The organism is Caballeronia sp. BCC1704, from assembly GCF_902833455.1.
Classification (GTDB): Bacteria; Pseudomonadota; Gammaproteobacteria; order Burkholderiales; family Burkholderiaceae; genus Caballeronia.
This window is the reverse complement of sequence record NZ_CADFFT010000004.1, coordinates 1-55975: the sequence shown is the minus strand read 5'-3', so window position 1 is coordinate 55975 and position 55975 is coordinate 1. Positions and strand designations below refer to the sequence as shown.

The window sequence follows — 55975 nt, the reverse complement described above, 5'->3', positions numbered from 1 at the left end:
TTTCGAAGAGGATCACCGGACGAATCGCGCGGCCCGCTTCGAATTCGCCGAGCGCGAGTTCGAGCGCGGCCGCGATCTTTGCGCCCGACACTTCGCCGATGCTGCCGCCCTGAAACGCCGGCTCGATCGCCGCGATGACGGCCGGCTCGCTGCCGAGCGTGCCGCGCGCGATCACCGCGCCGTCGTCGGACTGGCAGACGATGTTCTGCATCGCGAGCCACGGCGATTCGAGCCGGTCGAACGGGCCGAGCAGTTCGCGGTACGTGCCCGCATCGAGCAAGGCCCGGGCGCGCTCGCGCGCCGTCATTTCGATGAAGCTGTGCCGGGCGAGAAACGTGTCGTGTGCATTCATCGCGCCTCTCCGCTTTCCTGCGCGTCGCTGGCTTCAGCGGCTTCTGAAAGGCGCAGCATCACGACGCCGGGCGTCGCGCCGAAGTCGTTGAGCTCTAATTTCGCGGCGCCGTCGTAGCGTTGAAAAAAACGGTCGAGCACGCTTTTCCAGACATGCTCGTAGCCGTCGACGCTCGTGCGAATCACGACTTCCGCGTTGGCCGTCTGCGACGGCGTGAGCAGCACTTCGAGATCGCCCGATCCGACCACGCCGACGTGCGCGCGGCGCGTGACGGGCCGTTTGGCGGGATATTCGTATCGCATGTTTTCCATCTTCGTTCCTCTGGTTGCGTCTCAGGACGATTGCCCGAGGCTGTCGAGAAAGAGCGTGGCGGCGAGCAGGTCGGCCGCGCCGCCCGGCGATGCATTCAGCGCCAGCAAGTCAGCGTCGAGCCGCGCGAGCGCCGCGCGTCCCGCTGCATGCGCCATTCCGCCGTGCTCGATCACGCACCGCGCGCCGTCTTTCGCGATGGCGAGCGCCTGCCTGCCGCCGCGATGCAAGAGACACGTATCGTCGAGCGAGGCGATGATGGCGACGAGCGCGTCGAGCCGCGCGTAAGTGTCGGAGAGACCGCGGCGGCGCGCATCGGCGAGCGTCGGCAAGCCGATTCGCAACGCGTGAGGAAAACCCTCGCGTGCTTCGCCGCGCGCGCCCGCCACGCGAAAGCGCGCCGTCACGCGCGCGCCGTGGCTCGCCTGCGCGGACGCGGGCGCGAAGCGGTCGTCGTATCGCGCGATTTCAGCCGCCGACGCGCAGATCGCTTCGCTGTCGCCGGGCGCGTGCATCGCCGCGCCGGCGCACAACAAGCCGACGATCCAGATCGCGCCGCGATGCGCGTTGCTGCCGCCGGTCGCGCGCAGCATCGCGGCTTCGCCTTCGCGTCCGATGCGCGCGAGCCGTTCGCGCAACGCCTGCGACGGCGCGACGCCCGACGCGGCCCGCGCGATGGCGAGAAACGTCGGATGCAGCGCGCTCGCGGAGCGCAGCATCGTGTCGAGGTCGAGATCGCGATGCGCGCCGCTGCCGCGTTCGTCGACGAGCGCGGGTTTCGGCGTGAGACGCGCCTCGGCGATCAACGCATCGACGGCGAGCGCGGCGATGACAGGCGCGGACGCGGCGCGCGCGCTGCGGCAGGCGTCATCGCGGAGAAGGGGAAGGGCGGCAGTCATCGCGCTCACCAGCTTCTGAAGCGCGCGGGCGGCGCATACAGACCGCCAGACCACGCGACGAGATCGTCGATGCTGCGCGCGGCGAGCAGCGAGCGTTTCGCGTCGCCGCGCCGCACGCCGAGGTCTTCAGGGAACGCGACGATGCCGCGCCGCCGCAGCTCGGCCGTCTTGTTCGCATCGGCGCGCATGCCGATCGGCGTCACGCCCGCGACGGCGGCGAGCGCCGCGCGCCGTTCGTCGATGCCTTCGGCCGCGTGCAGATACGCGATGCCTTCTTCGGTCACCACGTGCGTGACGTCGTCGCCGTAGATCATCACGGGCGCGATCGGCATCCGGCTTTTTTCTCCCACGGCGATCGCGTCGAGCGCATCCACGATGGTCGGTTCGCCGCCTTTCTTGTACGTCTCGGCGGTCTGCACGACGAGCTTGTGCCCGCGCGCGATGGCCGGATTCGGGCCGTCGTTTTTCAGGAGCTTGAGCCACGCTTCGCTCGAATGACGGCGGCCGCGCGGATCGTGTCCCATGTTCGGCGCGCCGCCGAAGCCCGCGAGCCGTCCGAGCGTGACGGTCGATGAATTCGCGTCCGCGTCCATCTGCAAGGTCGAGCCGATGAACAGATCGACGCCGTACTGTCCCGCAAGCTGGCAGAACACGCGATTCGAGCGCAGGCTGCCGTCGCGCCCGGTGAAGAACACGTCCGGGCGCGCCGCGATGTACTTCTCCATGCCCACTTCGCTGCCGAAGCAGTGCACGCTCTCGACCCAGCCGCTTTCGATGGCGGGAATGAGCGTCGGATGCGGATTGAGCGCCCAGTGCGTGCAAATCTTGCCCTTCAGGCCGAGCGATTCGCCGTAGGTCGGCAGAAGCAGTTCGATCGCCGCCGTGTCGAAGCCGATGCCGTGGTTCAGCGACGTGACGCCGTAGCGCGCGTAGATCCCGCGAATGGTCATCATCGCCATCAGGATTTGCAGCTCGCCGATGTGGCGCGGATCGCGCGTGAAAAGCGGCTCGACGGCGAACGGCCGGTCCGCCTTCACGATCACATCGACCCACGAGCCGGGAATATCGACGCGCGGCAGTTCGTCGACGATCTCGTTGACCTGCGCGATCACGATGCCATGCCGGAACGCGGCCGCTTCCACGATGGTCGGCGTGTCCTCGGTGTTCGCGCCGGTGTACAGGTTGCCGTGGCGGTCCGCCTTTTCCGCGCAGACGAGCGCGACGTTCGGCGTCAGATCGATGAACATGCGCGCGTACAGTTCGATGTACGTATAAATGGCGCCGATCTCGAGCAGCCCGTCTTCCAGCAGTTGCGCGACGCGCAGGCTCTGCGGACCGGCATAGGCGAAATCGACCTTGCGCGCGATGCCCTGTTCGAAAAGCGTCAGATGCTCGGGCCGGCTGATGCTCGAAATCAGCAGATGCACGTCGTGCACGCGCTCGGGATCGAGCCGCGCGAAGGCGCGCGACAGAAAATCCGCCTGCTTCTGGTTGTTCCCTTCGAGCGCGACGCGGTCGCCCGTGACGATTAGCGCATGCAGCGCGTCCACGATGCGTTCGGTGTCGAGCACCGGACCGTCGAGCCACGGCTCGATCAGCTTCAGGCGGCGCGCTTTTTCCTGGGCGCGCGTGTTCCAGCTTCGGGATGGCGTGAGGGCATCGGCGGAAGGGGACGAATTCATCGGTCGGCCTGTCGGGAAGACGTTCGTGAGGATTGAGCGGCGGAAGAGCGCGCGCGGCGCTTGTTTTTCACCTCTTTCGATGCAGCGAGCGCCTGTGCATCGGCGAGAAAGCGGTGGATCAGCTCGCCCGTCGCGAGCAAGTGACGTGCGACGAGCGTCTGCGCCGCTTCGATCTCGCGCGCGGCGAGCGCATCGAAGATCGCGCGGTGCTCGGCATCGGAGGAATCCTTGTGGATCGGCAAGCCGAGTTTCAGGCGCAGATACCGCTCGCCGCGCCGGTGCATCTGGCCGATCAGTTCCATCAGATGCGGACGATTCGCCGGCGCGTACAGGCTCGTATGGAACTGCTCGTTGCGCATGACATACAGCGCGGGGTCCGGCTCGTTCTCGGCGGCTTCGAGCAGGCGTTTGCATTCCGCGAGCGTTTCCGGCGTGTGGTGCGCGATGGCGATGCCGATGGCGAGACTTTCGAGCGATGCGCGGATCTCGTAGATCTCGCGCGCTTCGTCCGCCGATTGCGGGCTGACGGCCGCGCCGCGATTCGGCTCGATCTTTACCCAGCCTTCGCTTTCCAGTTGCCGGAAGGCTTCGCGCACGGGTATCGCGCTCACCGAGAATTGCCGTGCGATCGCATCCTGACGCAGCGGCTCGCCGGGCGTGAGCGAGCCTTCGACGATGGCGGCGCGCAATGCATCCGCGATGAAGCGCGACGTGCTCTGGCGCGGCTCGAACTGCGCGTCGCGAAACGAAGCCGCTTGTGAAGAGAGATTTGTCGACATGGCTGCTAGGTGAAAGTGCGGAGTTGTCGCGTCCTGTTGTTCAAATATTATATATAAAACCGCACACGGAACCCCCGGTGCTTTCCCTAGACGCCGACACTCGAACCAATAACACGCGCGTCGAATTTCCCGTCAGTTGCCGACTCGCAGAGAAAGGAGAGACACGCCATGCCTAGCACGCTAGATCGACCGATCAGCGCCACGCGCGCCACGAGGACACCGCTCAACCGTTCGCAAATCACCGGCTTCTGGGGCGCATGGGCGGGCTGGACGCTCGACGGGATGGACTCGTTCATCTACGCGCTCGTGCTCGCGCCGGCGCTGACCGAACTGCTGCCGCGCTCCGGCTATGCCGCGACGCCCGCGAACGTCGGTCTCGCCGGATCGATTCTTTTCGCGCTGTTTCTGGTCGGATGGGGACTGTCGTTCATCTGGGGGCCGCTCGCGGACCGCTTCGGGCGCACGAAGGTGCTTGCGGCGACCATCTTCACGTTCGCCATCTTCACCGGGCTGGCTGCCACCGCGCACACGGTCTGGGCGCTCGGCATCTATCGCTTCTTCGCGGGCGTGGGCATAGGCGGGGAGTGGGCGCTCGCCGGAACGTACGTCGCGGAAGCGTGGCCGGAAGACCGCCGCAAAATGGGCGCGGGCTATCTGCAAACCGGCTACTACGCGGGCTTCTTCCTCGCGGCGGCGCTGAATTACACCATCGGCGCGGCGTTCGGCTGGCGCGCGATGTTTCTCGTCGGGCTGTTTCCGGTCGTCGTGTCGATTCTCGTGCTGACGCGCGTCAAGGAAACCGACAAGTGGGAGCGCGCCGAAGCCACGGCGGCGCCCGCGGTCAAGCATCAAAGTCCGCTGCGCGCCATTTTTTCGGCGCAGTATCGCAAGCGGACCATCGTCGCGGCCGTGCTGCTCACGGTGGCGATCATCGGGCTCTGGGCCGGCGCGGTGTATGAACCGTCGGCGGTCATCCAGCTCGCGACGCGCGCCGGCATGACCAAGCCCGAAGCTGCGCGCATGGCGTCGATCGCGACGGGGCTCTTGTCCATCGGCACGATCATCGGCTGTCTCGCGCTGCCGCCGATGGCCGAGCGCATCGGCCGCCGCAAGACGCTCGCGGTGTACTTCGTCGGCATGGCGGCGTCCATCGCGCTGTCGTTCGGCTGGGCGTTCTATTTGAACAACGGGCTCGTGCCGTTCATCGCGCTTCTGTTCGTGCTCGGCTTCTTCGGCGGCAACTTCGCGCTCTTCAGCCTCTGGCTCCCCGAGCAGTTCGAGACCCGCGTGCGGGCGACGGCGTTCGCGTTCTGCACGTCGATCGGGCGTTTCTTCGGCGCGATCGTGAACTTCGGCATCGGCGCGATGGTGCTGAACATGAAGACGCTCGGCGTGCCGATCGCGCTCACGGGCATTGCGTTTTTGATCGGCCTCGCGGTCATTCCGTTCGCGCCGGAAACGAAGGGCCAGGAACTGCCCAACTGATTGGTATGACATGCGGTACTATCGCGGCGGCCCTGCGTGGGCCGCCGTTCGTTTTGGCGCGGGTAGCGGCAAGCGCCAGGGCTTGACTCCTCGTCAGCATCTCGCCCGGAAGAAGCGGCGACCGGCTGGTAACGCGAGGTTACGAACTCGAACAACTGTCTGGCAAATCGTTCGATATAGTCGATTCAACACAACAAACATCCCATCGAGGTGGGCTTCACATGAACAAGGTTTCGAAGGCTTCCGTGGCGTACGCGCTCGTGCTCGGCGGCTTGACGGTGTCGGGCGCGGCAATGGCGGGAGTGTCGGTGGGCGTGAACATCGGGGTGCCCGCGCCGGTCTACGTCGCGCCGGCGCCGGTGTATGCGCCGCCTCCGCCGCCCGTCGTGTATGCGCCGCCGCCGCCGGTCTATGCGCAGCCGGCCGTCGTGATCGGCTGGCACGGCGATCGGTACTGGGACGGCCGTCGCTATTGGGATCGCGACGACTGGTATCGGTATCACGGACGCGGCCACGCGTATGGCCACGAGGAACACGGTCACGGAGACCACGGGCGTCACGGCTGGCATTGAGCCGCGAATCGCTCGATAGCTTCGGCTCAGAAAGCCACCACGCGAATGCGGGTGGCTTTTTGTTTTGCGGCTCCGCGATGTAACCAAACGTAAGCTTTCCTCTGACTTAACGTCGAAAGGCGCACGAACTTACAAACCGGAAATATCCGGCTGAAAGCATTCCGTTATATTTCGTGGCAAGCCAACAACGAGAAAACGAGGATCAGAGCCATGAAACCTACGAGGCATTTGCTCGCAGCCGCGCTGAGCGTCGCGGCATGGGCGGCGGGCAGCTCCGCGCAAGCGGCGGACGTGCACGTCGGCGTGAATATCGGCGTCCCGGCGCCCGTCTATGTCGCGCCCACGCCGGTTTACGCGCCGCCACCGCCGCCGGTCATCTACCAGCCCGCGCCGATGTATGCGCCGCCGGTGGTGATCGGCTGGCACGGCAACCGGTACTGGGACGGATGACGCTACTGGAGCCGCGGCGACTGGAATCGCTATCACGGCTACGGCCATGGATACGAGCACAGACACGGGAACGGTCACGATCACGGCCACGGAAATGGCCACGGCCACGGTCACGGTCACCGTTGATCTCGCTCGACTGCCGCCAAACGACAAAGGGGCCGTTCCGCAAAGGAACAGCCCCCTATCTGAAGCAATGCCGCGAGCGCGCTTACTCGCCGATGCCCGCCATGCCGCCGACGACCGCGTGGAAACCGGCATCGACATGCACGATCTCCGCGCTCACGCCGCCCGCCAGATCCGACAGCAGGAACGCGGCGACGTTGCCGACCTGCTCGATCGTCACGTTGCGCTTGAGCGGCGCGTTGTCTTCCACGAAATCGAGAATCTTGCTGAAGCCCTTGATGCCGCTCGCCGCGAGCGTCTTGATGGGGCCGGCCGAGATGCCGTTCACGCGCACGCCTTTCTGGCCGAGCGATGCCGCAATATAACGCACGCTCGCTTCCAGCGACGCCTTCGCGAGACCCATCGTGTTGTAGTTCGGAATCGCGCGTTCCGCGCCGAGATAGCTGAGCGTGAGCAACGACGCGCTGTCCGAGAGCATAGAGTGCGCGGCCTTGGCGAGCGCCGGGAAGCTGTACGCGGAGATGTCGTGCGCGATGCGGAAGTTCTCGCGCGTCATGCCTTCGAGGAAGTCGCCGGCAATCGCCTCGCGCGGCGCGAAGCCGATGGAATGCACGAGGCCGTCGAGCGTATCCCAGCGTTCCTTGAGCGAGGAGAAGAGCGCTTCGATGTCGGCGTCGCTGCTCACATCGCACGGGTAGATCATGTCGCTGCCGAATTCGGTTGCAAATTCGGTGATGCGGTCCTTGAAGCGCTCGCCGACATACGTGAACGCCAGTTCCGCGCCCTCGCGCTTGCAGGCCTGTGCGATACCGTAAGCGATCGAGCGGTTCGACAGCAAGCCGGTCAGCAGAATTCGTTTTCCAGCGAGAAAGCCCATGAATGCTCCTTGAATGTCAATGTCACGCGAGGCTCGCAAGGCGTCTCGATTGCGGGCTTCGCGTCGGGTGCGGCGCGCATCGGTTCGGCGGGACGACAGGGCATCGAAAAAGACGCCTTCCGTGCGCCAAACCGCATGGCGTTTTGATTGGGTAGAATTCTCTCACATCGCCAGAGCCGTCCGGCCGCTTCCGCCCGGGTCCTGCGTCTCGCATTGCGTGAGCGCCGGGCCATTCACTCATCTCGCAAGGAGCCTATGACCGGGCTGTCGACGTCCCGCCTGCCGTTCGCATCACCGCCCGCGCGGGGCGAGCGCTTCGCGCTCATGCTCGCCGCCTGCACGGCCTGCATCGCCTTCTTCGCGGGCAGCCCGGCGTTCGCCGCGCACGCGTACGCGCAGTACGGCGAGCCGAAGTATCCGCCGGACTTCAAGCACTTCGATTACGTGAATCCCGACGCGCCGCGCGACGGCACGCTGGTGCTCGCCAATCCGAGCCGCCTGACGAGCTTCGACAAGTTCAATCCGTTCACGCTGAGAGGCAATCCCGCGCCGGGCCTCGGGCTCATGTTCGAAAGCCTGACGACAGGAAGCTCGGACGAAGTGGCGAGCGCCTATTGCCTGCTCGCGGACAATATCGACGTGGCGCCGGACGGATTGTCGACGACCTTCCACATCAACCCGAAAGCGCGGTTCAATAACGGCGATCCGGTCACGGCCGAAGACGTCAAGTTCTCCTTCGAGACGCTGAAGAGTCCGAAGGCCGCGCCGCAATTTTCGGTGTACTTCGGGCAGATCACGCGGGCGGTGGTCGTCGATCGGCTGACGATCCGCTTCGAATACAAAGTGGCGACGCGCGAAATGCCGCTGCTCGCGGGCGGCATTCCGGTGTTCTCGCGCAAATGGGGCATGCGGCCCGACGGCACGCGCATTCCGTTCGATCAGCTCGCGTTCGAAAAGCCGATCGCGAGCGGCGATTACCAGATCGACTCGTTCGACAACGGCCGCACGATCACCTACAAGCGCGATCCGCATTACTGGGGCGCGTCGCTGCCGGTGCGCGTCGGCACGCACAACTTCGCGCGCATCGACTACAAGCTGTATTCGGACGCCACCGCGCGGCTCGAAGCGTTCAAGGCCGGCGAGTACGACGTGCTCGTCGAAAATGTCGCGCGAAGCTGGGTCCGGCGCGATATCGGCAAGCGCTTCGACAGCGGCGAGCTCATCAAGCGCGAGTTTCCGCATCACAACGGCACCGGCATGCAGGGCTTCTTCATGAACCTGCGCCGGCCGCTTTTCAAGGACGTGCGCGTGCGGCAGGCGCTCGATCTCGCGCTCGACTTCGAGTGGCTCAACCGGCAACTGTTCTTCAACCAGTACAAGCGCACGGACAGCTTCTTCGTCAACACGGACCTGCAGGCGAAAGGCATGCCGAGCGAAGGCGAGCTCGCGATCCTGAACCCGCTGCGCAACAAGCTCGATCCCGCGGTCTTCGGCGAGATGCCGAAGCAGCCCGACACCGATCCGCCCGGCTCGCTGCGCGCGAATCTCATCAAGGCGCGCGAGTTGCTGGCGCAAGCCGGCTGGACGTATCGCGACGGCGCGCTGCGCAATGCGAAGGGCCAGCCGTTCGTGTTCGAGATACTCGACGACACGGGCGGCGGCGCGTCGATGGAGCCGGTCGCGGCCGCGTTCGGGCGCAACCTGCAGAAGCTCGGCATCACGATGAACTTTCGCACGGTCGATTACGCGCTGATCCAGAAGCGCCTCGATGCGTTCGACTTCGACATGACGAGCGTGCGTCTGCCCGACGTGCAGGTGCCCGGCACCGAGCAGGTGTCGCGCTTCGGCAGCAAGTACGCGGACGAGCAGGGCTCGGATAACCTCGCGGGCGTGAAGTCGCCGGCCATCGACGCGATTTTGCGCAAGGTCGTGTCCGCGCAGACGCGCGATCAGCTCGTCGATGCCACGCACGCGCTCGACCGCGTGCTGATGAACGGCTACTACGTGATTCCGCACTGGTACTCGGCGACGCATCGGGTCGCGTACCGCAACACGCTCGGCTATCCGTCGACGCTGCCGCTCTATTACGTCGCGGACGAATGGGTGCTCTCGACGTGGTGGCAGAAGCCCGCGGCGGTATCTAAATAAGGACGACGCGATGTGGAGCTACATCCTCAAACGCATTCTGTTGATGATCCCGACGCTCGTCGGCGTGCTCACGCTGACCTTCGTCGTGATTCAGTTCGTGCCGGGCGGTCCAGTCGAGCAGGCCGTTCACGACCTGCGGCGCGGCAACGCGGAAGGCGGCGCGGCGTTCGGCATGCGCTCGCACACCGGCGTCGATGCGCAGCAGATCGCGCAACTCAAGGCGCTGTACGGCTTCGACAAGCCGCCGCTCCAGCGTTATCTCCTGATGCTCGGCAAGTTCGCGCGCTTCGATCTCGGCGAGAGCTACTTCCGGCATCAGAGCGTGTGGTCGCTCATCGTGTCGAAGCTGCCGGTGTCCATCAGCATCGGCTTATGGACGTTCTTCATCACGTATCTGATATCCGTGCCGCTCGGCATCGCGAAGGCCGTGAAGAACGGCTCGAAGTTCGATGTCGCGACGAGTCTCATCGTCCTGATCGGCTTTGCGATTCCCGGCTTCGTGCTGGGCGTGCTGCTGCTCGTGCTGTTCGGCGGGGGAACGTTCTGGCAACTCTTCCCGTTGCGCAACCTGACTTCGGACAACTGGGCGACGCTCTCGCTCGGCGGGAAGATTCTCGATTATCTGTGGCACATCACATTGCCCGTGGTGGCGTCGGTGGTCGGGAGTTTTGCCATCGTCACGATGCTCACGAAGAACGCGTTCCTCGACGAAATCCGCAAGCAATACGTGCTCACCGCGCGCGCGAAGGGCCTGAGCGAGCGGCGCGTGCTTTGGAAGCACGTGTTCCGCAATGCGCTCTTGCCGCTGATCGTCGGTTTTCCGGCGGCGTTCATCGGCGCGTTCTTCACGGGCAGCCTGCTGATCGAGACGCTTTTTTCGCTCGACGGCCTCGGGCTGCTTTCGTACGAATCGGTCGTGCGGCGCGACTATCCCGTCGTGCTCGGCACGCTGTATCTCTTCACGCTGATCGGCCTCGCGACGAAGCTCATCTCGGACCTTTGCTACGTATGGGTCGATCCGCGCATTCAATTCGAGCAACTGGAGCGTTGACTTGAACCGAGCCGCATCGTCGCGCCGCGCCGCGACCGCAACAGACGGCCAGCCGCTGCGCCCCGAAGTATCGATGACGCCCGGGCGGCGCGTGTGGCAGCGTTTCAAACGCAACCGGCTGGGTTACTGGAGCCTCGTCGTATTCGTCGCGGCGTTCGTCATCAGCCTCGCGGGGCCGCTGTGGTCGAACGACAAGCCGCTCGTCGTGCGCTATCAGGGGCAGTTCTACTTTCCGCTCGTGAAGAATTACGCGGAGACGACCTTCGGCGGGGACTTCCCGACGCCCGCGGATTATCTCGATCCGTTCGTGCGCGATCGCTTTAACGCGCCGGGCAACTTCGCGATCTATCCGCCGAATCACTATTACTACGACACGCTCAATTACTTTTCGAAGGGCTCGAACCCGGCGCCGCCGTCGCGCGAAAACTGGCTCGGCACGGACGACCGCGGTCGCGACGTGTTCGCGCGGCTTCTCTACGGCTTTCGCGTGTCAGTGCTGTTCGCGCTCGTGCTGACGGCCATCGGCACCGCGCTCGGCGTGGTCGCGGGCGCGGTGCAGGGCTATTTCGGCGGACGCATCGACATCACCGGGCAGCGGCTGATCGAAATCTGGAGCGCGTTGCCGGAGCTTTATCTGCTCATCATCTTCGCGTCCATCTTCGAGCCGAGTCTGATCCTGCTCATCGTGCTGCTGTCGCTTTTCGGCTGGATCGGCCTGTCGGATTACGTGCGCGCGGAGTTTCTGCGCAACCGCACGCAGGACTACGTGCGCGCCGCCCGCGCGATGGGCTTGTCCAACTGGCAGATCATCTGGCGGCATGTGCTGCCCAATAGCCTGACGCCCGTCATCACATTCCTGCCGTTTCGCATGAGCGGGGCGATTCTCGCGCTGACGAGCCTCGACTTTCTCGGGCTCGGCGTGCCGCCGCCGACGCCGTCGCTCGGCGAACTGCTTGCGCAGGGCAAGGCCAATCTCGACGCGTGGTGGATTTCGGTTTCGACGTTCGGCGTGCTCGTCGCGACGCTGCTCTTGCTCACCTTCATGGGCGATGCGCTGCGCAATGCGCTCGACACGCGCATCGCGGATGCGGTGAAAGCCGGAGGCGGTCAATGAGCGCGCCGCTCTTGTCGATCGACAATCTGCGCGTGCGCTTCGGCGACACGCTCGCCGTCGATGGCGTGAGTCTCGACGTCCGCGCGGGCGAGCGCGTGGCGCTCGTCGGCGAGTCGGGCTCGGGCAAGAGCGTGACGGCGTTGTCGGTGCTGCGTCTTTTGCGCGATGCCGAAATGACGGGCGCGATCCGCTTCGCCGGTGAAGACCTGCTCGCGAAAAGCGAACGCGAGATGCGTGGCCTGCGCGGCTCGGACATCGCGATGATCTTTCAGGAGCCGATGACCGCGCTCAATCCGCTGTACACGGTCGGCGATCAGATCGGCGAGACGATTCAGCTTCACGACGGCGCGAGTCCGCGCGAGGCCCGCGAGCGCGCCATCGCGCTGCTGGCGCGCACGGGCATCACGGAGCCGGAGCGGCGCGTCGACAGTTATCCGCATCAGCTTTCAGGCGGCCAGCGCCAGCGCGTGATGATCGCGATGGCGCTCGCGTGCCGCCCGCGTCTCTTGCTCGCCGACGAGCCGACGACCGCGCTCGACGTGACCATTCGCGCGCAGATCGTCGAACTGTTGCTGGAACTTCAGCGCGACGAGGCCGAGAAGCGCGGCATGGCCGTGCTGCTCATCACGCACGATCTGAATCTGGTGCGGCGTTTTGCAGAGCGCGTCGCGGTGATGGAAAAGGGCGTGCTCGTCGAAAGCGGCGCGGTCGATACGATTTTCGAGTCGCCGCAACACCCGTACACAGAGCGCCTGCTGAACAGCCGTCCGGAGCGGCGCGTGCTGCCGGTGCTGCCGATCGCGCCCGTGCTGCTCGATGCCAAAGACGTGCGCGTCGACTATCCGACGCGGCTCCCGGGATTTCAGGGATGGTTCCGGCGCGGCCGCTTCAAGGCCGTCGACGACGTGACGCTCTCCGTGCGGCAGGGCGAAACGCTCGGCATCGTCGGGGAATCCGGATCCGGAAAATCGACGCTCGCGATGGCGCTGCTCGGCTTGCAGCGCATCTCGCATGGAAGCGTGCAGTTTCAGGGCAGGGCGCTCGGCGATTTTCGCGGACGCGAAAAGACCGTGCTGCGCTCGAATCTGCAAGTCGTGTTTCAGGACCCGTTTAGCTCGCTTTCGCCGCGCCAGACGGTGGAGCGCATCGTCGGCGAAGGGCTGGCGCTGCATCGACCTGAACTGGATGCCGCCGCGCGCCGCGCCAAGGTGATTGCCGTGCTGCGCGAAGTCGGGCTGGACCGCACGGCGCTCACGCGCTACCCGCACGAGTTCTCGGGCGGGCAGCGGCAGCGCATCGCGATTGCGCGCGCGCTCGTGCTGGAACCGAGCATTCTCATTCTCGACGAACCGACGAGCGCGCTCGATGTCTCAATCCAGACTCAAGTTCTGGCGCTGCTTGCCGACATTCAGAAGAAGCACAACCTGGGATATGTGTTTATTAGCCACGACTTACAGGTGATCGGCGCGATGGCGCATCGCGTCGCGGTCATGCGAGATGGAAATGTCGTCGAGGCTGGTGAAGTAGAGAAGATTTTTGCGAATCCTTCGGACGAATACACACGAAAGCTACTGGCGGCAGCCCTGAATTCCTAAAATTCTTTCTTTTTCGTCAATTGCGTGTCCGTCTCAATTGTATTTTCCTATTTCTTTTGACAGTTAAATACTTTGTGGCTAGTATGCGTTCAAACTTTCACATATCTCACTGATTTTTCAGTCTTTAATTGTAAAACCTACCGACCGATGCAACCACTCACGTTGACTCAGACATGTGCGCGCGCTGCCGCGGGCATGTTGCTCGGCCTTCTGATGACCACCACTTCCGGCGCTTTCGCCGACGAAGTCAGCAGTAACAGCCAAAATGCCGGCAACGGCATCACCACCGCATCCAAAGCCACCGACACCGCGGCCATCGCCGCCACGGCGGACACCGCCAGCGCACCGCGCGGCGCGAAGGCGTTCTTCTCCGGCGTGGCGAGCAAGGCAGGCGACGTCGTCGTCGGCGCGCTCAACATGATCGGCGTGCGCTATCGCTGGGGCGGCGACACGCCGGATTCCGGCCTCGATTGCAGCGGCTTCGTGCGCTACGTGTTTCAGGACACGCTCGGCATGACGCTGCCGCGCCGCGCCGAAGAAATGAGCCGCGTCGGCGAGAAGGTTCGCGTGTCGGACCTCAAGCCGGGCGATCTCGTGTTTTTCAACACCATGCGCCGCTCGTTCTCGCACGTCGGCATCTATATTGGCGACAACAAGTTCGTGCATTCGCCGTCCACCGGCAGCACGATCCGCGTCGACGACATGGAAAACGGCTATTGGGAAAAGCGGTTCACGGGTGCGCGCCGCATCGAGAACGCGCAGTTCAACGACGGCACGGAATTGCGTCAGCGCGTGAGCGCGACGCTCGGCGGTTACTGATCGACTTTTCGCAACATCGTTTCTCGCGCTCATCACAAAAAGCCTGCATTCTCGCGAACGCAGGCTTTTTGCTTTGTGGCGTCGTCGCTAAGTGGGCTATTGATTCGATCGTAAAGCCTCATTGCACGCGTCTTCGAAAGCCGTTATAGTTTTCGAATGAACATTTCTCTGTTCCTCCTCTCGTCTTCTTCGGCTGGTGCGTTTCTACGCGCACTATCGCTACTAGCGCGCCTACCGCGCTGATCTGTCTCGCCTCCCGTCTGCTCGTTCAAGGTTTTCGACGCCAGCGGTGGCGCGAACACCCGGATTCCGTTTTGTCGTTCTATCTCGATATTCCCAACAATCGATAAATCTCCCCACAGGAGCCCAACATGGCAGCAGACAAGTTGATCATCTTCGATACGACCTTGCGTGACGGCGAGCAGTCCCCCGGCGCTTCGATGACGAAAGAGGAGAAGATCCGCATCGCGAAGCAACTGGAGCGCATGAAGGTCGACGTGATCGAGGCCGGTTTTGCCGCCAGTTCCAACGGCGATTTCGACGCGATCCAGACGATCGCCTCGCTCGTGAAGGACAGCACGGTCTGCTCGCTTGCCCGCGCCAACGACAAGGACATCCAGCGCGCCGCCGATGCGTTGAAGCCCGCGAACCGCTTCCGCATTCACACGTTCATCGCCACTTCCGCGCTGCATATGGAAAAGAAGCTGCGTATGTCGCCGGAGCAGGTGTACGAACAGGCGCGGCTCGCGGTGCGCTTCGCCCGCAAGTTCACGGACGACGTCGAGTTCTCGCCGGAAGACGGCAGCCGCTCGGACATCGACTTCCTGTGCCGCGTGCTCGAAGCCGTGATCGACGAAGGCGCGCGCACGATTAATATCGCCGATACGGTTGGTTATGGCGTGCCGGAACTCTACGGCAACCTCGTGAAGACGCTGCGCGAGCGCATCCCGAATTCGGACAAGGCCATTTTCTCTGTGCACTGCCACGATGACCTCGGCATGGCGGTCGCGAACTCGCTCGCGGGCGTGCAGATCGGCGGCGCGCGTCAGGTGGAATGCACGATCAACGGCTTGGGCGAGCGCGCCGGCAATACGTCGCTCGAAGAAATCGTGATGGCGGTCAAGACGCGCAAGGATTACTTCGGGCTCGATCTCGGCATCGACACGACGCAGATCGTGCCGACTTCGAAGCTCGTCTCGCAGATCACCGGCTTCGTCGTGCAGCCGAACAAGGCGGTGGTCGGCGCGAATGCGTTCGCGCATGCATCGGGCATCCACCAGGACGGCGTGCTGAAGGCGCGCGATACCTACGAAATCATGCGCGCCGAAGACGTGGGCTGGAGCGCGAACAAGATCGTGCTCGGCAAGCTGTCCGGCCGCAACGCGTTCAAGCAGCGTCTCGAAGAACTGGGCGTGCAGCTCGAATCGGAAGCGGAAGTGAACGCCGCGTTCGCTCGCTTCAAGGATCTCGCGGACCGCAAAGCCGAAATCTTCGACGAAGACATCATGCAGATCGTCTCGGAAGAATCGCCGGAAGCGCAGGCGAAGGAGCATTTCCGCTTCGTCTCGATGAAGCAGCATTCGGAGACCGGCGAGCAGCCGCAGGCACGCGTGGTCTTCGCCGTGGACGGCACCGAAATGACGGGCGAAGCGCGCGGCAACGGTCCGGTGGACGCTACGCTGCACGCGATCGAATCGAAGGTGGAAAGCGGCGCCGAACTCGTGCTGTACTCGGTCAACGCGATCACGACCGGCACGCAGGCGCAGGGCGAAGTGACGGTGCGTCTGTCGAAGAGCGGACGTATCGTGAACGGCGTCGGTACCGATCCGGATATCGTCGCCGCTTCCGCGAAGGCGTATATCGCGGCGCTCAACAAGCTGCATTCGAAGGTCGAAAAGCTCAATCCGCAGCTTTGATCGGCAGACAGTCGCAAGAAAGCGAAAGCCCTCCTCGGAGGGCTTTTTTGCGCGCGCCGCCTGTCAGAACAGACTGCGCCGATCGGGATCGTGCAGCGGATCGGGCGACTTCTGCATCAGGCGCAGGACGCCCTCATCGTCGAAATAGAAGCTGTACATCAAGTACCAGAAGTTCGCCTCCATGTAGCGATACGTCCAGACTTCGCGCTTCATCAGCGGGAAATACGACGTTTCGACCGGCCGGCCGAAGTTCACGAGCACGTCCTTCTTGGTCCACGTGCCGATTTGCGCTTTGTAGAACTCGCTCTCGTCGAGCACCTGCCGCACGTTGACGATCTTGCCCGAGGCGTCGATGTCCGCTGCGGTCGTGAATTCGCCGAGCGGCTGCGTCGGCCACATCAGGCGCTTGCCGCCGTTCGGCAGGTCGTAGACTTCGCGCGGCGGGCCGAGGCGGGCGACGATCGTCGAGGCATCCGCGCCTGCCTGATAGTTCTGCCACGGCTGCGCGCAACCCGCGAGCAGCAACGCCGTCCCGGCGCAGACGAGCGCGCCGCGCAGACGGTTGAGTGAGTGCAGCATTGAAGCCTCCACGTGCAGGTTCCTCGCGATGGCGAGGGTTTTTCTTCGCTTTGCTGGATTTTGACATGCGGCGCAAGAACCATGCGTCGCGCCGGCTTGCATCGCGCCCGCGCCGCAGCCTATGATCCGCGCTTTCATCTTCGGAAAGAGCGATGGCAAGCCTCAGTCTCATGAAGTCGCGCGCGCGGTGGCTGCGGATCGCGTTGACGTGCGTAGCCTTGACGTGCGCAGTGAAGGCCGGCGCCGCCGATCTTGCGCCCATCAAGCTCGCGATGATCGAAGGCATGTCCGGTCCGTTCGCCAACGCGGGCGCGGCGGTCGAGCGCAATCTGCGCTTCGGCGTCGAGCGGGTGAACGCGCGAGGCGGCGTCAAGCTGGCCGACGGCATGCATCCGCTCGAGCTCGTCGTGCTCGACGGCAAGGGCAGCAGCGAGGCGAGTCTCGTGCAGTTGCGCGCGGCCATCGACCAGAAGATCGGCTTCGTCATGCAGGGCAACAGTTCGGCGGTGGCGGCGGCGCTGGTCGCGGCCATCGACAAGCAGAACGAGCGCGAGCCGGACCACCGCGTGCTGTTCTTGAACTATTCCGCCGACGATCCCGCGCTCACCAACGACGCGTGCAGCTTCTGGCACTTCCGCTTCGACGCGCACGCCGGCATGCGCATGGACGCGCTCGCAGACGCGCTGCAACGCGACCGCGCGGTGAAGAAGGTCTATCTGCTGAATCAGGATTACAGCTTCGGCCACGACGTGAGCCGCGAGGCGCGGCGCGCGTTGCAGATGAAGCGGCCCGACATTGCGATCACGGGCGACGAGTTTCATCCGATCGGGCGCGTGAAGGACTTCTCGCCGTATATCGCGAAGATTCGCGCGAGCGGCGCGGATGCCGTCATTACCGGCAATTGGGGCAACGACCTGACGCTGCTCGTGAAGGCGGCGCGGGAGCAGGGACTCGGCGCAAAGTTCTACACCTTTTACGGCAACAGTCTCGGCGCGCCCGCCGCGCTTGGCGATGCCGGCGTGAAGCGCGTGATCGCCGTCGCCGACTGGCACCCGAACGCGGGCGGCGCGGCCTCCGACGCGTATTACCGCGCGTTCCGCGCGCGCTTTCCCGCCGCCTCCGACGACTACCTCGTGCTGCGCATGCCGCTCATGATCGACATGCTCGCCACCGCCATGACGCGCGCCGGCAGCGCGGACCCGCTCGCTGCGGCGCGCGCGCTCGAAGGCATGCAGTTCGACGGCGCCGGCTTTCATCCATCGACCATGCGCGCCTCGGATCATCAAGTGATCCAGCCGCTCTACGTGATGGAGATGGACAAGGCCGGCACGCCGGGCGTGCGGTCCGACAACGAAGGTTCCGGCTACGGCTTTCGCACGCTGCTGTCGGTGCCCGCCGCCGACACCGCGCCCCCGACCACGTGCAAAATGACGCGCCCGTCGCGTTGAGCGCATGGAGCCGTCCGCTCGGCGAAGCGCGGTGTGCTATACTCTGCGCTTCGTTTTTGGCTGGAAGCGGCGTTCTCAAGACGCGCAAAGCTCGAAAACGAAGTGAATTGGGCGCGACTCGTCGAGTTGTCGAGTTGGGCCTGTCGACGCAAACCACGGCACGGCCTTTCTTCCGTGACCGCCTGTCTGTATCAAAGGAAAAGCAAATGTCCGTAGCAGAAATCAAGAAGTCCGACGTCGTCGCTGAATACGCGCGCGGCGCCAACGATACCGGCTCCCCCGAAGTGCAAGTCGCACTGCTCACGAGCCGCATCAACGAACTGACCATCCACTTCAAGGCCCACACGAAGGATCACCACAGCCGCCGCGGTCTGCTGCGCATGGTCAGCCGTCGTCGCAAGCTGCTCGACTACCTGAAGGGCAAGGATGCGGATCGTTACCGCTCGCTGATCGAAAAGCTGGGTCTGCGCAAGTAATTGGCCCCTGGCGTGGCTTCGCGGCCAGTGTTCTAACGAAGTGCCTGTGTCAGTTCGCTGATGCAGGCATTTTGTTTTTGCGCGATCCGCTCGCGAAGTGGTGCCGGATCGGTTTCATCGGCCGGCACTTCGTAGTTAGTCGTTCTCGGCAGTCATACGCTTTACCCGACACTCGGTCCAGCCTCGCGGCAGAGCTTTGTGTCATTCCAGCGCGGCCCCGCGGCCCGTTCGCGCGCCGCACTGGAATGGCATAACACACCTCTCACGCGCGGCCCGGGACCGTCCCGCCCAGCGCCGCAGAGACAGCTCATGCGCTCGACCGAAGGCGCGGCGCAACATAGAAGGAGTCGCAATGTTTAATAAGATCGTCAAAGAGTTCAAGTGGGGACAACACAACGTCCGCCTGGAAACGGGTGAAATCGCGCGTCAGGCAAGCGGCGCGGTGATCGTCGATGTCGAAGACACTGTGGTGCTCGCGACCGTCGTCGGCGCGAAAACGGCCAAGCCGGGTCAGGATTTCTTCCCGCTGACCGTCGACTATCTGGAAAAGACCTACGCCGCCGGCAAGATCCCGGGCGGCTTCTTCCGTCGCGAAGGCCGTCCGTCGGAAGGCGAGACGCTCATCTCGCGCCTGATCGACCGTCCGCTGCGTCCGCTCTTCCCGGAAGGTTTCTATAACGAAGTGCAGGTCGTGATTCACGTCCTGTCGCTGAATCCGGAAATCCCGGCGGATATCCCCGCGCTGATCGGCGCGTCCGCTGCGCTCGCGGTGTCCGGTCTGCCGTTCAACGGCCCGGTCGGCGCGGCCCGCGTCGCTTACATCAACAACGAGTACGTGCTGAACCCGACGCGTGCGCAGATGAAGGAATCGGCGCTCGATCTGGTCGTCGCGGGCACGGAGCGCGCGGTGCTGATGGTCGAATCCGAGGCGCAGCAGCTTTCTGAAGAAGTGATGCTCGGCGCGGTCGTGTTCGGCCACGAGCAGATGCAAGCCGCGATCGACGCGATCCACGAACTGGTTCGCGACGGCGGCAAGCCCGAGTGGGACTGGCAGCCGGCGCCGAAGAACGAAGCGCTGATCGCGCGCGTCACCGAAATCGCGAAGCCGGAACTCGAAGCTGCGTACCAGCTGCGCAACAAGCAGGCGCGCTCGACGAAGCTGAAGGAAGTCTACGCGGCAACGTCGGCGAAGCTCGCCGAGGAAGCGGCGGCATCGGGCACGGCGGCAGCGGATGCGGCCACCGTCGGCAACATCCTGTTCGATATCGAAGCGAAGATCGTCCGCTCGCAGATCCTGAACGGCGAGCCGCGTATCGACGGCCGCGACACGCGCACGGTGCGCCCGATCGAAATCCGCACGGGCGTGTTGCCGCGCACGCACGGCTCGGCGCTCTTCACGCGCGGCGAGACGCAGGCGCTCGTGATCGCGACGCTCGGCACGAAGGGCGACGAGCAGAACATCGACGCGCTCGAAGGCGAATACCGCGAGCGCTTCATGCTCCACTACAACATGCCGCCGTTCGCCACGGGCGAAACCGGCCGCGTCGGTTCGCCGAAGCGCCGTGAAATCGGCCACGGTCGGCTCGCCAAGCGCGCGCTCGTCGCGTGCCTGCCGAGCGCCGACGAATTCGGCTACTCGATCCGCGTCGTGTCCGAAATCACGGAATCGAACGGTTCGTCGTCGATGGCTTCGGTCTGCGGCGGCTGTCTCGCGCTGATGGACGCCGGCGTGCCGATGAAGGCGCACGTCGCCGGCATCGCAATGGGCCTGATCCTCGAAGGCAACAAGTTCGCGGTTCTGACCGACATTCTCGGCGACGAAGATCACCTGGGCGACATGGACTTCAAGGTGGCCGGCACCGCCCAAGGCGTGACCGCGCTGCAGATGGACATCAAGATCCAGGGCATCACGAAGGAAATCATGCAGGTCGCGCTCGCGCAGGCGAAGGAAGGCCGCATGCACATTCTCGGCAAGATGACGTCGGCGGTGCCGGGCACGAACACGGAGCTGTCGGAATTCGCGCCGCGCATGATCACGCTGAAGATCAATCCGGAGAAAATCCGCGACGTGATCGGCAAGGGCGGTTCGGTGATCCGCGCGCTGACCGAAGAGACGAACACGACCATCGACATTTCGGACGACGGCGTCGTGACCATTGCGAGCACGAGCGCCGAAGGCATGGCCGAGGCGAAGAAGCGCATCGAGAACATCACGGCCGAAGTGGAAGTGGGCCAGGTCTACGAAGGTCCGGTGCTGAAGCTGCTCGATTTCGGCGCGATCGTGAATATCCTGCCGGGCAAGGACGGTCTGCTGCACATCTCGGAGATCGTCAACGAGCGCGTGAAGGACATCAACGATTACCTGAAGGAAGGTCAGGTCGTGAAGGTCAAGGTCATCCAGACGGACGAAAAGGGCCGCGTGCGCTTGTCGGCCAAGGCGCTCTTGAACGAAGCCGCGCAACAAACGGAACCGACGCAGCCGCAGCAGTAATGCGGTAATGTGTAGACGGCCGGCCGCTTCTGCGAGCCGGCCGTTTTCTTGTATGGCGTCAATTGGACGATGCGGGACTATGCATTGTCCGATGCGTCGCCGGACTCGATGGCACTGTGGAGCGTGGATTGCTCATCGCGTGCGCAGCGCCATCCGGTTCGAGCCGTTCGAATCGATCCATCCCGCCATGCCCATTCAGGGGAATGCTATGAAGGCCGTCGAAATCACCGAATTTGGCGCACCCGAAGTTCTCAAGCTGGGCGAGCGCCCGATGCCCGAAGCAGGCAAGTGCGAGGTGCTCATCAAGGTGGCCGCTTCCGGTGTGAATCGGCCGGACGTCTTTCAGCGCAAAGGCGCCTATGCGCCGCCGCCGGGCGCGTCCGATCTGCCGGGGCTGGAAGTGGCGGGCGAAATCGTCGACGGCGACCTCGATTCGAAGCACAACCCGTTCGGTCTCAAGAAAGGGGATCGCGTGTGCGCGTTGCTCGCGGGCGGAGGGTACGCAGAGTATGCGGTTGCGCCGCTGGAGCAATGTCTGCCGGTACCAGCCGGTTTGTCCGATATCGAAGCGGCCTCGCTGCCGGAAACGTTCTTCACGGTGTGGAGCAACGTCTTCGAGCGCGCGCATCTTGGCTCCGGCGAAAACGGCGAGGAAGAGACGCTCCTCGTGCAAGGCGGATCGAGCGGCATTGGCGTCACGGCCATCCAGATTGCGCGCGCGCTCGGCTTTCGCGTCTTCGCGACCGCGGGCAGCGACGAGAAATGCCGCGCGTGCGAGACGCTCGGCGCCGAGCGGGCGATCAACTACAAGACAGAGGATTTCGTCGAAGTGGTGAGGTCGCTCACGAACGATCGTGGCGTCGACGTGATTCTGGACATGGTCGCGGGCGACTATCTGCCGCGCGAGTTGAAGGCGCTCGCCGATGGCGGGCGCATCTGCGTGATCGCGCTCTTGGGCGGCGCGAAGGCGGAAATCAATCTCAACGACATTCTGCGTCGCCGGCTAGTCATCACCGGCTCGACGCTGCGTCCGCGTCCCGTCGCTTTCAAGGCGAAAATCGCCGCGAAGCTGAAGGAGCGCGTATGGCCCGAGATCGAGGCAGGGCGCATTAAACCGGTCATTCACCAGGTGTTCCCGGCAAGCGAGGCGGCCGCCGCGCATGCCCTGATGGAAAGCAGCACGCATGTCGGCAAGATCGTGCTCGACTGGACGGAAAACGGGCAACAAAGCGCGTCATAGACGCGAAACGGTTATCGGCGGTTTGACCGAGTTATCTGTAACACAGTAAAATCGCCTGTTTTGCAAGCAGTTCGCAGTTTGTAGCGGTTCATTCCCATAACGCGGCGGCTGATTGAAAAGCACGGCCGCTATAACTAAAGCGGCCGTCGCAAGCCGCCGAGTGACGAGACAATGTCGAGACAACGAGCGAAACTGGTGGTCGGCAACTGGAAGATGCACGGCCGCATGCAGGAAAACGCGGCTCTGCTGACCGAAGTGGCGTCGGGGGCATCGGCCTTGCGCAACGGCGTGGACGTGGGCGTGTGCGTGCCCTATCCGTATCTCGCGCAGGCGCAGGCGCTGCTGGACGGATCGGTGGTGCGCTGGGGCGTGCAGGACGTGTCGGCGCATGTGCAGGGCGCGTACACAGGCGAAGTCGCGGCCGAAATGACGCTCGACTTCGGCGCGACGTACGCGATCGTCGGGCATTCGGAGCGCCGCGCGTACCACTACGAAACGCCGGAACAAGTCGGAGCGAAAGCGCGGCGAGCGCTCGAGGCAGGACTGACGCCTATCGTCTGTGTCGGCGAAACGCTCGATGAACGCGAGCGCGAGGCGACGGAGCAGGTCATCGGCGCCCAGTTGGATGCGGTGCTGCTGATGCTGGACGAGGAGCAGGCGGCGCGCATTGTCGTCGCCTACGAGCCGGTCTGGGCGATCGGCACGGGCAAGAGCGCGACGGCCGACCAGGCGCAGCGCGTTCACGCGTTCCTGCGCAAGAAGCTGGCGGAGAAGTGTGCCGCCGCAGCCGAAGTGCCATTGCTCTATGGCGGCAGCGTCAAACCCGAGAACGCGCAGGAGTTGTTCGGGCAACAAGACATCGACGGCGGGCTGATTGGCGGCGCGTCGCTGAAGTCGAAAGATTTTCTTGCGATCTGCCAGGCGGCGCGAACCGTGTTGCAATAATCGGTTCGTGGTGGGAGCAGTCGAAAGAGCATGTCGCGACACGTGAGTGTCACGGAAACATCAAGATCCAGGTGAGTTGAAATGCTGTATTTGAAGACATTGATTATCGTCGTCCAGTTGCTGTCGGCGCTTGGCGTGATCGGGCTCGTGCTGCTTCAGCACGGCAAGGGCGCCGACATGGGCGCGGCGTTCGGCAGCGGTGCGTCGGGCAGTTTGTTCGGCGCGACCGGCTCGGCGAACTTTCTTTCCCGTACCACGGCTGTGCTCGCCGCGATTTTCTTCATCACGACGCTCGCGCTCACGTACCTCGGAAGCTACAAGCCCCAGACGTCGGCCGGCGTGCTCGGCGCAGGTCCGACGTCTGCTTCAGCGCCTGCTGCGGCTGGAAAGACCGCATCGGCTCCTGCAGCTGCGCCGGCATCGGCAGCGCCTGCGTCATCGGCGCCGGGCACCGATGTGCCGAAATGAACGCCAAAACAAATTTTCGCGAAATTCGTGTTTTGTGCGTTGAACAATTCGTGGGACCTAGTTATAATTCAAGTCTTGAAGCGATTCGCGGCAATTAAGAAGTTTGTTTTCCCGGATTGCAGTACAGTGCCGACGTGGTGAAATTGGTAGACACGCTATCTTGAGGGGGTAGTGGCGAAAGCTGTGCGAGTTCGAGTCTCGCCGTCGGCACCAAAAGTTATCCAATGCCAGCCGCATGCATCGCTTCGGCTGGCATTGTCACTTCTGGAGTACCCTTACGATATCGTTGATATCGTGAGCGGTCCCAAGTGAATCCCGTCGCCGGGTGGTCTGTCCCGGCAAGCATCTCAATCATCACTGACCGAAACTACCGATCAGAGGAAAGCCTTGAACCTCGCACCCTATTACCCCGTCTTCTTGTTTCTTCTGGTGGGCCTTGGTTTAGGTATAGCGCTGGTCAGCATCGGCAAGATTCTCGGTCCCAACAAGCCCGACACCGAAAAGAATGCCCCGTACGAATGCGGCTTCGAAGCATTCGAAGACGCGCGTATGAAGTTCGATGTGCGCTACTATCTCGTCGCAATTCTTTTCATCATCTCCGACCTTGAGACGGCGTTCCTGTTTCCGTGGGGCGTGGCCCTGCGCGACATCGGCTGGCCCGGCTTCATGGCCATGATGATCTTTCTGCTCGAATTCCTGCTCGGCTTCGCCTACATCTGGAGAAAGGGCGGTCTCGACTGGGAATGACGGGTAGATCACCGGATTCATGGGCGGCTTTGGCTGGCTGCTCATCTGGAGTGGAAATCAAATGAGTATCGAAGGGGTCTTGAAGGAAGGCTTTGTCACCACCACGGCTGACAAGCTGATCAACTGGACGCGCACCGGCTCCCTGTGGCCGATGACGTTCGGTCTCGCGTGCTGCGCGGTCGAGATGATGCATGCGGGCGCCGCCCGTTACGACCTGGACCGCTTCGGCGTGGTGTTCCGTCCGAGCCCGCGCCAGTCCGACGTGATGATCGTCGCCGGCACGCTGTGCAACAAGATGGCGCCCGCGCTTCGTAAGGTGTACGACCAGATGGCCGAGCCGCGCTGGGTCATTTCCATGGGTTCGTGTGCGAATGGTGGCGGCTACTACCACTATTCGTACTCCGTCGTGCGTGGCTGCGACCGTATCGTTCCGGTCGACGTCTATGTCCCGGGCTGCCCTCCGACGGCCGAGGCGCTGGTCTACGGCGTGATCCAGCTGCAGGCGAAGATTCGCCGCACGAACACCATCGCCCGTCAATAAAGGCCTGAGCCTCCCCAACTATGGCAAGCAAACTCGAGACCCTCAAAGCGAACCTCGAGGCGGCGTTTGGCGACCGTCTCCAGAACATCACCGAGTCGCTGGGTCAGGTGACGGTCGTCGTGAAGGCGGCCGACTATCTTGAAGTCGCGACCCGGCTGCGTGACGACCGCTCGCTCGGCTTCGAGCAGCTCATGGACCTCGCCGGCATCGACTATTCGACTTTCGGCGACGGCGTCTACGAAGGCCCGCGCTTCGCGGCCGTCGTGCATCTGCTCTCCATCTCGAACAACTGGCGCCTGCGCGTGCGCGTGTTCGCTCCGGACGACGAAGTGCCGATCATTCCGTCGCTCGTCGATATCTGGTCGTCGGCCAACTGGTACGAGCGCGAAGCATTCGACCTGTACGGCATCGTGTTCGAAGGCCACCCCGATCTGCGCCGCATTCTCACGGACTACGGCTTCATCGGCCACCCGTTCCGCAAGGACTTCCCGGTCACGGGCTTCGTCGAAATGCGCTACGACCCGGAAGAGAAGCGCGTCGTGTATCAGCCTGTGACGATCGAGCCGCGCGAAATCACGCCGCGCGTGATCCGCGAAGATCGCTATGGTGGTCTGAAACATTAAGAGAGCGTCATGGCAGACATCAAGAACTACACGCTGAATTTCGGCCCGCAGCACCCTGCCGCGCACGGCGTGCTGCGCCTCGTGCTCGAACTCGACGGCGAAGTGATCCAGCGCGCCGATCCGCACATCGGCCTCTTGCATCGGGCGACCGAGAAGCTCGCCGAAACCAAGACCTTCATTCAGTCCGTGCCGTACATGGACCGTCTCGACTACGTGTCGATGATGGCGAACGAGCACGCCTACGTGATGGCCATCGAGAAGCTGCTCGGCATCGACGTGCCGATCCGCGCGAAGTACATCCGCGTCCTGTTCGACGAAATCACGCGCGTGCTGAACCACCTGATGTGGATCGGCTCGCACGCGCTCGACGTCGGCGCGATGGCGGTCTTCCTCTACGCGTTCCGCGAGCGCGAAGACCTGATGGACGTGTACGAAGCGGTCTCGGGCGCGCGCATGCACGCGGCGTACTACCGTCCGGGCGGCGTCTATCGCGACCTGCCTGACGCAATGCCGCAATACAAGGTCTCCAAGATTCGCAATGCGAAGGCGCTGGAGAAGATGAACGAGAACCGTCAAGGTTCGCTGCTCGACTTCATCGAAGACTTCTTCAATCGCTTCCCGGGCTATGTCGACGAGTACGAAACGCTGCTCACCGACAACCGCATTTGGAAGCAGCGTCTCGTGGGCATCGGCGTGGTGAGTCCCGAGCGCGCGTTGCAGCTCGGCATGAGCGGTGCGATGCTGCGCGGCTCGGGCATCGAATGGGATCTGCGCAAGAAGCAGCCGTATGAAGTCTACGATCAACTGGACTTCGACATTCCGGTGGGCGTGAACGGCGACTGCTACGACCGCTATCTCGTGCGCGTCGAGGAAATGCGTCAGTCCACGCGTATCGCCAAACAGTGCATTGCCTGGCTGCGCAAGAATCCCGGCCCTGTGATGGTCGATAATCACAAGGTTGCGCCGCCGTCGCGCGTCGGCATGAAGAGCAACATGGAAGAGCTGATTCACCACTTCAAGCTCTTCACGGAAGGCTTCCACGTGCCGGAAGGCGAGACCTACGCCGCGATCGAGCATCCGAAGGGCGAGTTCGGCATCTATCTCGTGTCGGACGGCGCGAACAAGCCGTACCGCCTGAAGATCCGCGCGCCTGGCTTCGCGCATCTGGCCTCGCTGGACGAGATGGCGCGCGGCCACATGATCGCCGACGCCGTCACGATCATCGGAACGCAAGACATCGTGTTCGGCGAGATTGATCGCTGATTCCGTCGTCCGCTCGCGCGGCGCGCTCGTCGGCCGGGCCGCCGTTGCGCTGAATCGAGCGCAAAGCGTTGAAGCAATTACAGGAAACCGCAGGACGCCAGGTCTGCCGCAATAAGATGCCCGCGGCAGGTTTTCGTTCGGTAGGAATTGAAAGAGTCGTGTCTGAAAATGATCTCAGCTGAAGGCCTGAAAGAAATCGATCGTGCGATCGCGAAGTATCCCGCCGAGCAGAAGCAGTCGGCGGTGATGGCTGCGCTTGCTGTCGCTCAGGAAGAGCACGGATGGCTCTCGCCCGAACTCATGAAGTTCGTAGCCGACTATCTGAGCATGCCGCCTGTCGCGGTGCAGGAAGTCGCCACGTTCTACACGATGTACGAGCTCGCGCCGGTTGGTAAGCACAAGATCACGCTCTGCACGAACTTGCCCTGCCAGCTCGGTCCGGACGGCGGCTCGGATAGTGCTGCTCAGTATCTCCGGCAGAAGCTCGGCATCGATTTCGGCGAAACCACGCCCGACGGCAAGTTCACGCTGAAAGAAGGCGAGTGCTTCGGCGCGTGCGGCGATGCGCCTGTCGTCCTGGTGAACAACCACCGCATGTGCAGCTTCATGAGCCGCGAGAAGATCGACGAGTTGATCGAGGAACTTTCGAAATGACGTCTCTCCACGATCGTCACATCAAGCCGCTGATCCTCGCTGGCCTCAATGGCGAGAACTGGCATCTCGAAGATTACGTTGCGCGCGGCGGCTATAAGCAGCTGCGCCGCATTCTGGAAGAGAAGATTCCGCCCGAGCAGGTGATTGCCGACGTGAAGGCGTCGGGTCTGCGCGGTCGCGGCGGCGCGGGCTTCCCGACGGGCCTGAAGTGGAGCTTCATGCCGCGTCAGTTTCCGGGGCAGAAGTATCTCGTCTGCAATTCCGACGAAGGCGAGCCGGGCACGTTCAAGGACCGCGACATTCTTCGCTGGAACCCGCATGCGCTGATCGAAGGCATGGCCATCGGCGCGTATGCGATGGGCATCACCGTCGGCTACAACTATATCCACGGCGAGATCTGGGAAGTCTATAAGGTATTCGAAGCGGCGCTGGAAGAAGCGCGCGCTGCCGGCTATCTCGGCGCGAACATCCTCGGCTCCGGCTTCTCGTTCGAGTTGTACGCTCACCACGGTTACGGCGCATACATCTGCGGCGAAGAAACCGCGCTGCTCGAATCGCTGGAAGGCAAAAAAGGCCAGCCGCGCTTCAAGCCGCCTTTCCCGGCGAGCTTCGGCGTCTACGGCAAGCCGACCACCATCAACAACACCGAGACGTTCGCTGCGGTGCCGTTCCTGCTGGAAATCGGGCCGCAGAATTACCTCGAGATCGGCAAGCCGAACAACGGCGGCACGAAGATTTTCTCGGTGTCGGGCGACGTGAATCGTCCGGGCAACTATGAAATTCCGCTCGGCACGCCGTTTTCGACGCTGATGGAACTGGCCGGCGGCGTGCGCGGCGAGTCGATCAAGGCGGTGATTCCGGGCGGATCGTCGGCGCCGGTGGTGCCGGGCGAGATGATGCTCGCGACCGATATGGACTACGATTCGATCGCCAAGGCGGGTTCGATGCTCGGCTCGGGCGCGGTCATCGTCATGAACGAAACGCGCTGTATGGTGCGTTCGTTGCTGCGCCTGTCGTACTTCTATTACGAAGAGTCGTGCGGTCAATGCACGCCTTGCCGCGAAGGCACGGGCTGGCTGTATCGCGTGGTGCATCGCATCGAGCACGGACTCGGCCGCAAGGAAGACCTGGATCTGCTGAATTCTGTCGCCGAAAACATCATGGGCCGCACGATCTGCGCGCTCGGCGATGCGGCGGCCATGCCGGTGCGCGGCATGCTGAAGCACTTCTGGAACGAATTCGAATATCACGTCGAGCACAAGCACTGTCTCGTCGGCGGGCACGCGCATCATGCGGCGTCCGAGGCGCTTACCGCGTAATCAGGCGCACAGTCAGTTGCGCGAAAGAGGTTGAGGACCATTCCCCATCATGGTTGAACTAGAAATTGACGGCAAGACGGTCGAGGTGCCCGAAGGCAGCATGGTGATCCAGGCTGCGCACAAGGTCGATACGTACATTCCTCACTTCTGCTATCACAAGAAGCTGTCGATCGCGGCGAACTGCCGGATGTGCCTCGTCGAAGTCGAAAAGATGCCGAAGGCCGTCCCCGCGTGCGCCACGCCCGTTTCGGCCGGCATGGTCGTGCGGACCGCCTCCGACAAGGCCGTGAAGGCGCAACAGTCGGTGATGGAATTCCTGCTGATCAATCACCCGCTGGATTGTCCGATCTGCGATCAGGGCGGCGAGTGCCAGTTGCAGGATCTGGCCGTGGGTTACGGCAAGTCCCAGTCGCGCTACAACGAAGAAAAGCGCGTGGTGTTCCACAAGAACGTGGGCCCGCTCATCTCGATGGAAGAGATGACGCGCTGCATCCACTGCACGCGCTGCGTGCGCTTCGGCCAGGAAATCGCCGGCGTCATGGAACTCGGCATGCTGGGCCGCGGCGAGCATTCGGAAATCACGTCGTTCGTCGGCAAGACGGTGGATTCGGAGCTGTCGGGCAACATGATCGACCTGTGCCCCGTCGGCGCGCTTACGAGCAAGCCGTTCCGCTACAGCGCGCGGACGTGGGAATTGTCGCGCCGCAAGTCGGTGAGCCCGCACGATTCCGTCGGTTCGAACCTGGTCGTCCAGGTGAAGAACAACCGCGTGATGCGCGTTCTGCCGATGGAAAACGAAGCCATCAACGAATGCTGGATCTCGGACAAGGACCGCTTCTCGTACGAAGCGCTCAATAGCGACGAACGTCTCACCACGCCGATGCTCAAGCAGGGCGGCAAGTGGATCGAAACGGACTGGCAGACGGCGCTCGAGTACGTGGCGAAAGGCATCAAGGGCATCAAGGCGGATCATGGCGCGAACGCCATCGCCGCGCTCGCGACGCCGCATAGTACGGTCGAAGAACTGTATCTGCTGAAGCAGTTCGCGGAAGGCGTCGGCTCGCCGAACGTCGATTTCCGCCTGCGTCAGAACGACTTTTCCGCGCCGGTGGGCGCGGGCGCGCCGTGGCTCGGCGTGAAGATCGCCGACCTGTCGAACGTCGATACGGCGTTCGTTATCGGCTCGTTCCTGCGCCGCGATCATCCGCTTTTCGCCGCGCGTCTGCGTCAGGCAGCGAAGAACGGCGCGATGCTCACGTTCCTGAACGCGAGCAACGACGATTCGCTGATCCCGACCGCGCACCGTCTGGTCGCGGCGCCCTCGGCGTGGCTCGATCAGCTCGCTGGCATCGCGGGTGCGATCTCCGAAGCGCGCGGCGTCGCGCTGCCGGACGCATTTGCTGGTCGCGAAGTGTCGGCGGCCGCGAAGGACGTGGCGGCTTCGTTGTCGGCGGGCGAGAAGCGTGTCGTGCTGCTCGGCAATGTGGCGGTCCAGCATCCGGACTTCGCGCAGATTCAGGCGGCGGCGCAGTGGATCGCCGACAACACCGGCGCGACGCTCGGCTTCCTGACCGAAGGCGCGAATTCGGTGGGCGGTTATCTCGTCGATGCGCTGCCGGGCGAGGGCGGTCTCGACGCCCGCGCGGCGTTCGAACAACCGCGCAAAGGCTACGTGCTCTTCAACGCGGAGCCGGAACTGGATGCGGCGAACCCGGCGCAGGCCGTCGCGGCGCTGAAGGCAGCCGAGATGGTGGTCGTGATGTCGCCGTTCAAGCACGGCATGGAGTACGCCGACGTGCTGCTGCCCATCGCGCCGTTCACGGAGACGTCGGGCACGTTCGTCAACGCGGAAGGCACGGCGCAGTCGTTCAACGGCGTCGTCCGGGCATTGGGCGAGACGCGTCCGGGCTGGAAGGTACTGCGCGTGCTAGGCACGATGCTCGGCCTGCCGGGCTTCGAATTCGATACGGCGGAAGAAGTGCGCGTCGCGGCGCTCGGCACGGGCGACCTGGCCGCGCGTCTGTCGAACAAGACGACGGTCGCACCGAAGCGCGCTGCATCGAACATTTCGGTTAAGAGCGGCTTCGAGCGTCTCGCCGACGTGCCGATCTATCACGCCGACCCGCTCGTGCGCCGCGCGCCGTCGCTGCATCTGACGGCAGCCGCACGCGACGCGAATGTCGCCGGCCTGCCGACGACGCTCTTCGACAAGCTCGGCCTGAAGGACGGCGACGCCGTGCGCATCAAGCAAGGCGACCTGTCGGTGGTGATGCCCGCGGTTCGCGACGCGAACCTGGCGGAAACGGTGGTGCGCGTGTCGGCGGCTACCGCGGCTGGCGCCGCACTCGGCGGCCTGTTCGGTGAACTGGTAGTGGAGAAGGCGTAAATGGGCTTGTTCGATACGATCAACGCAGGCGGCACGCAGCTTCTGGGCGTTGCCTGGCCGACCGTGTGGGCGCTGGTGCGCATCCTGGTGGTTGCGGTGGTGATCCTGCTGTGCGTCGCGTACCTGATTCTTTGGGAACGCAAGCTCATCGGCTGGATGCACGTCCGTCTCGGCCCGAACCGCGTCGGCCCGGCAGGGTTGCTGCAGCCAATCGCGGACGTGCTCAAGCTGCTGCTGAAGGAAGTCATTCAGCCGACGCAGGCGAGCAAATGGATCTACGTCATCGCGCCGATCATGACCGTAGTGCCGGCCTTCGCGGTCTGGGCGGTGATTCCGTTCCAGGCGAAAGCCGTGCTCGGCAACATCAACGCGGGTCTCCTCTACATCATGGCGATCTCGTCGATCGGCGTGTACGGCGTGATTCTCGCGGGCTGGGCGTCCAACTCGAAGTACGCGTTCCTCGGCGCCATGCGCGCAGCGGCGCAGATGGTGTCCTACGAGATCTCGATGGGCTTCGCGCTCGTCGTGGTGTTGATGGTCGCGGGCACGCTGAACATGTCGGATATCGTCGCTTCGCAGCAGCGCGGCATCTTCGCGGGCTTCGGCGTCAACATCCTGTCGTGGAACTGGCTGCCGCTTCTGCCGATGTTCGTCGTGTACTTCATCTCGGGCATCGCTGAAACGAACCGTCATCCGTTCGACGTGGTGGAAGGCGAATCGGAAATCGTCGCGGGCCACATGATCGACTACTCGGGCATGGCGTTCGCGCTGTTCTTCCTCGCCGAGTACATCAACATGATCGTGATCTCGGCGATCGCGACGACCCTGTTCCTGGGCGGCTGGGACGCGCCGTTCGGCTTCCTGTCGTTCATCCCGGGCGTGTTCTGGTTCGTGCTGAAGGTTTTCTTCCTGCTGTCAGTCTTCATCTGGGCCCGCGCGACGTTCCCGCGCTACCGCTATGACCAGATCATGCGTCTCGGCTGGAAGGTGTTCCTGCCGGTCTCGGTAGTGTGGGTGGTCGTGATCGGCTTCTGGATCATGTCGCCGCTCAACATCTGGAAGTAGTCGGACGAACCGAGGACAAGAGCGGACCAAACATCATGAACGCAATTCAGAACTTCTTTAAGACCTTCTTCCTGACCGAACTGCTGAAGGGTCTGGCGCTGACGGGCCGTTACACGTTCCAGCGCAAGATCACGGTGCAGTTCCCGGAAGAAAAGACGCCGGTGTCGCCGCGCTTTCGCGGACTGCACGCGCTGCGCCGCTATGAAAACGGCGAAGAGCGCTGCATCGCGTGCAAGCTGTGCGAAGCGGTGTGCCCGGCGCTCGCGATCACCATCGAATCGGAAACGCGCGCGGACAATACCCGTCGCACGACGCGCTACGACATCGACCTGACCAAGTGCATCTTCTGCGGCTTCTGCGAAGAGAGCTGCCCGGTCGATTCGATCGTCGAGACGCATATCCTCGAATATCACGGCGAAAAGCGCGGCGATCTGTATTTCACGAAGGACATGCTGCTTGCAGTGGGCGATCGCTACGAGACGGAAATCGCCGCATCGAAGGCGGCCGACGCGCCTTACCGTTGATGCGAAGCGGATGTCGGCGTCGCGCCGGCGTCCGAGTCGAAGTCAAAGCGATTTTGCTGTTGTTGGCGCGTTGCGCCGCGCGCTGACACACCCTGCCTGATGATGGCCTAACGATGAACCGGTAATCATGGAATTCACAACCGTACTGTTCTATATCTTCGCGCTGCTGCTGACCGTGTCCGCGCTGAAGGTGATCACCTCGCGCAATCCGGTGTCATCCGCGCTCTTTCTCGTGCTCGCGTTCTTCAACGCGGCCGCGATCTGGATGCTGCTGCAAGCCGAATTCCTCGCGATCCTGCTGGTTCTCGTGTACGTCGGCGCGGTAATGGTGCTCTTCCTCTTCGTCGTGATGATGCTCGACATCAACATCGACGTGCTGCGGCGCGACTTCAGGCGTTTCGTGCCGCTCGCGACCATCGTCGGCGCGATCATCGTCATCGAAACGGCGCTGATTCTGTGGCACGGCTACGGCGCGACGGTCACGCCGCTGCGTGATGCGGGCACGGCTGCCGCGGGCGCCGGCGTGAGCGGCGCGGCGCTGATGCCGAATACGCAGCTCATCGGCAAGGTCATTTACACGGACTACATCTTCGCGTTCGAAATCGCGGGTCTGGTGCTGCTGGTGGCGATCATCGCGGCCATCTCGCTGACCGTGCGCGACAAGAAGGACAAGAAGACGCAAACCGTCAGCAAGCAAGTGAAGGTTCGCCGTCAGGACCGCGTGCGCCTCGTGAAGATGCCCGCCGAAACGCAGGCGCCGGATGCAACGGTGGAACCTGCCGTGACCGGGAACATCGGCGCGGGCGTGGTGGATAACAAGGGCTGAGCGCGAAGGAGAGAACAAACATGTTGAGTCTTGCCCATTACCTCGTGCTCGGCGCGATCCTTTTCGCGATCAGCATCGTCGGCATCTTCCTGAACCGCCGCAACGTCATCATCATCCTGATGGCCATCGAACTGATGCTGCTTGCGGTGAACACCAATTTCGTCGCGTTCTCGCATTATCTGGGCGACGTGCACGGCCAGATTTTCGTGTTCTTCGTCCTGACCGTGGCCGCTGCGGAAGCCGCGATCGGTCTCGCGATTCTCGTGACCCTGTTCCGTAGCCTCGACACGATCAACGTCGAGGACCTCGATCAGCTCAAAGGTTAATTTCAGGCTAGGCTGTTATGTCCACGACACTCAATGAAAACCTCCTGCTCGCGGTCCCGCTGGCTCCGCTCGCGGGCTCGCTGATCGCGGGGCTGCTCGGGAAGACGGTGGGGCGCAAGGGCTCGCACCGCGTCACCATTCTCGGCGTCTTCATCTCGTTCATCCTGTCCGCGTTCGTGTTCTACGACGTGATGATGGGCGCGAGCTTCAACGGCACCGTCTACGAATGGATGACGATGGGGTCGCTGAAGATGGAAGTCGGCTTCCTCGTCGATTCGCTGACGGCGATGATGATGGTCATCGTGACCTTCGTCTCGCTGATGGTGCACATCTACACCATCGGCTACATGGCGGAAGAAGACGGCTATCAGCGCTTCTTCTCGTACATTTCGCTCTTCACGTTCTCGATGCTGATGCTCGTGATGAGCAACAACTTCCTGCAGCTGTTCTTCGGCTGGGAAGCGGTGGGTCTCGTCTCGTATCTGCTGATCGGCTTCTACTTCACCCGTGAAAGCGCGATCTACGCGAACATGAAGGCGTTCATCGTCAACCGCGTCGGTGACTTCGGCTTCCTGCTCGGCATCGGCCTGCTGCTGGCGTTCGCGGGTTCGCTGAACTACGGCGACGTCTTCGCGCAAGGCGAAAAGCTCGCGGCCATGTCGTTCCCGGGCACGAGCTGGGGCCTGCTGACCGTGGCGTGCATCTGCCTCTTCATCGGCGCGATGGGTAAGTCCGCGCAGTTCCCGCTGCACGTGTGGCTGCCGGACTCGATGGAAGGCCCGACGCCGATCTCCGCGCTGATCCACGCGGCAACGATGGTGACGGCCGGTATCTTCATGGTGACGCGCATGTCGCCGCTCTTCGAGCATTCGGATGCCGCGCTGTCGTTCGTGACGGTGATCGGCGCGATCACGGCGTTGTTCATGGGCTTCCTCGGCGTCGTGCAGAACGACATCAAGCGCGTGGTCGCGTATTCGACGCTCTCGCAGCTCGGCTACATGACGGTCGCGCTCGGCGTCTCGGCGTACCCGGTCGCGGTGTTCCACTTGGGCACGCACGCGTTCTTCAAGGCGCTGCTGTTCCTCGGCGCCGGTTCGGTCATCATCGGCATGCACCATGACCAGGACATGCGCAACATGGGCGGTCTGGCCAAGTACATGCCGATTACGTGGATCACGTCGCTGATCGGTTCGCTCGCGCTGATCGGCACGCCGTTCTTCTCGGGCTTCTATTCGAAGGATTCGATCATCGATGCGGTGAAGCTCTCGCATCTGCCGGGTTCGGGTTTCGCGTATTTCGCGGTGGTGGCGAGCGTCTTCGTCACGGCGCTGTATTCGTTCCGCATGTACTTCCTCGTGTTCCACGGCAAGGAACGGTTCCGCGGTCCGAAGCATCCGGACTCGCCGATGGGCGCGGAAGAGGCGACGCATGGCCAGGGCCACGGTAGCGATAATCATGGTCACGCACACGGCCACGGCCACGGCCACGATGACCACGGCCACGGCCACGGCCACGGCCACGCACACGAACCGCACGAAAGCCCGTGGGTCGTCACGCTGCCGCTCGTTCTGCTGGCGATTCCGTCGGTCATCATCGGCGCGATCATGATCGGCCCGATGCTCTTCGGCGACTTCTTCTCGCACGGCGTCGTGTTCGACAAGGTCATTTACATCGCCGAGAACCACGAAGGCATGCGCGAAATGGCCGAAGAGTTCCACGGCTGGTTCCCGATGGGCCTGCATTCGGTCGCGGGCCTGCCGGTGTGGCTGGCGCTCGCGGGCGTGATCGTCGCGTGGTTCCTGTACATGAAGCGCCCGGATCTGCCGCCGGTCATCCGCCGCCGCTTCGGCCCTATCTACACGCTGCTCGACAACAAGTACTACTTCGACAAGATCAACGAAGTGGTCTTCGCCCGGGGCGCGGTCGCCATCGGCCGCGGGCTGTGGAAAGAGGGCGATGTCGTCGTCATCGACGGCGTCGTCAACGGCAGTGCGCGGTTCGTCGCCTGGTTCGCCGGTGTGATCCGCTTCCTTCAATCCGGTTACATCTATCACTACGCGTTCGCCATGATTATCGGCATGTTGGGGCTCTTGACCCTGTTTGTAACGCTCGGCGGCAAATAAGGCGAGGGACCCTATGCACTCTTTTCCGATTCTCAGTGTCGCGATCTGGCTGCCGATCATCTTCGGCGTCCTGGTCCTGGCTGTAGGTTCTGACCGTAACCCGGCGCCCGCGCGCTGGGTCGCGCTGATCGGCTCGGTTCTCGGTTTGATCGTGACCCTTCCGCTGATCACCGGCTTCGATACGTCGAGCGCCGCGCTGCAATTCGTCGAACAGGCGAACTGGATCGAGCGGTTCAACATCACGTATCACCTGGGTGTCGACGGCATCTCGATGTGGTTCGTCGTGCTGACCGCGCTCATCACCGTGATCGTCGTGATCGCCGGGTGGGAAGTCATCACGGAGCGCGTCTCGCAGTACATGGCCGCGTTCCTGATCCTCTCGGGCATCATGATCGGCGTGTTCTCCACGGCCGACGGCCTGCTGTTCTACGTGTTCTTCGAAGCCACGCTCATTCCGATGTACATCATCATCGGCGTGTGGGGCGGCCCGAATCGCGTGTATGCGGCGTTCAAGTTCTTCCTGTACACGCTCGCCGGCTCGCTCCTGATGCTGGTCGCGTTGCTGTACCTGTACACGCAGACGCACACGTTCGACCTCGCCACGTGGCAAGCCGCTAAGATCGGCATGACGCCGCAGGTGTTGCTCTTTATCGCGTTCTTCCTGGCGTTCGCCGTGAAGGTGCCGATGTGGCCGGTTCACACCTGGCTGCCGGACGCGCACGTCGAAGCACCGACCGGCGGTTCCGTCGTGCTGGCGGCTATCATGCTGAAGCTCGGCGCATACGGGTTCCTGCGCTTCTCGCTGCCGATCGCGCCGGACGCGAGCCACTTCCTCGCGCCGGTCGTCATCACGCTGTCGCTCATCGCGGTCATCTATATCGGTCTCGTCGCAATGGTGCAGGCCGACATGAAGAAGCTCGTCGCGTATTCGTCGATCGCGCACATGGGCTTCGTCACGCTCGGCTTCTTCATCTTTAGCCAGCTCGGCGTGGAAGGCGCGATCATCCAGATGATCTCGCACGGCTTCGTCTCGGGCGCGATGTTCCTGTCCATCGGCGTGCTGTACGACCGCGTGCATTCGCGTCAGATCGCGGATTACGGCGGCGTCGTGAACACCATGCCGAAGTTCGCCGCGTTCTCGATGCTGTTCGCGATGGCCAACTGCGGTCTGCCGGGCACCTCGGGTTTCGTCGGCGAGTTCATGGTGATTCTGGCTGCCGTGAAGTTCAACTTCTGGATCGGCTTCCTCGCCACGTTCACGCTGATTCTCGGCGCGGCCTACACGCTGTGGATGTACAAGCGCGTGTATTTTGGCGCCGTTGCGAACGACCACGTCGCGAAGCTCGCGGACATCAACAAGCGTGAAATGTTCATGCTGCTCGTGCTCGCGCTGTTCACGCTCTATATGGGCCTGCATCCGAAGCCCTTCACCGACGTGATGCACGAGTCGGTGGCAAACCTGCTCTCCCACGTCGCGCAGTCCAAGCTGCCGCTGGCTCAGTAACGCCGTGCGGAGGAACTAAAAGATCATGCAAAACGCCCCTATGAGTGTCCTGTTGCCCGACGGCATCCTGATGGCCGCCGTCGTCGTGGCCTGGTTGAACGACACGATGTTCGGTCCGTCGAGCCGCCGTACGACGTACGCGATCGCGCTGGTCTCGACCATCGTCGTCGGCGTGTGGTTCGCGTTCTCGGCGCTCGATCCGACGCCGCATTACTTCTTCGCGCGCATGTATATCGTCGATCCGTTCGCGAGCGCGATGAAAGCGGTCGTGACGCTCGGTTATGCGGTGTCGATCATCTACTCGCGCAAGTATCTGGAAGACCGCGATCTGTTCCGCGGCGACTTCTTCCTGCTAGGCCTGTTCTCGCTGCTCGGCCAGTGCGTGATGATTTCGGGCAACAACTTCCTCACGCTGTACCTCGGTCTCGAACTGATGTCGCTGTCGCTGTACGCGGTCATCGCGCTGCGCAAGGACGTGCCGCAGTCGAACGAATCGGCGATGAAGTACTACGTGCTCGGCGCGCTCGCGTCCGGCTTCCTGCTCTACGGCATCTCGATGCTGTACGGCGCGACCGGCTCGCTGGAACTGAACGAAGTGCTGAAGGCCGTGGCGTCGGGTCGCATCAATGACGCGGTGCTGCTCTTCGGCGTGATCTTCATCGTGGCGGGCGTGGCGTTCAAGATGGGCGCGGTGCCGTTCCACATGTGGGTGCCCGACGTCTATCAAGGCGCGCCGACGGCCATGACGCTGCTGACCGGCGGCGGCCCGAAGGTCGCGGCGTTCGCGTGGGGCCTGCGCTTCCTGGTGATGGGCCTGCTGCCGTTCGCGGTCGACTGGCAGGAGATGCTGGTGATTCTCGCGGCGCTGTCGCTGATCGTCGGCAACGTCACGGGTATCGTGCAGAAGAACATCAAGCGGATGCTGGCGTACTCGGCCATCTCGAACATGGGCTTCGTGCTGCTCGGCCTTCTGGCCGGCGTGGTCGACGGCAAGGTGACGGGCGCTGCGGGCGCGTACAGCTCGGCGATGTTCTACAGCATCATCTATCTGGTGACGACGCTCGGCACCTTCGGCATCGTGATGCTGCTCGCGCGCCGCGACTTCGAAGCCGAACAGATCGACGACTTCAAGGGCCTCAACCAGCGCAGCCCGGTCTTCGCGTTCGTCATGATGATCATGATGTTCTCGCTTGCCGGCATTCCGCCGACGGTCGGCTTCTATGCGAAGCTCGCCGTGCTCGAAGCGACGATGAACGCCGGTCTGACGTGGCTCGCCGTGCTGGCCGTGCTGACGTCGCTCGTGGGCGCGTTCTACTACCTGCGTATCGTCAAGCTGATGTACTTCGACGCGCCGCAAGACGCATCGCCGATCGTCGCGGATGGCCTCAATCGTTCGCTGCTGGCGTTCAACGGTTTGGCCGTGCTCGTGCTGGGTCTGGTTCCGGGCCCGCTGATGACGGCGTGCCTGCAAGCAATCACGCATACGCTGCCGCTGTAATGTCGGCTGCGGGCTGGTTTATCGTGTTGTTGGCGCTCGTCGGCGCCAACGTGCCGTTCCTGAACCAGCGCCTTTTCGCTGTCGTGCCGGTGCCGCTGCCGGCGCCGACGCGCCATCAGGCGGCGAAGAAGAGCGCGTGGATCAGGATCGGCGAGTTGATCGTTCTCTACTTCGTGGTTGGCGCGCTCGGCTTCATGCTCGAAGCGCGCGCCGGCAACCGTTTCGATCAGGGATGGCAGTTCTACGCCATCACCTTCAGTCTGTTCGTGGTGCTCGCGTTTCCGGGCTTCACCTATCAATATCTCGTCAAACGCCGCTGATGGCTTCGCGCCCTCGGCGGCTGTTTGCTTAACCGGCACAGGGTGCAAGATGGCAGACCAGTTCACCGTTTCCGACAATGACGACGGCCTCATCGAGAAGAAGGTCGAAAGCGTCACGCTGCATGAAGGCAAGTTCCTCACGCTCAAGCGCGATACGGTGGCGTTGCCCGACGGCAAGCACGCCACGCGCGAGTTCGTGGAGCATCCGGGCGCGGTGATGATCCTGCCGGTTTTCGACGATGGCCGCGTGCTGCTCGAACGTCAGTTCCGCTATCCGGTCGGGCGCGTGCTGCTCGAATTCCCGGCAGGCAAGCTCGATCCGAACGAGGACGAGTTGACGTGCGCCAAGCGCGAATTGCAGGAGGAAACCGGCTACACCGCGCGCGAATGGATCTTTCTGACGCGAATTCATCCGGTCATTTCGTATTCGACGGAATTTATCGACCTGTATCTGGCGCGCGGTCTCACGGCTGGCGACGCGAAGCTCGACGAAGGCGAGTTCCTCGAAACGTTCATTGCGGACGAAGCGCAGTTGATGGCGTGGGTCAAGGACGGCACGATCAGCGACGTCAAGACCATCATCGGCGCGTTCTGGCTGGAGAAGATCCGCTCGGGCGAATGGCAGGCGGGCAGGGCGGCTGTTTAAGACGCGGGCTGGCTCTGTCATCACGGAAAGCGGCCGCGTTGGCCGCTTTTGTCGTTCTGACGCTCGCGCTCGGCGGCGAAAGCGCCGAACAGCTAGAATCTGAAGTCGCTCGCTCCTGTACGTCGCGGCATGACGAACCAGCGCACGACCGTTCGCAAAACGCGATTCTGAGATAAACTCACCGAAGTCCCATCAGCATGAAGGTCCTCGATTTAAAGTGCTCGCACGAACATCGCTTTGAAGGCTGGTTTGCTTCGACCGAAGAATTCGAGTCGCAACTGGGCCGCAAGCTGGTCGCGTGTCCCGTTTGCTCGACGACGGATGTCAGTCGCATGCCGTCCGCGCCGCGCCTGAATTTGTCTTCGGCGCGTGGGGAGGCGTCGGCGCAGGCGCAAGCGCCGAAGGCATCGCCGGATGCGGCCGCCATGCAGGCGCGCGCGCTCCAGTTCATGCGAGAGCTGATCGAGAAGACCGAGAACGTGGGCGAACGTTTCGCCGAAGAGGCGCGGCGCATCCACTACAACGAAGCGCCGGCGCGCAATATTCGCGGCGTCACGACGCCCGAAGACGCGCACGCTTTGCTGGAAGAAGGCATCGAAGTAATGCCGCTGCCCGTGCCGGCCGCGTTGAAGGAGCCGCTGCAGTAAAGACTGACGCGGCGTCTTCCCGGCTTTGGCCCGACAAGGAGACATCGCGTATGAGTCGTCATTCCTTCGTTGCGTATCACGGCTGCCGTCTTGCAGCCGTCTCGTCTCGCATCGTCACCAAATTCCTCCGTATCGATCGCACGGGTCCCGCTTCTTCGAGCGCGATCCGGCGCTTCCTGCCGCCTTCGATTGTCTGACGCTAAAAAGAGGACCTACCCATGACCTACAGCTTCGAGGATTTTGAAGTCGGCGCGGCGGTGACGCTGAGCGCGCATACCTTCAGCCGCGAGGAGATCATCGAGTTCGCCAGCCGCTACGATCCGCAGCCGTTTCATCTGTCGGAGGAAGCGGGCAGGGCGTCGCATTTCGGCGGACTCGTCGCGAGCGGATGGAACACGTGCTCCGCGATGATGGGCATTCTCGTGCGCGACATGCTCGCCGATTCGACGTCGATGGGCTCGCCCGGTCTCGACAACATTCGCTGGCTCAAGCCCGTGCGCGTCGGCGATTCGGTGCGGCTCACCGTGCGCGTGCTGGATAAGCGCGTGTCGAAGAGCAAGCCCGATCGCGGCATCGTCTCGACACGCTGGGAAGCGCACAATCAGGACGGCGAACTGGTGCTGACGGTGGATTCCGCTGCGCTCTTCGGCCTGCGGACGCCTGCCGCGATCTAGCGCTTCGCGTACTGCGTCGCGCCGAACAGCACTTCCTTCTCCTTGTCGGTGAACGGCTTGCGTTCGCGAGCCAGCACCTGCACGCCGCGCTCCACGGCCGGGCGCGCCGCGATCGCATCGAACCAGCGCCGCACGTTCGGGAATTCATCCAGCGCGATGCCCTGGTTCTCCCACGAACGCGTCCACGGGAAGGTCGCGATGTCCGCAATCGTGTACTCGTTTCCGGCGAGGTATTGCGTGACCCCGAGTTGCTTGTCCATCACGCCATACAGCCGGCGCGCTTCGTTCGTGTAGCGGTTGATCGCGTAGTCGATCTTCTCGGGCGCGTAATTGCGGAAGTGATGCGTCTGCCCGAGCATCGGTCCAACGCCGCCCATCTGGAACATGAGCCATTGAATCGTCGTGTAGCGGCCGATCGCATCCGCGGGCAGCAGTTTGCCGGTCTTCTCTGCGAGATATACGAGGATCGCGCCCGATTCGAATAACGCGAACGGTTTGCCTTCCGGGCCGTCGTTGTCGATGATCGCGGGAATCTTGTTGTTCGGGCTGATCGCGAGAAAGTCGGGTTTGAACTGGTCGCCCGCGCCGATATCGACGGGATGGACCCGGTATTCGAGGCCGGTTTCCTCCAGCATGATGTGAATCTTGTGCCCGTTGGGCGTCGGCCAGCTATACACGTCGATCATGTGCGCTCCTCAGTCGTGCAGGTGACGCATTCACGCGCGGCTCGCGGAATGGCAGCGAAAATTAGAGCATGTTTGCGCGCGCGGTGCAGAATCCGCCCGGGACTCCCAGCGGTGAATCAGTCGCGCGGTTCCAGGTATTTCGCCAGTTCCAGTTTCGCGATGGCATTGCGATGCACTTCGTCCGGCCCGTCCGCGAGCCTCAACGTGCGCGCCGATGCATACGCGTAGGCGAGCGGGAAGTCGTCGCAGATGCCCGCCGCGCCGTGCGCCTGAATCGCCCAGTCGATCACCTGACACGCCACGTTCGGCGCGACCACCTTGATCATCGCGATCTCGCCGCGCGCGCCCTTGTTGCCGACGGTATCCATCATGTACGCGGCCTTTAGCGTGAGCAGCCGCGCCTGCTCGATCATGATGCGCGCCTCGGCGATGCGTTCCTGCGTCACGCCATGTTGCGCGACGGGCTTGCCGAACGCGACGCGCGAAAGCGTGCGCTTCGCCATGAGTTCCAATGCGCGCTCCGCGAGTCCGATCAGCCGCATGCAATGATGGATGCGTCCCGGACCGAGCCGCCCCTGCGCGATTTCGAACCCGCGACCTTCGCCGAGCAAGATGTTGGCGGCCGGCACGCGAACCTTGTCGAGCGTGATGTCCATGTGGCCGTGCGGCGCGTCGTCGTAGCCGAACACGTTCAGCGGGCGATGCACGGTGATGCCTTCGGCATCCGCCGGCACGAGAATCATCGACTGTTGCGCGTGCTTCGGCGCCTCGGGGTCTGTCTTGCCCATCACGATGAACACCTTGCAGCGCGGATCGCCCGCGCCGGACGACCACCACTTGTGGCCGTCGATGACGTAGCTGTCGCCGTCGCGCGTGATGCTGCAGCGGATATTCGTCGCATCCGATGACGCGACTTCCGGCTCGGTCATCAAAAACGCCGAGCGGATCTCGCCGCGCAAGAGCGGTTCTAGCCATTGGGCTTTTTGCGCATCCGTGCCGTAGCGTTCGATCGTTTCCATATTGCCCGTGTCGGGCGCGCTGCAATTGAAGACTTCGGGCGCCCACGGCACGCGGCCCATGATCTCGCAAAGCGGCGCGTATTCGAGATTCGTCAGACCGGCGCCGCGTTCCGACGCCGGCAGGAACAAGTTCCACAGCCCTTCGCCGCGCGCTTTGTCCTTCAACGCTTCGATGAGGCGCGTCGGAACCCACGCGTTGCCGGCCGCGCGATTGGCGGCGATCTCGTCGCGAAATGCGTTCTCGTTCGGATAGATATGCGCGTCGAAGAAAGCGAGCAATCTCGCGCGCAACGCCTCCACTTTCGGCGTGTAGTCGAAGTTCATCGGCTCGTCTCCTGATCCGTTGTCATGCGCCGACTTTCTGCGCGTATTGCCACGCGAGTTCGGCCATCGGCCGGGCGCAGCGGCCCGCGTCGATGGCCTGCGTGCTCGCCGCCGTGCCATCCACGACGCGCTTCATGATGCCTTGCAGGATCGCGGCGATGCGGAACATGTTGTAGGCGAGATAGAAGTTCCAGTCGCCTTCAATGTTCAAGCCCGTCCGTTCGCAATAACGCGCGACGTACGCCGCTTCGTCGGGAATGCCGAGCGCGGTCCAGTCCAGCCCTGCGATGCCGCGGAACTGCGACGGATCGACATGCCACGCCATGCAGTGATACGCGAAATCGGCGAGCGGATCGCCGAGCGTCGAGAGTTCCCAGTCGAGCACGGCGAGCACGCGCGGCTCGGTCGGATGAAAGATGAGGTTATCGAGCCGGAAGTCGCCATGCACGACGCTCACCTTCGCCGCGGCCGACGCCGGGACATGCTGCGGCAGCCAGTCGATCAGGCGATCCATCGCGTCGATTTTTTCGGTCTGCGACGCGACGTACTGCTTGCTCCAGCGCCCGATCTGCCGCTCGAAGTAGTTGCCCGGCTTGCCGTAGCCGGTGAGACCGGCGGCTTCGACATCGACCGTGTGCAGCGCTGCGATGACGCGGTTGGTTTCGTCGTAGATCGCGGCGCGTTCGGCGGGCGTCATGCCGGGCAGCGACGGGTCCCACAACACGCGGCCTTCGACGAACTCCATCACGTAGAACGCGCGGCCGATCACGCTTTCGTCCTCGCACAAGGCGAGCATGCGCGCGACCGGCACGTCGGTGGCGGCGAGCGCATCCATCACGCGATACTCGCGCTCGATTGCATGCGCCGACGGCAGCAGCTTCGCGGCGGGGCCGGGCTTTGCGCGCATCACGTACGCGCGCGACGGCGTGACGAGCTTGAACGTAGGGTTGGACTGGCCGCCCGCGAACTGCTCGACGGCGAGCGGTCCGGCGAAGCCATCGACGTGTGCGGCGAGCCATGCCGCGAGCGCATCGGCGTCGAAGCGTTGGGCTTCGTGCACGGGGCGCGTGCCTTCGAATGCTGAAAAGTCGGAGTGCTGATTTGTCTCGTTATCTGCCATCGTCTCCTCCGTTTTTGTATGCGCGATGCTTAGTTCATTCGCTCGCCTTGAACTTCACGAACTGCGCGTAGAGCAGTTCCATCGTGGTGTTTCGCACGTCCGCGTGCAGCGGCGAGGGCGGCGAATGATTGATGGCGTGCACGACCCAGTCGCCGGGTTTCTCGCCGACATCGAGCGCGTTGATGCAGCCCGTCGCCTGCGACAGATGCCCGAAGAACGCCCGCCCGCCCGCCGTGATCGCATGCGAGAGCAGCGCGCGATTGACGCCGCCGTGCAGCACCAGCAGCACCGTGTCCCACGACGTGTCCGCGCGCAGCCGCGTCATGGCGGGCAATGCGCGGTCGAGCAACTGGCCTATGGTCTCGCCGCCCAGGAACTGCGTCTCTTCGGGCACGACGCCATCGAACACGGAAAGAAACGCGCGCTCGATGTCGCTCGTGGAAAGGTTAGCGAGCCGTCCGCCGCGGATCTCCTGCCACTCCGGCCAGATTTCGATCTGCGCCGCCTGTCCCGTCTCCGCGAGCACGCGCTCGGCCGTTTCGATCGTGCGCGGCAGGCCGCTCGCGATCACCCGATCGAAGCGGACGTTCTGCGCGGCGAACTCGCGGCCCGCCGCGCTCGCTTCCTCGCGGCCACGCGCGTTGAGCGGCACGCTTTCAGGGTCGATGGCGCGGCCGGTATCGTCGAAATAGGTCACGTCGCCGTGACGCATCAGGAAGATGCGCCGCCGCTTCGGCAGGTCGTAGTGAGCCATGATTTCAGCGATAGTTCGGCTGGCGCTTTTCGAGGAACGCGGTGATGCCTTCTAGCGCGTCGCCGCGATGAAGCGCATCCACGAAAGCGTCGCGCTCCATATCGAGATGCGCGGCGAGCGGCTGCACGTCGGCCGCATTCATCAGCGACTTGATGCGCGCGAGCGCCTTAGGCGACACGCTGCCGAGATCGTCGGCCCACGCGATAGCGGCATCCAGCGCGATGCCTTTCTTCGTCAGCCGGTTGACGACGCCGACTTCGTGCAGACGCGACGCGCCGATCGGCTTCGCTTCGAGCAGCACCTCGCTCGCGAGCGTGCGCGGCAACGCGCGCGTCAGGAACCACGCAGCGCCGCCGTCCGGCGTGAGGCCCACGCGCGCATAGGACATGACGAACTTCGCGTCGTCGGCGGCGACGATCAGATCGCACGCGAGCGCAAGCGAAAAGCCCGCGCCGGCCGCCGCGCCTTCGACCGCCGCGATGACCGGCTTCGTCGAAGCCCGCAGCGCGCTGATCCATTCGGCGAGCAAGTCGATGCTCTCTGCTTGCACCGACGGATCTTTCGCGCGGTTTTCCAGCAGCCGGTTCAGGTTGCCACCCGCGCAGAAAAAGTTGTCGGCACCGGTGAGCACGATCGCGCGCACGGAGTTGTCGCGCTCGGCCGTCGACAAGGCTTCGATCCCGGCCGCGTACATGTCCGGATGCAGCGCGTTGCGCGCGCCCGGATTGGACAGCTTGAGCACGAGCGTGGTGTCGCTGCCTGCGGGCCGGTGTGTCAGCAGTTCGGCGCTCATCGGAGCTCCTCGGTATGGGTGAGGGAAAGTCCGAGCTGCGCGCGGCGCGTGAGCCACGGAGAAGGGCGATAGCGCGGATCGCCGAGCGCGCTCTGGATGTTGCGCAGAATCGTGAGAATGGTCGTGGCGCCGAGCGAATCGCCGAGCGCGAGCGGCCCGCGCGGATAGCCCAGCCCGAGCGTCACCGCGAGGTCGATGTCCTCCGGCGTCGCGATGCCTTGCTGCGCGATGTCGCAGCCGATGTTCACGATGGTCGCGATCACGCGCTGCGCGACGAAGCCCGTCGAATCGCGGATGACGGTGACGGGCGCGCCGTCGGCGGCAAAGAGCGCGTGCGCCGCGTCGCGCATGGCGGGCGTGGTCGCGGGCGTCGTCATGATGGTGCGGCGCGCGACGGTATCGAGCGGAAAGAGCGTATCCACGGCGACGACGCGCGTGGCGTCGAGATGTTCGGCGACGGCGGTCGTGGTCGCGTCGAAGCCGAGCGGCGTGACGACGATGAGCGAATCGGGCGCGGGCGTGTTGCCCGTGTCGATGTGCACGGCGGCGTCGTGCTTCGCGATGACTTTCAGCACCTGCTCGCGCGCAGCGGGCGACGCGCGGCTGATCCATACACGCGCCGGCAGTTGCGTCGGCGCGGGCGGCTCGTCCGGCACGTGCTGCTTGCCTTCCACGTAGCGATAAAACCCTTCGCCCGCCTTGCGCCCGATGAGCCCGCCAGCGAGCCGCGTGCCGGTGATCGGCGACGGCGTGAAGCGCGGCTCCTCGTAGAACTGGTGATAGATCGACTCCATCACCGGATGCGAGACGTCGAGCGCGGTCAGATCCAGCAGCTCGAACGGCCCGAGCCGAAAGCCCGCCTGCTCGCGCATGATGCGGTCGATATCCGCGAAACTCGCGACGCCTTCGCTCGCCACGCGCAAGCCTTCGGTGTTCATGCCGCGCCCGGCGTGATTCACGATGAAGCCCGGCATGTCTTTCGCGCGCACCGGCGTGTGACCCATGCGGCGGGCGAGCTCCATCAGCGCGTCGCCGGCTTTTCTGTCGCCGCGCAAGCCGTCGATGACTTCGACCACGCGCATCAGCGGCACCGGGTTGAAGAAGTGAAAGCCCGCGACGCGTTCCGGTTTCGCGCAGCCCGCCGCGATCGCGGTAATGGACAGCGACGACGTGTTCGACGCCAGAATGCACGCGTCGCCGACGACCGCTTCGAGTTCGCGAAAGAGTCCGCGCTTGATCTCGAGGTTCTCGACGATCGCCTCGACGACCGCGCCGCAGTCGGAGAGCGCGCCGATGTCTTTCGCGTCATGGACGCGGGCGAGCGCGGCGTGCGCGTCCGCTTCCTTCAGCTTGCCCTTGGCGGTGAGCTTGTCGAAGGTGTCGGACAGATACGCGCGGGCGGCGGCGAGCGCTTGCGGATTCGCATCGTAGAGACGCACGGTCAGTCCGGCGAGCGCCGCGATCTGCGCGATGCCGCGGCCCATCGCGCCACTGCCGACGATGCCCAAGGTTTCGATCTTGTATTCCTGCGGACTCATGATGCGGTTCGACTCCTCGATGTTCTCTGTGTTGTCTATCGTGTCCGGCAGCAAGACGACGCTCAGAGCTTGCGCAGTCGGTCCAGCGCGAGCGCGAGCGTCTCTTCCTTCTTCGCGAAGCAGAAGCGCACGACGCCCGACTCGTGAGACTCGTGATAGAACGCCGATACGGGAATCGCCGCGACGCCGATTTCGCTCGTCAGCCATTGAGAGAACTCGGCTTCGGGCATGTCGCTGATCGCCGAATAATCGACACACTGGAAGTAGGTTCCGTCGCAAGGCAGAAGCGAGAAGCGCGTATCGGCGAGCCCAGCGCGGAAGAAGTCGCGCTTCTTCTGATAGAACGCGGGCAGTTCCAGATACGGCTTCGGGTCTTCCAGATAGTGCGCGAGGCCGACCTGCATCGGCGTGTTCACCGTGAACACATTGAACTGATGGACCTTGCGGAACTCGGCCGTCAGCGCGACGGGCGCGGCCACATAGCCGATCTTCCAGCCGGTCACGTGAAACGTCTTGCCGAAGCTGGACACGACGAAACTGCGCTTCGCCAGTTCCGGATAGCGCGACACGCTCTCGTGCGGCGCGCCGTCGTAGACCATGTGTTCATAGACTTCGTCGGAGACGATCAGCACGTTCGTTCCGCGCACGATGTCTTCGAGCTTGCGCATGTCCGTATCGCGCCACACGCGGCCCGTCGGATTGTGCGGCGTGTTGATCATCAGAAGGCGCGTCTTCGGCGTGATCGCGGCGGCGATCTTGTCGAAAGGCAGCGCGTAGTCGGGCGCTTCGAGCGACACGAACACCGGCGTGCCGCCCGCGAGCTCGATGGCCGGCACGTAGCTGTCGTACATCGGCTCGATCACGACGACTTCATCGCCAGGATGCACGCAGCACAGCACGGCCGTGAGCAGCGCCTGCGTCGCGCCTGCCGTGACGGTGATCTCGCGGTCGGCGTCGTAGGCGCGGCCGTAGAGCGCCTCGATCTTGCGCGCGATCGCCTGCCGCAACGGCGCGGCGCCCGACATCGGCGGATACTGGTTGTGGCCGTCGCGCATGGCGGACGCGACGGCATCGACGATGCGCGCGTCGCAGTCGAAATCGGGGAAGCCTTGACCCAGATTCACCGCGCCTTTTTGCGCGGCGAGCGCGCTCATCACGGTGAAAATGGTCGTGCCGACATTCGGCAGACGCGACGGGAAGGACAGATCGGGTGCAGCCGGATTCAGTTCGTGCGTAGCGTTCATAGCGTAGTAGGACGTGGGCTGAGCGGTATTCACATGCGATGATCAGGCAAGGGCGGCCATGCCGGCGTGCGCTTCGAGCGCGGCGACGAACGGCTTCGGCTCGGCGATGCGAAACGCAAAGTCGCGCGCGACGCGGCGCGCGAGCTTCAGCACCGCGCGATCTTTCGAGACGAGCCAGTCCGCCTGCGATGCCTGCGCGAGTTCGAGGAACTTCTGGTCGTCGCGGTCACGGCACTTCGGCAGAGGAGGCGCGTTTGGCGTTGCTTCGGGGGCAACCAGTTGCGACAGACTCGCGAGCTCCCCGAGCGCCGCCGACTTGTCGATGCCCATGCGCACGAACTGCGGATAGTCGAGCACGTATGTCAGTTCGGCAAGGCACCGGGCGTCGATCAGCGCATCGAGCGCGCGGGCTTCGAGCGCGGCGCGGATCGGCCGCGTGACCGGATCGTCGAACACGAGAATGTCGATCCACACGTTCGAATCGAGCACGACCCGCAGATTGTGAGGCGGCGCGGCGGAATTTTCCATTCGATACAATCGGGGGTTTATGCCTATGTCGCCGGCGGGGTGCCGGCGAGCCTCCATGATAATCGTTCTCTCGCCCGCAAAATCCCTCGACTACGAGACGCCCGCTCACATCAAGAAGCACACGCTGCCCGAATTCGTCGATGACGCCGCCGAGTTGATCGAAGGCTTGCGGCAGCTTTCGCCGCAGCAGATCGGCGGCATGATGGGCATCTCGGATCAACTCGCGGCGCTGAACTTCCAGCGTTATGCCGAATGGTCGAAGACCTTCGACGCGCGCAATTCGAAGCAGGCCGTGCTCGCCTTCAACGGCGATGTGTATGAAGGCTTCGCGGCGAAGACGCTGACTTCCGCCGATCTCGACTACGCGCAGAATCATGTGCGCGTGTTGTCAGGCTTGTATGGGCTGCTGCGGCCGCTCGACCTGTTGCAGCCGTATCGGCTGGAAATGGGCACTAAGTTTCCGAATGCGCGCGGCAAGGATCTGTATGCGTTCTGGGGCGAGCGCATCACGGCGGCGCTTAACGAGCAGTTCAGGCGGCAGCGCGGCGCGCGCGTGCTGGTCAATTGCGCGTCGGAAGAATATTTCAAGTCGGTGAAGCCCAAACAGCTCGACGTGCCCGTCGTCTCGCCAGTCTTCGAGGACTGGAAGGGCGGCCGCTACAAGATCATCAGCTTTCACGCGAAGCGCGCGCGAGGCCTGATGGCGCGCTACGCGGTGCAAAACAGAATCGACGAGCCCGAGGCGCTGAAGGGCTTCGACAGCGAAGGCTACCGGTTCGACGCCAATGCATCGAACGATACGACTTATGTGTTTCGCCGCCGCGTCGCGGAGTGAGACAGGCGCATCGAGGACATCATCATGAGCATTTCGATTACCAGCAATTTCGACGCAGGCGCGATCGACGTCGTCGACGCGAGCTATCCCGCGAACATTCGCCTGCGCGTGCGTCCGGACACGAAGGCCGACTTCGCGCAGTGGTTCTACTTTCGCGTCTCGGGCGCGCGCGGCGAGCGCCTCGTGATGACGTTCGAGAACGCGGCGCAGTGCGCCTTCCCCGATGGATGGCGCGACTATCGGGCGGTCGCGAGCTACGATCGCGTGAACTGGTTCCGCGTGCCGACGCAGTATGACGGCCGCGTGCTGACGATCGATCACACGCCGGACTTCGATCGCGTGTACTACGCGTACTTCGAGCCGTATAGCGAGGAGCGACATTCCGAGTTTCTCGGCGCCGTTCAGCAGATGCCGCATGGAACGTTGACGGAACTCGGCCGGACGGTCGCGAACCGGGCTGTGTCGCTGCTTACGCTTGGTCTGCACGACGAGGCGGCCGCGCGTCCCAGAAAGAACGTGTGGATCATCGCGCGCCAGCACCCCGGCGAGACGATGGCTGAATGGTTCGTCGAAGGACTCGTGAAGCGTCTTGCAGGCTGGGGCGATTGGTCGGGCGATCCCGTCGCGCGGGCGCTCTTCGATCGCGCGGTGTTTCATATCGTGCCGAACATGAACCCGGATGGCAGCGTGCTCGGCAATCTGCGCACGAATGCAGCGGGCGCGAACCTGAATCGCGAATGGATGGAGCCGAGCGCCGAGCGCAGCCCCGAAGTGCTGGTCGTGCGCGACGCGATTCGTGCGACGGGTTGCGACATGTTCTTCGATATCCACGGCGACGAAGCCATTCCGCACGTGTTCGTCGCCGGGTCCGAGATGCTGCCGGACTTCACCGAGCAGCAGGCGCAAGAGCAGAAGGCGTTCGTGCAGTTCTTCAAGCAGGCAAGTCCTGACTTCCAGGATGTGCACGGCTACGAGAGCGGCAAATATCGTGAAGATGCGCTCAAGCTCGCGTCCAAGTACATGAGCAACGAGTACAAGTGTCTGTCGCTCACGCTGGAAATGCCGTTCAAGGACAACGCTGATCTGCCGGACGAGCGCGTCGGCTGGAACGGTGAACGCAGTGCGGCGCTGGGCGCCGCGATGCTGCAGGCGATTCTCTGGCATTTGCAGGCGTTCGCGGCGTGACGGCGGGCGCTATCCGCAAACAATGAAAAGGGCGTGGCCGTCTTGCGATGGCCACGCCCTTTGTTCATGCCTCGCCGCTTAGGCCGGCTAGTGTTTCTTCGACGCCTTTTTTGCGCTTTTGCCGCTGCTCGTGCCGCTGTTCGTGCTCTTACCTGCCGCCGCCGCTTTCTTCGACGACGACTTCGTCTTCGCGCCATGCTTGCCTTTCTTGCCGGACGTGCTGCGCGGTTCGGCATGCGGACGCAGCGGCGGAACCGGGTCATTCCAGCCGAAGGCGAGCATCTGACTGCCGACATAGCCACAACGGAATTTGAGCGGCGTCGAATCTTTCTCGCCGCTTTTCGCGACGCCTTGTCCTTCGACGGTCACCACATTGTCGACCTTGATGCGCTGCTTCTTTTCGTCGAACGAGTCGTTCCACGGTTCGATGGTGGAATGCGATGAATCGAATGAAGCGGGCGGGAATTCGACATGATCGAAGGCCGCCGACGTGCTCGCGATGAAGTTGCCATGCGCGGCGCAATCCGCAACCAGCGGATTAGCGTTGAAATCGGTCACGAAGTGATGAACCAGTTCATTGCGCTCGTCGAGCGTATCGGCAAAGGCGGACGTCGCGCACAGAAGAGCGGCGCATACCGCGAACCGGCCGACGAGCCTCATCAGCCGGCGCGGTGCAAAGTTACTTTCCATCAATTTGGCGCTAAGAAGACACGGGCAAGTAAGATGCCTCGTGTGGGGAAGGAGTTCAATCTTATCGCACTTTGTGCGGGTATCGGACCGAGGAGCATGCGAGAGGGCGTGGTCTCGGTGCGCGCGGATGCTGTTTTAGATCGACGTCAAACCCGCGGACCACGGTCCAGGCGATAGCGGCGCACGTCGTACGTGGTTATCCACGCAGGCTTGTACACCGTGATCAAAATGGTGAGAAGTCCGGTGAACAGGGACTCACCGGCACCCAGCAATAGCGATCCGCGCGTGAATGCAGCGGGCACATTCACCGCACCGCCGGCAAGCGCTGCCTCGAGCAACACGGTCGAGCCACAAGCAGCCGCCACTGCCGCGGCCGACACGATGAACCCGTGACCTGCGATGAAGGTGAACAGGTTGCGCGGCAACCATGCGTTGGACAGACGCTGCAGCAGTGTGGATACCGCGACGGGCACGGCACCGAAGAGAAGATACGTGATTGCGACCGAGAGCCAGGAGGCATCGAGCACCACGGCTGCGAGCCCCGTGCTCGCGGCCGTGCCGATGAGGGCGAGCCGCCAGTCGAAGAGCGTGACCATCAGCGTGGCGCCCAGCAGGTGGATGACGGGCCCGTCATCGAACCAAGCGTTGCAGGCCCATAGCACCGTTACCGAGACGATCACGCCGAGCCAGACGTGCTGGAGCGTGGCGTCCTGCAGGCGATTGAACGGCCGCTGCACCAGGACGAGTGCAAGCAGCCCCGCGGCGACAATCCAACTGCCGACGGTCAGCCAAAGCGGTAGCGGTGTGTAAAAGAACCCCATGCCTGCATATTACTCGTTACGTTTGAAACGTGTGCGCAATCAACGAACCCGGATTCCGCGATTGTTGCTAGAACGACGCTTCGGGCTCTGCGGCCATGGGCAGCGAAGCGCCTTCCTGGTTCTCGAGCTGCGGATATTTCGCGCGCCGCCTGCGCAGCGGGACGACATTCGACTCGCCCGGCGTTGCGCGGACGGCTTGCTCGGCGCCGCTGCGCAGAATCTCCAGATACGAATTCTGCACACCGTTGTAAATGGCGACTGCCGCCGCTCGGTTCGGTGCCCCGAGCTGCTGGAAGATACTTGCAAGATGAATCTTGACGGTGCCTTCGCTGATGCCGAGCGTCTTCGCGATCATCTTGTTCGTGCTTCCCATATGCACGCAGCGCATGATCTGTTGCTGGCGCGGCGAAAGCGTCGGATGAACGCGCGCGCTATCCGGCATCGCGGCAAGGGCATGCTGACGGCGGATGGGCAGATCGCGGATGGGCGCGAGATCGATGACATCCGGCGGAACATAGTGCCCGCCGATGAGCACCATTTCGAGCGCGCGCAGAATGAGGATGGGTTCGAGCGTGCGAGGAATGACGCCCATTGCGCCTGCGCTCATGAGCATGTAGACCTGTGCGGCGCCGGAGCGGTCCACCATGACCGCGGCAGGAACGGCGGGCGCGTTGTCGAGCAGCGTTTCGAGCTCGCTCATGCGCATGCTCTCCGCCCAATCGATCACGATCATGCGGGCCTCGATGCGCTTCAGCGCGGATCCCGCCTGCCGCCAATCTCTGACTTCCGTGAACTGCGCTTGGCGTGCGACACGGCGCAGCAGTGTTTTGAGGCCCGCACGGCGCTCCGCGTCCGAACCCATGATGATTATTTTCATGCTCAACCTCTTGTCAATACATCCGACGCTCACTCGCGGCGGAACCGAACGCCAGCGAATGTCGGCGTTGGCGTGATATTGACAAACTTCTTGCGATCGCGCCCCCTATCCGAATGGCATAGGCGAAAAGCACAAAGCCCCGCGCGAGGGCGGGGCTTTGCCGAACTGCTGAAGCATTGACGGGTGTCAATGGAAGTGGGGCTGCGCGGGTTCGGCGTCCTCGGGCATCTCGGCGTGAACGATCTCGCCTAGCGGATCGGCGTAGAGCGGCACGCCGCAGTCATCGCAGAACTCCGGCTCGAAGCGCCCTGCATGTCGGCGGACGTCCGTGACGCCGGACTTTCTTAGCAACTCGACGATCTCTTCGACCGGACCGTCAGCGCCTTCCAGTTCGGCTTCGTCTTCGAGGCCCGCCTCGCCGTTCTCGCGCCCGTACAGCGGCCAAACGACGCCATAAATCACGTCGTTGCTACCGCGACGGGTGAAGCCGATGCGATATTCGTCGATGCGGCGCTCGCCGAAGCCCGCGATGACCGCGCGCAATTCCTGCGGGCCGGTGCCGAGCGTATCGAAGAGATAGCGAACAGCGGTGCGGACGGTGTGAGGGCGTACTTGCTCGTCGGCATCTCGACACGCCGAATAGTAGGCATCAGGCAACAAACATTCGAATTCGCAGCCGGGAAGAATACTCGCGAAGCTGGCGCCACCCTGCGCCGCCCATTGCTCGAGACATTGACTGCGCTCGATCCGCGCTCCGTTCTCGTCTTCCTGCCAGCGAAAGAAGGCTTCACCCGCCGGAACGACGGCGACGGCGAGCAGAAAGCGCGGATCGGCGAGGATCGGCGAGGTCTCCGGTAAGTCAGCCAGGTTCATGCGCGCGCTGACACCGCCGAGCGCAGTGTGCGTCAGCTGTTGCGCGAGGCGCGCCGTATCGACATGATGCCGCGGCAGCTGGTCGATGCTGTACAGATAGGGCGCAACGGCGAGGCGTGCGCCGCTAGCCAGCACGTGCGCCTGCAACTGCGTGCGGAGCGCGTCGACTGAATCGCTCTTCAATGTGCCTGATGGAATCGCATAGCGCGTCCACGCGAGCACCGGGGCCGCGATGAGGAGAGACTCGTGCGGCACGCCGTCGATATCGATTTTGAACGATTCGCTATGCGTTTCCGCCATGTCGGCCAACGCGCCGTAGGCGTCGGGATGATTCTGCTGAAGGTGATCCAGAGCAGCATCAAGGGTTGTTTGGTTGCCGTTGCGCACCAGTTTGGCGATGAGGGTGTCGAGGCGGGCTTCCCAGAAGCGATCTTCGACGCGGCTGCCCGAGGCGAAAAGCGCGAGAGAGAGGCTGACGAGTTTGTCCGCGTCTGGTGGGAGGCGTTTGGCGGTTCGCGTGCGCATATCAATACAAGTTCATTTGGGCGAAGAACCTTATATTGTAGTCGTTCGGCCGGCTGTTTTACGGGATGCGCGCGCCGGCTGATCGGTAGGCGCGCGGGAGCCACGTTGTTCTTTCGAGCGATCGAAAAAAGTTTCGCGACGCCCTTGCGATCCGCGTTGGCACTCACTACAATTCCGTTCCTTCGCGATTAAACGAACGCGAAGGAAGCGGGAACGGTGGTGTCGTGGTGGTGGGCTTGGAAGGCAATATGGTTCTGAGCGCGGTTGACGAGTGAAATGCTTCAAAAACTTGTTGACACTGACCGAAACGACGTACATAATCTCGTTTCTCTGCTGCTGATGCAGCGACGCAAGACGAAGCGGTTGAGCCCAGTGCTCGATGCGGCGAGGTGAAAAGTCTTGGCGGATTGCTCTTTAAAAACTAACAGCCGATAAGTGTGGGCGCTTGATGGCGAGTGCGGTTGCGGTGCTTAGGCGCTGCAGCATAAGCAAAAGTATCAAGAGTCTCACACGAAGTATCAGAGGAAGGTTTATCTGTCTTCGGACGGATTAATCATCGTCAGTACGTTGAGTGAGCGACCGGTTTCTTAGAAACCGAAAACAGTAACAGGCATTGAACTGAAGAGTTTGATCCTGGCTCAGATTGAACGCTGGCGGCA

At 63.3% G+C, this 55975-nt stretch carries 54 protein-coding genes, 1 tRNA gene and 1 pseudogene (1 of these 56 cut by a window edge); 37 read left to right on the top strand and 19 right to left on the bottom strand.

Translation table 11 applies throughout. The features are described 5' to 3' along the window. The 5 genes in view from HWX53_RS19975 to HWX53_RS19955 are tightly spaced (at most 21 nt apart) and all read right to left on the bottom strand, a layout consistent with a single transcriptional unit that may run on beyond the window. Positions 1-352: the 5' end (the start) of a biotin-independent malonate decarboxylase subunit beta gene (locus HWX53_RS19975; RefSeq protein ID WP_175944149.1), read on the bottom strand. Its footprint begins 506 nt before the window's first position; the window shows 352 of its 858 coding nt (coding positions 1-352); the start codon lies at positions 350-352; its stop codon lies off the left edge, out of view. Further along, positions 349-663, bottom strand: a complete 315-nt coding sequence (locus HWX53_RS19970) for a malonate decarboxylase subunit delta (protein ID WP_175944147.1) — start codon at positions 661-663, stop codon at positions 349-351. Before HWX53_RS19970 ends, HWX53_RS19975 begins: the two co-directional genes overlap by 4 nt. A gap of 21 nt (positions 664-684) precedes the next feature. Next, positions 685-1560: a triphosphoribosyl-dephospho-CoA synthase gene (locus HWX53_RS19965; protein WP_175944145.1), complete on the bottom strand. Its 876-nt coding sequence runs from the start codon at positions 1558-1560 to the stop codon at positions 685-687. A gap of 5 nt (positions 1561-1565) precedes the next feature. After that, positions 1566-3242 (bottom strand): malonate decarboxylase subunit alpha, encoded by a 1677-nt coding sequence (gene mdcA, locus HWX53_RS19960; protein WP_175944143.1) that lies wholly within the window; start codon positions 3240-3242, stop codon positions 1566-1568. Next, on the bottom strand, positions 3239-4021 hold the full coding sequence (locus HWX53_RS19955) for a GntR family transcriptional regulator (protein ID WP_175944141.1): 783 nt from the start codon (positions 4019-4021) through the stop codon (positions 3239-3241). Before HWX53_RS19955 ends, mdcA begins: the two co-directional genes overlap by 4 nt. A gap of 168 nt (positions 4022-4189) precedes the next feature. Between HWX53_RS19955 and HWX53_RS19950 the strand changes: the two genes are divergently transcribed. The 3 genes and pseudogenes from HWX53_RS19950 to HWX53_RS27755 form a co-directional block, all read left to right on the top strand. Then, the gene (locus HWX53_RS19950) at positions 4190-5506 is read left to right on the top strand and encodes an MFS transporter (protein WP_175944139.1); all 1317 of its coding nucleotides are present in this window, start codon (positions 4190-4192) and stop codon (positions 5504-5506) included. 221 nt (positions 5507-5727) lie between these two features. After that, a complete protein-coding gene (locus HWX53_RS19945; RefSeq protein ID WP_175944137.1) occupies positions 5728-6078 on the top strand; it encodes a hypothetical protein in 351 nt (116 codons plus the stop codon). Positions 6079-6288: 210 nt separating this feature from the next. Further along, positions 6289-6525 (top strand): annotated as a pseudogene (locus tag HWX53_RS27755) (hypothetical protein); the annotation flags it as partial. Between the two features lie 211 nt (positions 6526-6736). Here HWX53_RS27755 and fabI read toward each other — a convergent pair. Beyond that, entirely contained in the window at positions 6737-7528 is a 792-nt protein-coding gene (fabI, locus tag HWX53_RS19935) for an enoyl-ACP reductase FabI (RefSeq protein WP_175944135.1), read from the bottom strand. Positions 7529-7852: 324 nt separating this feature from the next. Between fabI and HWX53_RS19930 the strand changes: the two genes are divergently transcribed. From HWX53_RS19930 to HWX53_RS19905, 6 genes are all read left to right on the top strand, one after another. Then, positions 7853-9676: an extracellular solute-binding protein gene (locus tag HWX53_RS19930; protein WP_244140222.1), complete on the top strand. Its 1824-nt coding sequence runs from the start codon at positions 7853-7855 to the stop codon at positions 9674-9676. A gap of 10 nt (positions 9677-9686) precedes the next feature. Further along, positions 9687-10727, top strand: coding sequence for an ABC transporter permease subunit (locus HWX53_RS19925; RefSeq protein WP_175944131.1), 1041 nt, complete (start codon positions 9687-9689; stop codon positions 10725-10727). 73 nt (positions 10728-10800) lie between these two features. Then, positions 10801-11841, top strand: coding sequence for an ABC transporter permease (locus HWX53_RS19920; RefSeq protein WP_241269894.1), 1041 nt, complete (start codon positions 10801-10803; stop codon positions 11839-11841). Continuing rightward, on the top strand, positions 11838-13436 hold the full coding sequence (locus tag HWX53_RS19915; protein ID WP_175944129.1) for an ABC transporter ATP-binding protein: 1599 nt from the start codon (positions 11838-11840) through the stop codon (positions 13434-13436). The genes HWX53_RS19920 and HWX53_RS19915 overlap by 4 nt, the downstream gene beginning before the upstream one ends. Before the next feature lie 147 nt (positions 13437-13583). Then, positions 13584-14255, top strand: coding sequence for a C40 family peptidase (locus tag HWX53_RS19910; RefSeq protein ID WP_175944127.1), 672 nt, complete (start codon positions 13584-13586; stop codon positions 14253-14255). Positions 14256-14626: 371 nt separating this feature from the next. Further along, complete coding sequence (locus HWX53_RS19905; RefSeq protein ID WP_175944125.1) at positions 14627-16171, top strand: 2-isopropylmalate synthase; 1545 nt, start codon at positions 14627-14629, stop codon at positions 16169-16171. Positions 16172-16234: 63 nt separating this feature from the next. Here HWX53_RS19905 and HWX53_RS19900 read toward each other — a convergent pair whose 3' ends face one another. Beyond that, positions 16235-16750, bottom strand: coding sequence for a hypothetical protein (locus HWX53_RS19900; protein ID WP_175944123.1), 516 nt, complete (start codon positions 16748-16750; stop codon positions 16235-16237). A gap of 152 nt (positions 16751-16902) precedes the next feature. Between HWX53_RS19900 and HWX53_RS19895 the strand changes: the two genes are divergently transcribed. From HWX53_RS19895 to HWX53_RS19770, 26 genes are all read left to right on the top strand, one after another. Beyond that, positions 16903-18198 carry a branched-chain amino acid ABC transporter substrate-binding protein gene (locus HWX53_RS19895; RefSeq protein ID WP_241269780.1) on the top strand — a complete coding sequence of 432 codons (1296 nt, stop codon included), beginning with the start codon at positions 16903-16905 and terminating at the stop codon, positions 18196-18198. 206 nt (positions 18199-18404) lie between these two features. Then, positions 18405-18674: a 30S ribosomal protein S15 gene (rpsO, locus tag HWX53_RS19890; RefSeq protein WP_175944121.1), complete on the top strand. Its 270-nt coding sequence runs from the start codon at positions 18405-18407 to the stop codon at positions 18672-18674. 352 nt (positions 18675-19026) lie between these two features. Beyond that, positions 19027-21165: a polyribonucleotide nucleotidyltransferase gene (gene pnp, locus HWX53_RS19885; RefSeq protein WP_175944119.1), complete on the top strand. Its 2139-nt coding sequence runs from the start codon at positions 19027-19029 to the stop codon at positions 21163-21165. Positions 21166-21373: 208 nt separating this feature from the next. Next, positions 21374-22405 (top strand): NAD(P)H-quinone oxidoreductase, encoded by a 1032-nt coding sequence (locus HWX53_RS19880; RefSeq protein ID WP_175944117.1) that lies wholly within the window; start codon positions 21374-21376, stop codon positions 22403-22405. 171 nt (positions 22406-22576) lie between these two features. Beyond that, positions 22577-23350: a triose-phosphate isomerase gene (gene tpiA, locus HWX53_RS19875; protein ID WP_175944115.1), complete on the top strand. Its 774-nt coding sequence runs from the start codon at positions 22577-22579 to the stop codon at positions 23348-23350. Positions 23351-23431: 81 nt separating this feature from the next. Continuing rightward, positions 23432-23818: a preprotein translocase subunit SecG gene (secG, locus tag HWX53_RS19870; RefSeq protein WP_175944114.1), complete on the top strand. Its 387-nt coding sequence runs from the start codon at positions 23432-23434 to the stop codon at positions 23816-23818. Between the two features lie 128 nt (positions 23819-23946). Next, positions 23947-24031 (top strand) — tRNA-Leu (locus tag HWX53_RS19865). Between the two features lie 174 nt (positions 24032-24205). Further along, positions 24206-24565: an NADH-quinone oxidoreductase subunit A gene (locus HWX53_RS19860; RefSeq protein WP_175944112.1), complete on the top strand. Its 360-nt coding sequence runs from the start codon at positions 24206-24208 to the stop codon at positions 24563-24565. 61 nt (positions 24566-24626) lie between these two features. Beyond that, positions 24627-25106 carry an NADH-quinone oxidoreductase subunit B gene (locus HWX53_RS19855; protein WP_006052903.1) on the top strand — a complete coding sequence of 160 codons (480 nt, stop codon included), beginning with the start codon at positions 24627-24629 and terminating at the stop codon, positions 25104-25106. A 20-nt stretch (positions 25107-25126) separates the two neighbouring features. Next, positions 25127-25729, top strand: a complete 603-nt coding sequence (locus HWX53_RS19850) for an NADH-quinone oxidoreductase subunit C (protein WP_175944110.1) — start codon at positions 25127-25129, stop codon at positions 25727-25729. A 9-nt stretch (positions 25730-25738) separates the two neighbouring features. Beyond that, positions 25739-26992, top strand: coding sequence for an NADH-quinone oxidoreductase subunit D (locus tag HWX53_RS19845; protein ID WP_175944108.1), 1254 nt, complete (start codon positions 25739-25741; stop codon positions 26990-26992). A gap of 168 nt (positions 26993-27160) precedes the next feature. Then, positions 27161-27646: an NADH-quinone oxidoreductase subunit NuoE gene (nuoE, locus tag HWX53_RS19840; RefSeq protein WP_175944106.1), complete on the top strand. Its 486-nt coding sequence runs from the start codon at positions 27161-27163 to the stop codon at positions 27644-27646. Then, positions 27643-28965, top strand: coding sequence for an NADH-quinone oxidoreductase subunit NuoF (nuoF, locus tag HWX53_RS19835; RefSeq protein WP_175944104.1), 1323 nt, complete (start codon positions 27643-27645; stop codon positions 28963-28965). The genes nuoE and nuoF overlap by 4 nt, the downstream gene beginning before the upstream one ends. Before the next feature lie 49 nt (positions 28966-29014). Continuing rightward, positions 29015-31351: an NADH-quinone oxidoreductase subunit NuoG gene (nuoG, locus tag HWX53_RS19830; RefSeq protein ID WP_175944102.1), complete on the top strand. Its 2337-nt coding sequence runs from the start codon at positions 29015-29017 to the stop codon at positions 31349-31351. After that, a complete protein-coding gene (gene nuoH / locus HWX53_RS19825; RefSeq protein WP_175944100.1) occupies positions 31352-32416 on the top strand; it encodes an NADH-quinone oxidoreductase subunit NuoH in 1065 nt (354 codons plus the stop codon). A gap of 35 nt (positions 32417-32451) precedes the next feature. Beyond that, complete coding sequence (gene nuoI, locus HWX53_RS19820) at positions 32452-32940, top strand: NADH-quinone oxidoreductase subunit NuoI (RefSeq protein WP_159836462.1); 489 nt, start codon at positions 32452-32454, stop codon at positions 32938-32940. 127 nt (positions 32941-33067) lie between these two features. Continuing rightward, entirely contained in the window at positions 33068-33766 is a 699-nt protein-coding gene (locus HWX53_RS19815; RefSeq protein ID WP_175944098.1) for an NADH-quinone oxidoreductase subunit J, read from the top strand. A gap of 20 nt (positions 33767-33786) precedes the next feature. After that, the gene (gene nuoK, locus HWX53_RS19810; RefSeq protein ID WP_007588140.1) at positions 33787-34092 is read left to right on the top strand and encodes an NADH-quinone oxidoreductase subunit NuoK; all 306 of its coding nucleotides are present in this window, start codon (positions 33787-33789) and stop codon (positions 34090-34092) included. Positions 34093-34109: 17 nt separating this feature from the next. Further along, the gene (gene nuoL / locus HWX53_RS19805) at positions 34110-36215 is read left to right on the top strand and encodes an NADH-quinone oxidoreductase subunit L (RefSeq protein ID WP_175944096.1); all 2106 of its coding nucleotides are present in this window, start codon (positions 34110-34112) and stop codon (positions 36213-36215) included. A gap of 13 nt (positions 36216-36228) precedes the next feature. After that, positions 36229-37719 (top strand): NADH-quinone oxidoreductase subunit M, encoded by a 1491-nt coding sequence (locus tag HWX53_RS19800; RefSeq protein WP_175944094.1) that lies wholly within the window; start codon positions 36229-36231, stop codon positions 37717-37719. Positions 37720-37744: 25 nt separating this feature from the next. Then, positions 37745-39217 (top strand): NADH-quinone oxidoreductase subunit NuoN, encoded by a 1473-nt coding sequence (nuoN, locus tag HWX53_RS19795; protein WP_175944092.1) that lies wholly within the window; start codon positions 37745-37747, stop codon positions 39215-39217. Beyond that, a complete protein-coding gene (locus HWX53_RS19790) occupies positions 39217-39537 on the top strand; it encodes a DUF2818 family protein (RefSeq protein ID WP_175944090.1) in 321 nt (106 codons plus the stop codon). The genes nuoN and HWX53_RS19790 overlap by 1 nt, the downstream gene beginning before the upstream one ends. Positions 39538-39586: 49 nt before the next feature. Further along, complete coding sequence (locus HWX53_RS19785; protein WP_175944088.1) at positions 39587-40183, top strand: NUDIX hydrolase; 597 nt, start codon at positions 39587-39589, stop codon at positions 40181-40183. A gap of 197 nt (positions 40184-40380) precedes the next feature. Beyond that, the gene (locus HWX53_RS19780; RefSeq protein ID WP_175944086.1) at positions 40381-40830 is read left to right on the top strand and encodes a DUF1178 family protein; all 450 of its coding nucleotides are present in this window, start codon (positions 40381-40383) and stop codon (positions 40828-40830) included. Between the two features lie 50 nt (positions 40831-40880). Continuing rightward, entirely contained in the window at positions 40881-41027 is a 147-nt protein-coding gene (locus HWX53_RS19775) for a hypothetical protein (RefSeq protein WP_175944084.1), read from the top strand. 21 nt (positions 41028-41048) lie between these two features. Further along, entirely contained in the window at positions 41049-41504 is a 456-nt protein-coding gene (locus HWX53_RS19770) for a MaoC family dehydratase (protein ID WP_175944082.1), read from the top strand. Here the strand turns inward: HWX53_RS19770 and HWX53_RS19765 are convergent. The 8 genes from HWX53_RS19765 to HWX53_RS19730 form a co-directional block, all read right to left on the bottom strand. Next, a complete protein-coding gene (locus HWX53_RS19765; RefSeq protein ID WP_175944080.1) occupies positions 41501-42190 on the bottom strand; it encodes a glutathione binding-like protein in 690 nt (229 codons plus the stop codon). The genes HWX53_RS19770 and HWX53_RS19765 overlap by 4 nt on opposite strands. A 116-nt stretch (positions 42191-42306) precedes the next feature. Further along, positions 42307-43533, bottom strand: coding sequence for an acyl-CoA dehydrogenase family protein (locus HWX53_RS19760; RefSeq protein WP_175944078.1), 1227 nt, complete (start codon positions 43531-43533; stop codon positions 42307-42309). A gap of 22 nt (positions 43534-43555) precedes the next feature. Continuing rightward, positions 43556-44653, bottom strand: coding sequence for a phosphotransferase (locus HWX53_RS19755; RefSeq protein ID WP_175944076.1), 1098 nt, complete (start codon positions 44651-44653; stop codon positions 43556-43558). A gap of 34 nt (positions 44654-44687) precedes the next feature. Continuing rightward, positions 44688-45407, bottom strand: coding sequence for a histidine phosphatase family protein (locus HWX53_RS19750; RefSeq protein WP_175944074.1), 720 nt, complete (start codon positions 45405-45407; stop codon positions 44688-44690). Between the two features lie 4 nt (positions 45408-45411). Beyond that, on the bottom strand, positions 45412-46200 hold the full coding sequence (locus tag HWX53_RS19745; protein ID WP_175944073.1) for an enoyl-CoA hydratase: 789 nt from the start codon (positions 46198-46200) through the stop codon (positions 45412-45414). Beyond that, a complete protein-coding gene (locus tag HWX53_RS19740) occupies positions 46197-47738 on the bottom strand; it encodes a 3-hydroxyacyl-CoA dehydrogenase (protein ID WP_175944071.1) in 1542 nt (513 codons plus the stop codon). The genes HWX53_RS19745 and HWX53_RS19740 overlap by 4 nt, the downstream gene beginning before the upstream one ends. 62 nt (positions 47739-47800) lie before the next feature. After that, entirely contained in the window at positions 47801-48982 is a 1182-nt protein-coding gene (locus HWX53_RS19735) for a pyridoxal phosphate-dependent aminotransferase (RefSeq protein ID WP_175944069.1), read from the bottom strand. Between the two features lie 42 nt (positions 48983-49024). Continuing rightward, positions 49025-49510, bottom strand: coding sequence for a putative toxin-antitoxin system toxin component, PIN family (locus HWX53_RS19730; RefSeq protein WP_175944067.1), 486 nt, complete (start codon positions 49508-49510; stop codon positions 49025-49027). Between the two features lie 55 nt (positions 49511-49565). On the opposite strand from HWX53_RS19730, the gene yaaA reads away from it, so the two are divergent. Then, a complete protein-coding gene (gene yaaA, locus HWX53_RS19725; protein WP_175944065.1) occupies positions 49566-50345 on the top strand; it encodes a peroxide stress protein YaaA in 780 nt (259 codons plus the stop codon). 24 nt (positions 50346-50369) lie between these two features. After that, complete coding sequence (locus tag HWX53_RS19720) at positions 50370-51530, top strand: carboxypeptidase family protein (RefSeq protein ID WP_175944063.1); 1161 nt, start codon at positions 50370-50372, stop codon at positions 51528-51530. A gap of 87 nt (positions 51531-51617) precedes the next feature. Here HWX53_RS19720 and HWX53_RS19715 read toward each other — a convergent pair whose 3' ends face one another. The 4 genes from HWX53_RS19715 to HWX53_RS19700 all read right to left on the bottom strand — a co-directional run bounded on the left by HWX53_RS19715 (position 51618) and on the right by HWX53_RS19700 (position 55316). Continuing rightward, a complete protein-coding gene (locus HWX53_RS19715; protein ID WP_175944062.1) occupies positions 51618-52220 on the bottom strand; it encodes a hypothetical protein in 603 nt (200 codons plus the stop codon). A 146-nt stretch (positions 52221-52366) separates the two neighbouring features. Further along, positions 52367-53041 (bottom strand): hypothetical protein, encoded by a 675-nt coding sequence (locus HWX53_RS19710; protein WP_175944060.1) that lies wholly within the window; start codon positions 53039-53041, stop codon positions 52367-52369. Positions 53042-53108: 67 nt separating this feature from the next. Beyond that, positions 53109-53918 carry a response regulator transcription factor gene (locus tag HWX53_RS19705; protein WP_175944057.1) on the bottom strand — a complete coding sequence of 270 codons (810 nt, stop codon included), beginning with the start codon at positions 53916-53918 and terminating at the stop codon, positions 53109-53111. 186 nt (positions 53919-54104) lie between these two features. Next, entirely contained in the window at positions 54105-55316 is a 1212-nt protein-coding gene (locus HWX53_RS19700) for a DUF2863 family protein (protein WP_175944055.1), read from the bottom strand. Positions 55317-55975 lie beyond the last annotated feature (659 nt).

Excerpts from the sequence above, each read along its gene's own strand:
- HWX53_RS19855 (WP_006052903.1), top strand. The coding sequence starts at position 24,627 with ATGAGTATCGAAGGGGTCTTGAAGGAAGGCTTTGTCACCACCACGGCT.
- HWX53_RS19745 (WP_175944073.1), bottom strand. The coding sequence starts at position 46,200 with ATGAGCGCCGAACTGCTGACACACCGGCCCGCAGGCAGCGACACCACG.
- HWX53_RS19750 (WP_175944074.1), bottom strand. The coding sequence starts at position 45,407 with ATGGCTCACTACGACCTGCCGAAGCGGCGGCGCATCTTCCTGATGCGT.
- HWX53_RS19700 (WP_175944055.1), bottom strand. The coding sequence starts at position 55,316 with ATGCGCACGCGAACCGCCAAACGCCTCCCACCAGACGCGGACAAACTC.
- nuoH (WP_175944100.1), top strand. The coding sequence starts at position 31,352 with ATGGGCTTGTTCGATACGATCAACGCAGGCGGCACGCAGCTTCTGGGC.
- HWX53_RS19710 (WP_175944060.1), bottom strand. The coding sequence starts at position 53,041 with ATGGGGTTCTTTTACACACCGCTACCGCTTTGGCTGACCGTCGGCAGT.
- HWX53_RS19740 (WP_175944071.1), bottom strand. The coding sequence starts at position 47,738 with ATGAGTCCGCAGGAATACAAGATCGAAACCTTGGGCATCGTCGGCAGT.
- nuoG (WP_175944102.1), top strand. The coding sequence starts at position 29,015 with ATGGTTGAACTAGAAATTGACGGCAAGACGGTCGAGGTGCCCGAAGGC.
- HWX53_RS19790 (WP_175944090.1), top strand. The coding sequence starts at position 39,217 with ATGTCGGCTGCGGGCTGGTTTATCGTGTTGTTGGCGCTCGTCGGCGCC.
- yaaA (WP_175944065.1), top strand. The coding sequence starts at position 49,566 with ATGATAATCGTTCTCTCGCCCGCAAAATCCCTCGACTACGAGACGCCC.
- HWX53_RS19965 (WP_175944145.1), bottom strand. The coding sequence starts at position 1,560 with ATGACTGCCGCCCTTCCCCTTCTCCGCGATGACGCCTGCCGCAGCGCG.
- nuoL (WP_175944096.1), top strand. The coding sequence starts at position 34,110 with ATGTCCACGACACTCAATGAAAACCTCCTGCTCGCGGTCCCGCTGGCT.
- HWX53_RS19920 (WP_241269894.1), top strand. The coding sequence starts at position 10,801 with ATGACGCCCGGGCGGCGCGTGTGGCAGCGTTTCAAACGCAACCGGCTG.
- HWX53_RS19715 (WP_175944062.1), bottom strand. The coding sequence starts at position 52,220 with ATGGAAAGTAACTTTGCACCGCGCCGGCTGATGAGGCTCGTCGGCCGG.
- HWX53_RS19955 (WP_175944141.1), bottom strand. The coding sequence starts at position 4,021 with ATGTCGACAAATCTCTCTTCACAAGCGGCTTCGTTTCGCGACGCGCAG.
- HWX53_RS19950 (WP_175944139.1), top strand. The coding sequence starts at position 4,190 with ATGCCTAGCACGCTAGATCGACCGATCAGCGCCACGCGCGCCACGAGG.
- nuoF (WP_175944104.1), top strand. The coding sequence starts at position 27,643 with ATGACGTCTCTCCACGATCGTCACATCAAGCCGCTGATCCTCGCTGGC.
- HWX53_RS19775 (WP_175944084.1), top strand. The coding sequence starts at position 40,881 with ATGAGTCGTCATTCCTTCGTTGCGTATCACGGCTGCCGTCTTGCAGCC.
- HWX53_RS19815 (WP_175944098.1), top strand. The coding sequence starts at position 33,068 with ATGGAATTCACAACCGTACTGTTCTATATCTTCGCGCTGCTGCTGACC.
- fabI (WP_175944135.1), bottom strand. The coding sequence starts at position 7,528 with ATGGGCTTTCTCGCTGGAAAACGAATTCTGCTGACCGGCTTGCTGTCG.
- HWX53_RS19845 (WP_175944108.1), top strand. The coding sequence starts at position 25,739 with ATGGCAGACATCAAGAACTACACGCTGAATTTCGGCCCGCAGCACCCT.
- nuoK (WP_007588140.1), top strand. The coding sequence starts at position 33,787 with ATGTTGAGTCTTGCCCATTACCTCGTGCTCGGCGCGATCCTTTTCGCG.
- nuoI (WP_159836462.1), top strand. The coding sequence starts at position 32,452 with ATGAACGCAATTCAGAACTTCTTTAAGACCTTCTTCCTGACCGAACTG.
- HWX53_RS19930 (WP_244140222.1), top strand. The coding sequence starts at position 7,853 with ATGCTCGCCGCCTGCACGGCCTGCATCGCCTTCTTCGCGGGCAGCCCG.
- nuoN (WP_175944092.1), top strand. The coding sequence starts at position 37,745 with ATGCAAAACGCCCCTATGAGTGTCCTGTTGCCCGACGGCATCCTGATG.
- HWX53_RS19905 (WP_175944125.1), top strand. The coding sequence starts at position 14,627 with ATGGCAGCAGACAAGTTGATCATCTTCGATACGACCTTGCGTGACGGC.
- tpiA (WP_175944115.1), top strand. The coding sequence starts at position 22,577 with ATGTCGAGACAACGAGCGAAACTGGTGGTCGGCAACTGGAAGATGCAC.
- mdcA (WP_175944143.1), bottom strand. The coding sequence starts at position 3,242 with ATGAATTCGTCCCCTTCCGCCGATGCCCTCACGCCATCCCGAAGCTGG.
- HWX53_RS19785 (WP_175944088.1), top strand. The coding sequence starts at position 39,587 with ATGGCAGACCAGTTCACCGTTTCCGACAATGACGACGGCCTCATCGAG.
- HWX53_RS19735 (WP_175944069.1), bottom strand. The coding sequence starts at position 48,982 with ATGAACGCTACGCACGAACTGAATCCGGCTGCACCCGATCTGTCCTTC.
- HWX53_RS19765 (WP_175944080.1), bottom strand. The coding sequence starts at position 42,190 with ATGATCGACGTGTATAGCTGGCCGACGCCCAACGGGCACAAGATTCAC.
- HWX53_RS19705 (WP_175944057.1), bottom strand. The coding sequence starts at position 53,918 with ATGAAAATAATCATCATGGGTTCGGACGCGGAGCGCCGTGCGGGCCTC.
- HWX53_RS19760 (WP_175944078.1), bottom strand. The coding sequence starts at position 43,533 with ATGAACTTCGACTACACGCCGAAAGTGGAGGCGTTGCGCGCGAGATTG.
- HWX53_RS19850 (WP_175944110.1), top strand. The coding sequence starts at position 25,127 with ATGGCAAGCAAACTCGAGACCCTCAAAGCGAACCTCGAGGCGGCGTTT.
- nuoE (WP_175944106.1), top strand. The coding sequence starts at position 27,161 with ATGATCTCAGCTGAAGGCCTGAAAGAAATCGATCGTGCGATCGCGAAG.
- HWX53_RS19970 (WP_175944147.1), bottom strand. The coding sequence starts at position 663 with ATGGAAAACATGCGATACGAATATCCCGCCAAACGGCCCGTCACGCGC.
- HWX53_RS19945 (WP_175944137.1), top strand. The coding sequence starts at position 5,728 with ATGAACAAGGTTTCGAAGGCTTCCGTGGCGTACGCGCTCGTGCTCGGC.
- HWX53_RS19780 (WP_175944086.1), top strand. The coding sequence starts at position 40,381 with ATGAAGGTCCTCGATTTAAAGTGCTCGCACGAACATCGCTTTGAAGGC.
- secG (WP_175944114.1), top strand. The coding sequence starts at position 23,432 with ATGCTGTATTTGAAGACATTGATTATCGTCGTCCAGTTGCTGTCGGCG.
- HWX53_RS19720 (WP_175944063.1), top strand. The coding sequence starts at position 50,370 with ATGAGCATTTCGATTACCAGCAATTTCGACGCAGGCGCGATCGACGTC.
- HWX53_RS19755 (WP_175944076.1), bottom strand. The coding sequence starts at position 44,653 with ATGGCAGATAACGAGACAAATCAGCACTCCGACTTTTCAGCATTCGAA.
- HWX53_RS19800 (WP_175944094.1), top strand. The coding sequence starts at position 36,229 with ATGCACTCTTTTCCGATTCTCAGTGTCGCGATCTGGCTGCCGATCATC.
- HWX53_RS19880 (WP_175944117.1), top strand. The coding sequence starts at position 21,374 with ATGAAGGCCGTCGAAATCACCGAATTTGGCGCACCCGAAGTTCTCAAG.
- HWX53_RS19895 (WP_241269780.1), top strand. The coding sequence starts at position 16,903 with ATGGCAAGCCTCAGTCTCATGAAGTCGCGCGCGCGGTGGCTGCGGATC.
- HWX53_RS19900 (WP_175944123.1), bottom strand. The coding sequence starts at position 16,750 with ATGCTGCACTCACTCAACCGTCTGCGCGGCGCGCTCGTCTGCGCCGGG.
- HWX53_RS19730 (WP_175944067.1), bottom strand. The coding sequence starts at position 49,510 with ATGGAAAATTCCGCCGCGCCGCCTCACAATCTGCGGGTCGTGCTCGAT.
- HWX53_RS19915 (WP_175944129.1), top strand. The coding sequence starts at position 11,838 with ATGAGCGCGCCGCTCTTGTCGATCGACAATCTGCGCGTGCGCTTCGGC.
- rpsO (WP_175944121.1), top strand. The coding sequence starts at position 18,405 with ATGTCCGTAGCAGAAATCAAGAAGTCCGACGTCGTCGCTGAATACGCG.
- HWX53_RS19770 (WP_175944082.1), top strand. The coding sequence starts at position 41,049 with ATGACCTACAGCTTCGAGGATTTTGAAGTCGGCGCGGCGGTGACGCTG.
- pnp (WP_175944119.1), top strand. The coding sequence starts at position 19,027 with ATGTTTAATAAGATCGTCAAAGAGTTCAAGTGGGGACAACACAACGTC.
- HWX53_RS19925 (WP_175944131.1), top strand. The coding sequence starts at position 9,687 with ATGTGGAGCTACATCCTCAAACGCATTCTGTTGATGATCCCGACGCTC.
- HWX53_RS19910 (WP_175944127.1), top strand. The coding sequence starts at position 13,584 with ATGCAACCACTCACGTTGACTCAGACATGTGCGCGCGCTGCCGCGGGC.